The 57,671-nt window shown below is 41.8% G+C and carries 47 protein-coding genes and 1 tRNA gene (1 of these 48 only partly in view); 28 read left to right on the top strand and 20 right to left on the bottom strand.

Going from position 1 to position 57,671, the window contains the following annotated elements; all coding sequences use genetic code 11:
- Nucleotides 1-510 precede the first annotated feature (510 nt).
- Nucleotides 511-2,118, bottom strand: coding sequence for an ABC transporter substrate-binding protein (locus tag HKX40_RS06820; protein ID WP_171588816.1), 1,608 nt, complete (start codon nucleotides 2,116-2,118; stop codon nucleotides 511-513).
- 494 nt (nucleotides 2,119-2,612) lie between these two features.
- A complete protein-coding gene (locus HKX40_RS06815; RefSeq protein ID WP_171588815.1) occupies nucleotides 2,613-4,133 on the bottom strand; it encodes a fumarate hydratase in 1,521 nt (506 codons plus the stop codon).
- A gap of 335 nt (nucleotides 4,134-4,468) precedes the next feature.
- Here HKX40_RS06815 and HKX40_RS06810 point away from each other — a divergent pair, with 335 nt between their 5' ends.
- The 3 genes from HKX40_RS06810 (at nucleotide 4,469) to HKX40_RS06800 (ending at nucleotide 8,061) form a co-directional block, all read left to right on the top strand.
- Nucleotides 4,469-5,515, top strand: a complete 1,047-nt coding sequence (locus HKX40_RS06810) for an AbrB family transcriptional regulator (RefSeq protein ID WP_171588814.1) — start codon at nucleotides 4,469-4,471, stop codon at nucleotides 5,513-5,515.
- A 236-nt stretch (nucleotides 5,516-5,751) separates the two neighbouring features.
- On the top strand, nucleotides 5,752-6,645 hold the full coding sequence (locus HKX40_RS10800) for an EamA family transporter (protein WP_171588813.1): 894 nt from the start codon (nucleotides 5,752-5,754) through the stop codon (nucleotides 6,643-6,645).
- A gap of 192 nt (nucleotides 6,646-6,837) precedes the next feature.
- A complete protein-coding gene (locus tag HKX40_RS06800; RefSeq protein ID WP_171588812.1) occupies nucleotides 6,838-8,061 on the top strand; it encodes an ATP-grasp domain-containing protein in 1,224 nt (407 codons plus the stop codon).
- Nucleotides 8,062-8,192: 131 nt separating this feature from the next.
- Here the strand turns inward: HKX40_RS06800 and HKX40_RS06795 are convergent, their stop codons facing one another.
- Nucleotides 8,193-8,996, bottom strand: coding sequence for a crotonase/enoyl-CoA hydratase family protein (locus HKX40_RS06795; protein ID WP_171588811.1), 804 nt, complete (start codon nucleotides 8,994-8,996; stop codon nucleotides 8,193-8,195).
- A 150-nt stretch (nucleotides 8,997-9,146) separates the two neighbouring features.
- Here HKX40_RS06795 and fumC point away from each other — a divergent pair, with 150 nt between their 5' ends.
- The 8 genes from fumC (at nucleotide 9,147) to HKX40_RS06755 (ending at nucleotide 18,030) form a co-directional block, all read left to right on the top strand.
- Nucleotides 9,147-10,535, top strand: coding sequence for a class II fumarate hydratase (fumC, locus tag HKX40_RS06790; protein ID WP_171588810.1), 1,389 nt, complete (start codon nucleotides 9,147-9,149; stop codon nucleotides 10,533-10,535).
- Nucleotides 10,536-10,777: 242 nt separating this feature from the next.
- The gene (gene glyQ / locus HKX40_RS06785) at nucleotides 10,778-11,674 is read left to right on the top strand and encodes a glycine--tRNA ligase subunit alpha (protein WP_171588809.1); all 897 of its coding nucleotides are present in this window, start codon (nucleotides 10,778-10,780) and stop codon (nucleotides 11,672-11,674) included.
- The gene (gene glyS / locus HKX40_RS06780) at nucleotides 11,671-13,809 is read left to right on the top strand and encodes a glycine--tRNA ligase subunit beta (protein WP_171588868.1); all 2,139 of its coding nucleotides are present in this window, start codon (nucleotides 11,671-11,673) and stop codon (nucleotides 13,807-13,809) included. Before glyQ ends, glyS begins: the two co-directional genes overlap by 4 nt.
- A gap of 145 nt (nucleotides 13,810-13,954) precedes the next feature.
- Nucleotides 13,955-14,530, top strand: coding sequence for a D-glycero-beta-D-manno-heptose 1,7-bisphosphate 7-phosphatase (gene gmhB, locus HKX40_RS06775; RefSeq protein WP_171588808.1), 576 nt, complete (start codon nucleotides 13,955-13,957; stop codon nucleotides 14,528-14,530).
- Between the two features lie 62 nt (nucleotides 14,531-14,592).
- Entirely contained in the window at nucleotides 14,593-15,312 is a 720-nt protein-coding gene (locus HKX40_RS06770; RefSeq protein WP_171588807.1) for a lysophospholipid acyltransferase family protein, read from the top strand.
- A 78-nt stretch (nucleotides 15,313-15,390) separates the two neighbouring features.
- Nucleotides 15,391-16,155 carry a M48 family metallopeptidase gene (locus HKX40_RS06765; protein ID WP_171588806.1) on the top strand — a complete coding sequence of 255 codons (765 nt, stop codon included), beginning with the start codon at nucleotides 15,391-15,393 and terminating at the stop codon, nucleotides 16,153-16,155.
- Nucleotides 16,156-16,277: 122 nt separating this feature from the next.
- Complete coding sequence (gene gloA, locus HKX40_RS06760; protein WP_171588805.1) at nucleotides 16,278-16,697, top strand: lactoylglutathione lyase; 420 nt, start codon at nucleotides 16,278-16,280, stop codon at nucleotides 16,695-16,697.
- Between the two features lie 199 nt (nucleotides 16,698-16,896).
- Complete coding sequence (locus tag HKX40_RS06755; protein WP_171588804.1) at nucleotides 16,897-18,030, top strand: glycerate kinase family protein; 1,134 nt, start codon at nucleotides 16,897-16,899, stop codon at nucleotides 18,028-18,030.
- On the opposite strand, the gene rsmA is transcribed toward HKX40_RS06755, so the two are convergent.
- The 3 genes from rsmA to HKX40_RS06740 all read right to left on the bottom strand — a co-directional run bounded on the left by rsmA (nucleotide 18,027) and on the right by HKX40_RS06740 (nucleotide 22,812).
- A complete protein-coding gene (rsmA, locus tag HKX40_RS06750) occupies nucleotides 18,027-18,830 on the bottom strand; it encodes a 16S rRNA (adenine(1518)-N(6)/adenine(1519)-N(6))-dimethyltransferase RsmA (RefSeq protein WP_246233621.1) in 804 nt (267 codons plus the stop codon). The two genes, HKX40_RS06755 and rsmA, sit on opposite strands and share 4 nt — an antisense overlap.
- 83 nt (nucleotides 18,831-18,913) lie before the next feature.
- On the bottom strand, nucleotides 18,914-20,395 hold the full coding sequence (locus HKX40_RS06745; RefSeq protein ID WP_171588803.1) for a peptidylprolyl isomerase: 1,482 nt from the start codon (nucleotides 20,393-20,395) through the stop codon (nucleotides 18,914-18,916).
- Between the two features lie 2 nt (nucleotides 20,396-20,397).
- Nucleotides 20,398-22,812, bottom strand: a complete 2,415-nt coding sequence (locus HKX40_RS06740; RefSeq protein ID WP_171588802.1) for an LPS assembly protein LptD — start codon at nucleotides 22,810-22,812, stop codon at nucleotides 20,398-20,400.
- 133 nt (nucleotides 22,813-22,945) lie between these two features.
- Between HKX40_RS06740 and HKX40_RS06735 the strand changes: the two genes are divergently transcribed.
- The 13 genes from HKX40_RS06735 to HKX40_RS06675 all read left to right on the top strand — a co-directional run bounded on the left by HKX40_RS06735 (nucleotide 22,946) and on the right by HKX40_RS06675 (nucleotide 38,329).
- Complete coding sequence (locus tag HKX40_RS06735) at nucleotides 22,946-23,983, top strand: aminoglycoside phosphotransferase family protein (RefSeq protein ID WP_171588801.1); 1,038 nt, start codon at nucleotides 22,946-22,948, stop codon at nucleotides 23,981-23,983.
- The gene (gene murU, locus HKX40_RS06730; RefSeq protein WP_171588866.1) at nucleotides 23,983-24,711 is read left to right on the top strand and encodes an N-acetylmuramate alpha-1-phosphate uridylyltransferase MurU; all 729 of its coding nucleotides are present in this window, start codon (nucleotides 23,983-23,985) and stop codon (nucleotides 24,709-24,711) included. Before HKX40_RS06735 ends, murU begins: the two co-directional genes overlap by 1 nt.
- A gap of 99 nt (nucleotides 24,712-24,810) precedes the next feature.
- Nucleotides 24,811-25,596 (top strand): hypothetical protein, encoded by a 786-nt coding sequence (locus HKX40_RS06725; protein ID WP_171588800.1) that lies wholly within the window; start codon nucleotides 24,811-24,813, stop codon nucleotides 25,594-25,596.
- 58 nt (nucleotides 25,597-25,654) lie between these two features.
- Nucleotides 25,655-26,365, top strand: a complete 711-nt coding sequence (locus HKX40_RS06720; protein ID WP_171588799.1) for a response regulator — start codon at nucleotides 25,655-25,657, stop codon at nucleotides 26,363-26,365.
- A complete protein-coding gene (locus HKX40_RS06715; protein WP_246233619.1) occupies nucleotides 26,365-27,918 on the top strand; it encodes an ATP-binding protein in 1,554 nt (517 codons plus the stop codon). Before HKX40_RS06720 ends, HKX40_RS06715 begins: the two co-directional genes overlap by 1 nt.
- A gap of 103 nt (nucleotides 27,919-28,021) precedes the next feature.
- The gene (locus HKX40_RS06710) at nucleotides 28,022-29,785 is read left to right on the top strand and encodes a glutamine--tRNA ligase/YqeY domain fusion protein (RefSeq protein WP_171588798.1); all 1,764 of its coding nucleotides are present in this window, start codon (nucleotides 28,022-28,024) and stop codon (nucleotides 29,783-29,785) included.
- Nucleotides 29,785-30,576: a septum site-determining protein MinC gene (gene minC / locus HKX40_RS06705; protein WP_171588797.1), complete on the top strand. Its 792-nt coding sequence runs from the start codon at nucleotides 29,785-29,787 to the stop codon at nucleotides 30,574-30,576. The genes HKX40_RS06710 and minC overlap by 1 nt, the downstream gene beginning before the upstream one ends.
- Before the next feature lie 104 nt (nucleotides 30,577-30,680).
- On the top strand, nucleotides 30,681-31,493 hold the full coding sequence (minD, locus tag HKX40_RS06700) for a septum site-determining protein MinD (protein ID WP_171588796.1): 813 nt from the start codon (nucleotides 30,681-30,683) through the stop codon (nucleotides 31,491-31,493).
- Between the two features lie 3 nt (nucleotides 31,494-31,496).
- Nucleotides 31,497-31,790, top strand: coding sequence for a cell division topological specificity factor MinE (gene minE, locus HKX40_RS06695; RefSeq protein WP_171588795.1), 294 nt, complete (start codon nucleotides 31,497-31,499; stop codon nucleotides 31,788-31,790).
- A gap of 182 nt (nucleotides 31,791-31,972) precedes the next feature.
- On the top strand, nucleotides 31,973-32,944 hold the full coding sequence (locus HKX40_RS06690; RefSeq protein ID WP_171588794.1) for an HlyD family secretion protein: 972 nt from the start codon (nucleotides 31,973-31,975) through the stop codon (nucleotides 32,942-32,944).
- A 30-nt stretch (nucleotides 32,945-32,974) separates the two neighbouring features.
- Nucleotides 32,975-35,767 carry a ribosome-associated ATPase/putative transporter RbbA gene (rbbA, locus tag HKX40_RS06685; RefSeq protein WP_171588793.1) on the top strand — a complete coding sequence of 931 codons (2,793 nt, stop codon included), beginning with the start codon at nucleotides 32,975-32,977 and terminating at the stop codon, nucleotides 35,765-35,767.
- Nucleotide 35,768: 1 nt separating this feature from the next.
- Nucleotides 35,769-36,896, top strand: a complete 1,128-nt coding sequence (locus HKX40_RS06680; RefSeq protein WP_171588792.1) for an ABC transporter permease — start codon at nucleotides 35,769-35,771, stop codon at nucleotides 36,894-36,896.
- Between the two features lie 5 nt (nucleotides 36,897-36,901).
- Nucleotides 36,902-38,329: a TolC family protein gene (locus HKX40_RS06675; protein WP_171588791.1), complete on the top strand. Its 1,428-nt coding sequence runs from the start codon at nucleotides 36,902-36,904 to the stop codon at nucleotides 38,327-38,329.
- 120 nt (nucleotides 38,330-38,449) lie between these two features.
- Here the strand turns inward: HKX40_RS06675 and HKX40_RS06670 are convergent, their stop codons facing one another.
- From HKX40_RS06670 to HKX40_RS06655, 4 genes are all read right to left on the bottom strand, one after another.
- Entirely contained in the window at nucleotides 38,450-39,889 is a 1,440-nt protein-coding gene (locus tag HKX40_RS06670) for an aminoacyl-histidine dipeptidase (protein ID WP_171588790.1), read from the bottom strand.
- A gap of 248 nt (nucleotides 39,890-40,137) precedes the next feature.
- Nucleotides 40,138-40,818 (bottom strand): Bax inhibitor-1/YccA family protein, encoded by a 681-nt coding sequence (locus tag HKX40_RS06665; RefSeq protein ID WP_171588789.1) that lies wholly within the window; start codon nucleotides 40,816-40,818, stop codon nucleotides 40,138-40,140.
- Nucleotides 40,819-40,930: 112 nt separating this feature from the next.
- The gene (locus HKX40_RS06660; RefSeq protein WP_171588788.1) at nucleotides 40,931-41,410 is read right to left on the bottom strand and encodes a DNA polymerase III subunit chi; all 480 of its coding nucleotides are present in this window, start codon (nucleotides 41,408-41,410) and stop codon (nucleotides 40,931-40,933) included.
- Nucleotides 41,410-42,882: a leucyl aminopeptidase gene (locus tag HKX40_RS06655; protein WP_171588787.1), complete on the bottom strand. Its 1,473-nt coding sequence runs from the start codon at nucleotides 42,880-42,882 to the stop codon at nucleotides 41,410-41,412. The genes HKX40_RS06660 and HKX40_RS06655 overlap by 1 nt, the downstream gene beginning before the upstream one ends.
- 49 nt (nucleotides 42,883-42,931) lie before the next feature.
- Here HKX40_RS06655 and lptF point away from each other — a divergent pair, with 49 nt between their 5' ends.
- The gene (gene lptF / locus HKX40_RS06650; RefSeq protein WP_171588864.1) at nucleotides 42,932-44,038 is read left to right on the top strand and encodes an LPS export ABC transporter permease LptF; all 1,107 of its coding nucleotides are present in this window, start codon (nucleotides 42,932-42,934) and stop codon (nucleotides 44,036-44,038) included.
- A gap of 129 nt (nucleotides 44,039-44,167) precedes the next feature.
- On the opposite strand, the gene HKX40_RS06645 is transcribed toward lptF, so the two are convergent.
- The 9 genes from HKX40_RS06645 to HKX40_RS06605 all read right to left on the bottom strand — a co-directional run bounded on the left by HKX40_RS06645 (nucleotide 44,168) and on the right by HKX40_RS06605 (nucleotide 53,098).
- Nucleotides 44,168-45,103, bottom strand: a complete 936-nt coding sequence (locus HKX40_RS06645; protein ID WP_171588786.1) for an ATP-grasp domain-containing protein — start codon at nucleotides 45,101-45,103, stop codon at nucleotides 44,168-44,170.
- Between the two features lie 3 nt (nucleotides 45,104-45,106).
- Entirely contained in the window at nucleotides 45,107-45,544 is a 438-nt protein-coding gene (locus HKX40_RS06640; protein ID WP_216605190.1) for a pseudoazurin, read from the bottom strand.
- 23 nt (nucleotides 45,545-45,567) lie between these two features.
- Complete coding sequence (locus HKX40_RS06635) at nucleotides 45,568-46,332, bottom strand: ABC transporter ATP-binding protein (RefSeq protein WP_171588785.1); 765 nt, start codon at nucleotides 46,330-46,332, stop codon at nucleotides 45,568-45,570.
- A 10-nt stretch (nucleotides 46,333-46,342) separates the two neighbouring features.
- Nucleotides 46,343-47,383 (bottom strand): FecCD family ABC transporter permease, encoded by a 1,041-nt coding sequence (locus HKX40_RS06630; RefSeq protein ID WP_171588784.1) that lies wholly within the window; start codon nucleotides 47,381-47,383, stop codon nucleotides 46,343-46,345.
- Nucleotides 47,384-48,499 carry an ABC transporter substrate-binding protein gene (locus HKX40_RS06625; RefSeq protein WP_171588783.1) on the bottom strand — a complete coding sequence of 372 codons (1,116 nt, stop codon included), beginning with the start codon at nucleotides 48,497-48,499 and terminating at the stop codon, nucleotides 47,384-47,386.
- Nucleotides 48,500-48,799: 300 nt separating this feature from the next.
- Complete coding sequence (folE2, locus tag HKX40_RS06620; protein ID WP_171588782.1) at nucleotides 48,800-49,597, bottom strand: GTP cyclohydrolase FolE2; 798 nt, start codon at nucleotides 49,595-49,597, stop codon at nucleotides 48,800-48,802.
- Between the two features lie 208 nt (nucleotides 49,598-49,805).
- Nucleotides 49,806-51,737, bottom strand: coding sequence for a 1-deoxy-D-xylulose-5-phosphate synthase (gene dxs, locus HKX40_RS06615; protein WP_171588781.1), 1,932 nt, complete (start codon nucleotides 51,735-51,737; stop codon nucleotides 49,806-49,808).
- Between the two features lie 9 nt (nucleotides 51,738-51,746).
- The gene (locus HKX40_RS06610) at nucleotides 51,747-52,661 is read right to left on the bottom strand and encodes a polyprenyl synthetase family protein (protein ID WP_171588780.1); all 915 of its coding nucleotides are present in this window, start codon (nucleotides 52,659-52,661) and stop codon (nucleotides 51,747-51,749) included.
- Between the two features lie 362 nt (nucleotides 52,662-53,023).
- Nucleotides 53,024-53,098 (bottom strand) — tRNA-Asn (locus HKX40_RS06605).
- A 277-nt stretch (nucleotides 53,099-53,375) separates the two neighbouring features.
- Between HKX40_RS06605 and HKX40_RS06600 the strand changes: the two genes are divergently transcribed.
- From HKX40_RS06600 to HKX40_RS06590, 3 genes are all read left to right on the top strand, one after another.
- The gene (locus HKX40_RS06600) at nucleotides 53,376-53,645 is read left to right on the top strand and encodes a PepSY domain-containing protein (protein ID WP_171588779.1); all 270 of its coding nucleotides are present in this window, start codon (nucleotides 53,376-53,378) and stop codon (nucleotides 53,643-53,645) included.
- Between the two features lie 283 nt (nucleotides 53,646-53,928).
- Nucleotides 53,929-54,591, top strand: coding sequence for a response regulator (locus HKX40_RS06595; RefSeq protein ID WP_171588778.1), 663 nt, complete (start codon nucleotides 53,929-53,931; stop codon nucleotides 54,589-54,591).
- Nucleotides 54,592-54,617: 26 nt separating this feature from the next.
- On the top strand, nucleotides 54,618-55,964 hold the full coding sequence (locus HKX40_RS06590) for an ATP-binding protein (protein ID WP_171588777.1): 1,347 nt from the start codon (nucleotides 54,618-54,620) through the stop codon (nucleotides 55,962-55,964).
- A gap of 142 nt (nucleotides 55,965-56,106) precedes the next feature.
- Here HKX40_RS06590 and typA read toward each other — a convergent pair whose 3' ends face one another.
- Nucleotides 56,107-57,671 carry the 3' portion of a translational GTPase TypA gene (gene typA, locus HKX40_RS06585; protein ID WP_171588776.1) on the bottom strand. It continues 259 nt past the right edge of the window, so 1,565 of the gene's 1,824 nt are visible here — the last part of the coding sequence; its start codon lies off the right edge, out of view; the stop codon is at nucleotides 56,107-56,109.

The following is a 57,671-nucleotide window of genomic DNA, read 5'->3' as shown; positions in this document are numbered from 1 at the left end:
TAAAAATTTTTCTTTATTTGTTTTTTGATAAAAATTTTATTTATTTTTCAATGTATTAAAGGAAAATATAGCTATTCAATGACATGTCTTCAATTCTCATCAAAAAGTACCATTTGCATAGAAAAAGCACCATAAAGGTGCAACAAACTGACTCCCCCACAAAAACCATCCTAAAAATGTCATAACTGCTTTCTATTCAATACTAACCCGGGTGAGTTGCCTAGCATCAAATGGACTGATTCTCAAGTTATTGACATTTTTCTTTAGTGCAACATGCGAAATTGATTCAACTGTTGCCCCCCACCAAAGCAGGTAATCTCCACAATAACCGGCAAAATTACCCCTCCCAAAGCAGGCAATCTCCACAATAACCGGCAAAATTAACCACCTCCTACCAGAGCAGGTGATTTCCATAATAATCAGCAAAGCCAGCCTTCACTAAAAATAAATAAAAAGGGGAGGAACCCCTCCCCTTAACCAAAAGCAGAATGATTATCCATATTTCATGGATTATTTCACACTTACACCAGTGAACTGGAATGCACCAAGTGGACTAATTTTGAAGCCAGATACTTCTTTACGTACAGGTACATTAACCACAGAAGTACCTATAATAGAGGCCGGTGTTTGTTCAAAGAAAATCTCTTGAGCCTTCTCATAAAGTTTTGTGCGTTCACCCACATCTGTCAATTTTTTCGCTTGATCTAATAAATCTTGGAAAGGTTTATAGCAGAAACGGGAGTAATTACTACCACCAATGGCATTACAACCAAATAAATTACCTACCCAGTTGTCTGGGTCACCATTATCCCCTGTCCATCCTGACATGACGATTTGATGCTCACCAGTGCGGGCACGTTTGAGATACTCACCCCACTCAAAGGTTGTAATATTCACTTTTACACCAATTTTCGCCCAGTCTGACTGCAACATTTCAGCCATCAAACGCCCATTAGGATTATAAGGACGTTGTACGGGTAAAGACCATAAAGTTGCACTAAACCCATCAGGGTATCCTGCTTTTGCGAGCAATGATTTTGCCTTTTCAAGATCTTGTGTGCGAGATTGAATATTCTTGTTATAAGACCATTGGGTAACAGGCATTGGGTTTACTGCTAACTGCCCTTGCCCTCCATACACTGCACTGATAATTGCTGGTTTATTAATCGCAAAATCTAGGGCTTGACGCACTTCTACCTTATCCAATGGAGACTTTTCTGTGTTATAGGCAATAAAACCAATATTAAACCCAGGGTTGCTCAATACTTGGATAGCCTTATCTTGTTTCATGCCCTCTATATCGGCAGGTAATGGATAAGACATAATATCGCACTCCCCTGCTTTTAGTTTTTGGTAACGTACTGCTGCATCTTTTGTGATGGCAAATACAAGATTGTTTACCAAAGGCATATCTTCTTTATTCCAATATTGTTTGTTGGCTTTATAGCGAATAGAAGCATCTTTCTGGTAACGTTCAAAAATAAAAGGACCTGTCCCAATAGGTTGTTGATTGATTAAATCTGCTTTACCCTCTGCCAATAGCTTATCAGCATACTCCTTAGAGTTAATGGTGGTAATCGGCATAGCCATTGTTTGGATAAAAGCAGCATCGACATTATTGAGTACAAATTTAACAGTGTAATCGTCAACCTTTTCCACTGACTTAATGGTTGTGTCTAAACTCATATCAGAGTAATAAGGAAACTCAACTGGGTAAGCCTTGTTAAAGGGATTGTTCTTATTTGCTAAACGGTCAAAGGTAAATACCACATCATCGGCATTGAAATCTCGTGTTGGTTTAAAGTATTTTGTGGTATGCCATTTCACCCCTTTACGCAAGTGAAAAGTATAGGTTAATCCATCATCCGACACCTCATAGCTTTCAGCTAAAGCTGGTACCGCCTTTGTTTCACCTCTTGGAAATCTCATTAGACCATCAAAAACATTATTAGCCGCTACATCAAAGTCTGTACCAGCAGAATACTGAGCTGAATCAAACCCAGCCGGACTCCCCTCCGAACAATATACCAAGGTATTCTTTGCTTGAGCTAGTGTTGTTGCTGTTGATAAAGCAACAGCAATAGTACCCCATAAAATTTTTTTTGAAACCACGACCATAACATATTCTCCAAATGAGTGAGTACAAAGTGATGTTGTAATGCTTGTTCGCATTCAAATCTATTGGTAATTATCACTAGATAGGGTGAGATACTCATTCTCTTCTTAGTGTTTCTACTTCCCAATTCATTGACACGAAGCCTTTGTTCATAACAATCAACATTTGAAAAAATCATATCAAAAAAAAAGGATAGGACAATACATTGATTTTTTTGAAGAAAAATACCAACATTTTTAGAAAAAAAACTCCTCTTTTTGGTGCATCTTCTTATTGCTATGGGTCAAGACAGTGCATCAACCCATTATTTCTAGAGAGTAAAAAACGCCCTCCCTGTTAAAAACTACTCCTGTTAACTAACCGCCTCTCCTACAAAAAAGCATCTATAAAATAATAACTCGCACTACACTACTGATAGCACGAGTTATTAATGATAGAGAAGTCTACTTTAAGTTATCTAGCTTCTCAGATAGCTCTAGTCAGCATAACAAGAGGATTATAAAGATTTCTGCATATTCTCAATCTTCACTTTCCATTCTGCAGGACCTGTTGTATGCACAGATGTACCATTAGCGTCTACCGCTACTGTCACTGGCATATCTTTGACTTCAAACTCATAAATTGCTTCCATGCCTAGGTCTTCAAAAGCGAGGACTTTTGCACTACGGATGGCTTTAGAAACAAGATAAGCCGAGCCACCCACTGCCATTAAGTATGCTGATTTATGTTTTTGAATCGCTTCGATGGCAGCTGGACCTCGCTCAGCTTTACCAATCATTGCAATAAGACCGGTATTCGCTAACATCATCTCGGTAAATTTATCCATACGAGTTGAGGTTGTAGGGCCAGCAGGACCCACCACTTCATCACGCACTGGATCAACAGGGCCTACGTAATAAATCACACGATTCGTAAAGTCTACAGGTAATTTTTCACCTTTTGCCAACATATCTTGAATACGTTTATGTGCCGCATCACGACCGGTGAGCATTTTACCGTTGAGTAATAAGGTCTGACCTGGTTTCCAGCTAGCCACTTCTTCTTTAGTCAAGGTATCTAGGTTAACTTGTTTAGACTTGTTGTAATCTGGAGCCCAGTGAACATTAGGCCAAGAATCCAATGATGGTACAGGCATTTCTGCCACACCACTACCATCTAGGACAAAATGCACGTGACGAGTTGCCGCACAGTTAGGAATCATGGCGATAGGTTTAGAGGCTGCATGGGTTGGGTAAGTATTGATTTTGACATCTAACACAGTGGTTAAACCACCCAAACCTTGTGCTCCGATACCGAGTGCATTGACTTTTTCGTATAGTTCAATACGTAATTCCTCAAGTTTATTTTGAGGGCCACGAGCCAATAACTCGTACATATCAATGTCTTCCATCAAGGCTTGTTTTGCCATGAGCATGGCTTTCTCAGCCGTACCGCCAATACCAATACCTAGCATACCGGGAGGACACCAACCTGCCCCCATTTGAGGAACGGTTTTCAATACCCAATCCACAATGCTATCGCTTGGGTTTAACATAGCAAATTTCGTTTTGTTTTCAGAGCCACCACCTTTAGCCGCTACTTGCACATCAATCGTGTTGCCAGGAACCAATTCCACAGATAGTACACAGGGCGTATTGTCACGCGTATTTTTGCGTTCAAACACAGGGTCAGCTAATACAGAAGCACGAAGTTTGTTGTCGGGATTTAAGTAACCACGACGAACACCCTCATCACAGGCTTCTTGCAAAGTTTTGCTCAGCTCTAGCTTCACATCCATACCGATTTTTAGGAAGACATTCACAATCCCTGTATCTTGACAGATAGGACGATGACCCTCCGCACACATACGTGAATTCGTCAAAATTTGTGCAATCGCATCTTTCGCCGCAGGACTCTGCTCACGCTCATAAGCACGCGCTAAGTGTTGAATATAATCTTGTGGGTGATAGTAACTGATAAACTGAACGGCATCGGCAATTGACTGTACCAAATCCGCTTCTTTGATAATTGTTGTCATAAAAACTCCCAGTAAATCTAACGTCTGTGATGATAACATCATACTCGAATTTACTGGGATAACCGCCTGTGTTCAGAGAAATAAATTTGCCTCATAAATGAGAATTATTATTGGTTTAACAATTTATGCTGACCTCTACTCATAGTAATTCTTCCTATTACCGTCTCTAACAAAAAACAAGAATGCTAATCCTCTTAGCGTTACTCATCAATGAGTATGACAAATCAAGAAATATTTTGGGCATTAGTTAGTGGTGAGATAGAATTAGAGGTTACAGAGAGGATGGTTTATTTAAATAGATGGGTTGAGGAAAATTTCATTTGGAGACATGAATCATGATACCTTGGTCATGCATTATAGTAACAGCTATTCTAGGCTATGTGCTGTCTATACTTAATGTGCCGTATGCCTTCTTGCTAACTGGGATTATTGTTGCATTTTGGGTCAGTAAATGTACAAAAAGTAAGGTTAGTAACTCATTTTTCCTGCCTTTTGTCCAAATTGTCTTAGGTATGTCAACAGGGGTATCGTTTCGGGTGGAGTCATGGGATGTTGAGTTACTTACCAGTATCGTGTGTATGGTTATTTGCTTGTTACTAGGCTATAGCTTTTCCTATCTATGGTTGGTTAGAAAATCGAAGTGGGAAAAATTGGATGCGGCTCTAGCGATTTATCCTGGTGCTTTAGCGGTAGTTCTGGATGTGTTGCAGATGAAGTCCGTTCGTCCACGGGTGATGCTAATCCAATTAACAAGGCTGTTGTTTTTAACGTTATTGTTAAGTGTTACCCCTTTTATGGAAGCGTCAGTTAATGGAAATGAGGAAGGGGATAGTGTTCATTATTTAGGTAATAGTAGTCATGTATTATGGAATTGGGATGATGCATACTACTTGTTAGTGTTTATCGTTGTTGCTCTTTTGTCATGGGGTATAGGTAGGTTTCTGCTAAAGCGAGTGCCAGCATCTTATTTGCTGAGTGCGACTATTGTGAGTGCCTTCGTATCTCAACAAGTTGTTGTGCATGGCATTCACGTTCCTGAGGGAATAGTGACATTTTCCACAATTCTTCTTGGATTGTTAATAGGTGAATTGTTTAAGAATATAGCTTGGCAAGACTTTGTTGTGGGTATTAAAGACAGTTTGTGGGTATTTGGAATGAGTTTATTGACGACTATCTTGATGAGCCAACTGACGAGTATCTTATTGGGTATTCCGTTTATGGCAATCTTTCTTGCCTATGTTCCCGGTGCCGTAGAGACAGTTTCTGTGGTTGCATTGCTGTCTGGGCTAGATATGGTGTTTATCCTAACGCATCACCTCATTAGAATGATCATTCTGCAAATATTACCGCTGTTTTTTCTCAAGTTTTATAAATCCAGTTGATAATTCTCCCTAAATTACCAGCCACCAGCAGAATTTGTTAGACTGGCGGCTTAACCATCTCATCGAAATTGTGGTACTCTTTCGGGAGGAAGGTCACACCCTTTAGGGAGCATGTAACGCCTGACGGCGTAAGCGGTCAGACAAGGGATTGTGGGGGCTTGCAGACGCTAATTATTTGTAAAAACTCTACTTTTAAGCCTTCCGAAAAATGGGGGTATTACATATGGTGAAAGAAAGTGAATAAGAATATTTTACTATTATTTTTATCTACTGTTACAATTTGGGGCACAGTATGGTATGCAATAAAATTCCAACTTGGAACTAATCCTGTCTCTGTATCAGTATTTTATAGAATCGCTCTGGCTGCATTCATTCTATGGATGTATCATAGACTTTTCCTAGGGAAATTTCCTACCTTATCACTAAAAACGCATGGGAAAATTGCATTGTTAGGAGCATTTTCATTTTCTCTTAACTATTTCTTTTTTTATTTTGCCACAAAGTATATTAGTAGTGGACTAGTTTCTATCATATTTTCATCTTTAATTTTTTTTAACGCCCTCAATAATCGTCTATTTTTTGCAAAACCTCTTCAATCAAGAGTTTTTTTGGGAAGTACCATTGCCATTATAGGAACAGGGTTATTATTCTACCGACCAGACACTATTTCACAAGACGAATCTCAACTACTCATTGGTGCTGGATGGGCTTTATTAGCCACATATATTGTCTCTTTGGGAAACATTACATCAGCTCATCTCAGTAACAACGGTGTAAATGTCGTCACATCAACAACATTAGGATTGATGTACGGGGCTGTCGTATCATTGCTTGCACTACTTTTGCAAGGACATAGCCTATCTATCTCTCTAAACGTAGAATATGTGTTATCGTTGATTTATCTATCGATATTTTGTACCGCACTCGCTTTTATCCTATACTTTAATCTCATTAAGTCTTCAGGCGTCACTCAAGCAGCCGTTGCCTCGTTACTTTTTCCTCTCATTGCTATTTTTATTTCATGGGTAACTGGGGAGTATCAATTTACACTTTACTCATTCATCGGTGTTGCTTGTGTTTTCTGTGGCTCTCTTATTAATCTATCTATAGGACACCATTATGAAAGATAATTCCAATGAGAATACCTTGATAAATTTTAATATTGATAGTTTCGGCGCATGCAGATGTATGCCGAGCTCAGTCTTAAATCCATGATGCACTAAAAGGTTTAACACCCTTAATGTACGAACAAATGCATTCCGTTTCTACTTTTTAGTTGTACTAAAAATGGGATGGGTACACAACAGCAAAGGAGATGAGACATGAAAGGAATTATTGTAGACGGCTACAGCACTGGCTATCACTTGGCAAAATATTTGCTCAAAAACGGTTGTGAGCTAATGCATATCCAGTCCACCAAGGACGTTCCTGCGCTATGGAAAGCAAAGTTTGACCCATCCCTTTATTCAAAAAATATTATTTATTCAGAGCAAGCCCATGCTGATATTAAAGCGTACCATCCTGACTTTATCGTGGCAGGAAGTGAATTAGGTGTCGCACTCAGTGAAAAGTTATCCTTTGCCTTTGGGTTAAAAGGTAATCACCCCCACTCAACTGGCTTAAGACGCAATAAACATCAAATGATGAATGCCGTCAAAGAAGCGGGGTTAGCTTCTATTGCGGAATTTGCCGTGTCTCCTCACCAAACACTCCCTGCTATCCCACAAGATTGGTATCCTGTCGTCGTCAAACCCACTGAAAGCGCTGGAGGTGATGGGGTGGTGATTTGTCATTCATTGCAAGAAGTCGAAAAAGCCATTCAGCACAATTTCTCTTCCACCAATGTATTTGGTCTGGATAATCAACAAATACTTATTCAACGCAAAATCTCTGGACAACAGCTGATGGTAAACACCATCTCGGTAGAAGGTCAACACATCATCTTAGAGGTTTGGCAGGAAACACGAAAAATCATTGATGATAAATACACCGTCTATGACTTTGAAGTTTTAGTAAATGATTACGAAACTGCTTTTAGTGGTTTAAGTGCCTATATCCAAGGCTTACTCTCTGCTCTACAAGTGCAATATGGTCCTTGTCATATTGAATTATTTTGGACCGATAGTGGTCCAGTGCTCATTGAAATGGCAGCAAGATTACAAGGAGGCATTGATGGTAAAGTGAGTGAGTCTGCTCTCGGATACAGTCATATTTCTGCTTTTGCTCATTTAATCATAAACAACGATATTCCCCCTGCATTATCCAATACTCATCAGAAGCAAAAGAGCATTTTGCTGATAAACCTCATCTTTAATAACGCAGGAACTATCGTATCTTCTCACTTTGATCAACTTGTTGGAGGATTGACTTCATTTCATTCGTCTATTGGTATCCCCAAAGTGGGTGATAAAGTACCACGTACGACGAACTTAGCTACCAAAGTAGGGCATTTTTACTTGGTAGGTGACGACATAGAACAACTCATGTCCGATTACTACCAAGTAAGGCAATGGGAAGCTGAAAGTCAATTATTTGAATTAGCATAACTATTACATAAATTGAGCTTATCACTATTGTTAAAACTAACCACCATCAGATTAGTCTGCATGCACTAGACTACTCACTAAGCATCAGGGCTTAGGCTGAATACTCAACCATAGCCCTCCTCTATATCTGACTACTCTCCCTTCCACACAGGAGTACGTTTTTCCGCAAAGGCAGTTGCCCCCTCTTTAGCATCATGAGAGGTAAAAATATGAGCCATACGAGGTTGCTGGAGTGCAAACATATCCTCTGGACGCCAGCCCTGAGAAGCGTTCACCACTTCTTTAATCACTTTCAATGATAACGGCCCATTCGCAGCAATACGTTGCGCCAATGCCAAAGCAGCTTCTAACGACTTACCCGGTTCGACAACCTCATTTACCAAACCAAGTTGCTGAGCACGAGAGGCATCAATCATATCACCAGTCAATAACAACTCCATCGCAATATGATAGGGTAAGCGTTTAGGTAAACGTAGCATACCGCCAGAACCCGGAACTAGACCACGTTTCGCCTCAGGCAAACCAAACTTAGCCGCACTAGACGCAACGATAAGATCACAAGCCAATACTAGCTCAAAGCCACCTGCTAAGGCATAGCCTTCAACCGCTGCAATTAAAGGCTTCTTGGGCAGAGCCTCACATAAGCCCCCTAAACCACGCCCCGGTACCACTGCCCTACGCTGCGTACGAGCAAACTCTTTTAAATCCATACCCGCACAAAAATGCTCTCCCTGTCCGCGCAAAATCGCCAAGGACAAATCAGGATTACGATCCAGCTCATCAATGGCTTCAGCCAAAGCAAACGAAGTATCATAGGTTAAAGCATTACGTGCCTGTGGGCGATTAATCGTAATGACAAGTACTCGCCCAATTTTTTCTGATGTCACCAATGGTTCAGCTTCAGATATCGTCTCCATTTTTGTCTTTTCTTCCATATTTGTCTCCTTTTATAACTTGTTTTATTTTAGCAAGAAATACGTCTGTTATCCTTACTCCGCATTCCTTATAGTAGTGTAGCCCCCCTTAGCAAAATAATCTATGCTATTATTAATAATAATTCTCATTATCATTTTAAGGAATGTACTATGACAACCAGAACTGAACACGATACGATGGGCAATATTGAAGTTCCTGCTGAGGCTTATTGGGGGGCTCAAACTCAACGCAGTACAATGAATTTTAAAATTGGAGGAGAACGTCTTCCTCTGCCTATGATTCATGCCATGGCTCTAGTCAAAAAAGCTGCTGCGATGACCAATGCCTCTTTAGGACGCATCCAACCAGAACAAGCAAAGCTCATCATTCAGGCTGCTGATGACGTACTCAGCGGCAAACTTGACCACCAATTTCCTCTTGTTGTGTGGCAAACTGGATCAGGTACTCAATCCAATATGAATATGAATGAGGTTCTCGCTAATCGTGCTAATGAAATTGCAGGGACCGGATTAGCTGCCTATCATCCTATCCATCCCAATGATCATGTCAATCATGCACAGTCGACTAATGACTCATTTCCCACTGCTATTCATGTGGCAGCAGCAACAGAAATCAATCATCACCTTATTCCCGCCGTCACAGCTCTGCGCAACACTTTACACCAAAAGTCAGAGGACTTTAAAGACATTGTTAAAATTGGCCGTACTCATCTGCAAGATGCTACGCCGCTCACATTAGGACAAGAGTTCTCTGGATATGTCAGCCAACTAGATCATGGGCTTGACCGCTTACAAGCAGCACTCAAGGGTCTTTATGAACTTCCCTTAGGAGGTACTGCGGTGGGGACGGGTTTAAATAGTCATCCCGATTATGCTGTGAAAGTTGCCCATCAATTAGCAGAATTATCTAACCTGCCTTTTGTAACCGCTCCTAATAAATTTGAAGCCCTAGCTGGCCGTGATGCTTGCGTATATGCATCTGGAGCCTTACGCACCCTGGCTGTTAGCTTAAATAAAATAGCCAATGATATTCGCTGGTTAGCGAGTGGTCCTCGTTGTGGTCTAGGAGAAATTACTATCCCTGAAAATGAACCTGGCTCGTCTATCATGCCAGGTAAAGTCAATCCTACCCAGTGTGAAGCCATGACTATGGTTTATTGCCAAGTTATGGGCAATGATACAACCATCAGTATTGCTGGGGCATCAGGCAACTTTGAGCTGAATGTCTATATGCCTGTAATTGCTTATAATCTTTTGCAATCTATTCGTCTCTTAGGCGATGCTTGCAACAGTTTGAATACCCACTGCGCGGTGGGCATTGAACCTGTTCCCGAGAAGATCGACTATTTCTTGCATCATTCATTGATGCTGGTTACCGCCCTTAACCGTCATGTAGGTTATGAAAATGCCGCAAAAATTGCTAAACAAGCCTATCGACATAATCAATCTCTACGAGAAACTGCTATTGCACTAGGGCTACTGACTGGTGAGGAGTTTGATCAATTCGTTAAACCTGAAGCGATGATTTCCCCTCGATAAGATAATTTTAACTTCAATTTAAAACAACCCTTATTGCCCTCCTCGGTCTTGCTCCATATCTGAGGGGGGCTTTTGTTATAGTCAGATAGCCAAGATAGAAAAGATAAATGCTACTAATGCTTCCTGTAACCCCCTCCATTACATGCTCCTCGCTTTTCACCTACAGCTTAAACAACCAATGAAATCCCATTACTGCTATGCTAGAATGAGGGTTGTTTTATTTTTTAGCTTAAGTCATATCCATGCTTACATTTCAGCAAATTATTCTCACCCTACAAAATTATTGGGACAAACAAGGCTGCGCTTTATTACAACCTTATGATATGGAAGTCGGTGCAGGCACTTCTCATACAGCGACATTTTTACGTGCCATTGGCCCAGAGCCTTGGTTTGCCGCCTATGTGCAGCCCTCTCGTCGCCCCAAAGATGGACGTTATGGCGAGAACCCTAACCGTCTTCAACATTATTATCAATACCAAGTTGTCCTCAAACCTGCACCACCAAACATTCTTGATTTGTACATTGGTTCACTCGAAGCGTTAGGTATTAATCCTCAAGAGCATGACATTCGTTTTGTTGAAGATGACTGGGAAAATCCCACTTTAGGTGCTTGGGGGCTTGGTTGGGAGGTATGGCTTAACGGCATGGAAGTTACCCAGTTTACTTATTTCCAACAAGTAGGCGGACTAGATTGCTCTGCTACAACAGGTGAAATCACCTACGGTTTAGAGCGTATCGCCATGTACCTCCAAAATGTAGAAAGTGTTTATGACTTGGTCTGGACCATTCGACCCAATGGCGACAAAATTTATTACCGTGATGTATTCCATCAAAACGAAGTGGAACAATCCACCTATAACTTTGAATATGCTGACACCAATGTCTTATTTGCTCACTTCAACGACTACGAGGCACAAGCCAAAAAGCTGATGGAGCTTGAGAATCCTTTGGCTTTACCAGCTTATGAACAAGTACTCAAAGCTGCTCATACCTTTAACCTATTGGACGCCCGTGGAGCCATTAGCGTGACCGAACGAGCCACTTATATTGGCCGTATCCGCAACCTTTCACGCGCCGTTGCACAGTGTTACTATGACTCTCGAGAAAGACTTGGCTTCCCTATGTTGGAGGTGAAATAACCATGACAAGCAAACCTTTACTTATTGAATTATTTACCGAAGAATTACCTCCAAAAGCATTACGTCGCTTAGGTGATGCTTTTGCACAAAGTATTGTTAACGATTTAACTAAAGCCAATTTAACGCCTGCTGGGGTTGCGTTTCAAAGCTATGCAACACCACGCCGTTTGGCGGTATGTGTGGAAAATGTCCTTACACAAGCTCCTGAACAAGCCTTTGCTGAGAAGCTCATGCCGGTTAAAGTAGGCCTAGATGCCGAAGGCAAAGCCACTCCTGCTTTACTTAAAAAACTTGCCAGCAAGGGATTAGACAATATCGATGTGGCAAGTCTAAAAAAAATCTCCGATGGCAAACAAGACTATCTTGTCGCTGAGGGTATGGCACCAGGAGCCCAACTCACACAATCTATCCAAAGTATCATTGACCATGCCCTTGAAAGTTTACCCATTCCCAAAGTCATGCGTTATCAATTAGCCGATGGCAAGACGACGGTTAAGTTTGTACGCCCTGCTCATGGTCTTGTGGTTTTATATGGTGCGGACATTATTCCTGCAGAGGTGCTTGGTCTTCAATCAGGTCGTACGACACATGGCCATCGCTTTATGGGTAAGGCTTCTTTTGATCTTAAAGATGCCTCTAGCTATGCACAACAACTTGCTGATGAAGGCAAAGTTATCGCCTCATATGAAGAGCGTCTCAACAATATTCGTCAAGCATTAACCCAAAAGGCAGATGAGCTTAACCTCACGATTGGTCAAGATAGTGCCGTAGACGATTTACTTGAAGAAGTCACTTCTCTGGTTGAGCATCCTACTATCTATGTTGGTCAGTTTGAAGAAAAGTTTCTTGCTGTTCCCCAAGAATGCTTGATTTTGACCATGCGTCTAAATCAAAAGTACTTCCCTCTTTTCGATAAAAATACCGGCAAGCTCAGTCATCGTTTTCTAATTGTCAGCAATATGGAGGTAAAAGACCCTCATCATATTATTGAAGGAAATGAGCGTGTAGTTCGTCCTCGCTTGGCAGATGCAGAGTTCTTCTTTAATACTGATCGCAAACAAACACTAGCCAGTCGTGTTCCCCTACTCGGCACGATTGTCTATCATAATAAACTCGGTACCCAACTCGCTCGTGTTGAGCGTGTCCGTGCTATTGCTCGCTTTATCGCAGAGAAACTGGGTGCCAATACTGAATATGCAGATCGTGCAGCTTTCCTTGCCAAGGCAGACCTAACCTCTAATATGGTTGGTGAGTTTCCTGAGTTACAAGGCATTATTGGTGCCTATTATGCAAAAGGAGATGGAGAGTTACCTGAAGTGGCACAAGCCATTGCTGATCAGTATTTGGTTCGTTTTGACGCTCCTGTTTCTACCCATAACCTTATCAGTGTTGTACTCTTTATTGCAGAACGTATAGAAACTCTTGTAGGCATCTGGGGTATTGGATTATTGCCTACTGGTGAACGCGACCCTTATGCCTTACGTCGTGCCGCTCTTGGCATTATTAGTGCCTTTGATGCACTCAATAATGCAGAATACTTCAATGGTTTAAACAAACTAACACTCATAGATGTATTGCAGTTTGCACAACAGCTTTTTGAGCAAGCAGGTATTGCAGTCAGTGCCAATACTGCCGAAGAGGTTCAAGAATTTATTTTTGAACGTTTACGCAATCAGCTACAAACCCATAATGACCGTTTTGTCGTAGAGGCGGTGTTAGCCCTTAAACCTCACCTTGATGAAGTAGCAGACCGTGTTAATGCAGTGAGTTACTTTAATACATTACCTGAAGCAAGCAGTCTTGCTGCCGCCAATAAGCGTATTGGTAATCTCTTGAAGAAGGTAGAGGGAGATATTCCTGCAGTGGATAACTCAAAACTGACAGATGCTGCAGAGATTGCTCTTGCTAAGGTAATTGATGAGGTAACTCCTATTGCAAAAGCCCACTTTGAGAAATCAGAGTTTACACAAGCACTACAATGTGTCGCCCAAACACGTGATGCTGTAGACGCTTTCTTCAATGATGTTATGGTGATGGCAGAAGACCCTGCCATTCGTCAAAACCGCTTGGCCTTGTTAAATAAACTCCACGGGGTGATGAATCTTGTGGCTGATTTATCCAAACTAGCCCAATAAGCTGTACTCTCACATCCAAGTTAGCGTCTCTTATGCTGACATTGGATGTGGGAAAGTTTTTTATCATTGACTGAAATTGTCCATTATAAAAGCATACCAATATACTGTTATTTTTTAATCTCTCTGCTGTTTTTTTCATTCAACTATGAAACTTATTATTCTTGATCGTGATGGTGTGATTAACCATGAAAGCACTGAGTTTGTCAAAAGTGCAGAAGAGTGGGTTGCATTACCCGGCAGTATAGAGGCTATCGCCAAACTGTTTCATGCTGGCTATAAGGTCGTTGTGGCAACAAACCAATCTGGATTAGGGCGTGGTTTATTTGATATTCATGCCCTACATGCAATGCATAAAAAACTGCAACTAGAGCTCCAACCATTAGGTGCCAATATTGATGCTTTCTTTATCTGTCCTCACCACCCAGACGAGGATTGTGATTGCCGTAAACCCAAACCTGGATTATTCAATGAAATCAAACGTCGTTATGGTATAGAACCTCACGGTATCTATGCTGTAGGCGATTCTTTGCGTGATTTGCAGGCTTCTTCCGCTGCAGGATTTACACCTTGGCTTGTACTGACAGGCAATGGGGAAAAAACACTGACCAAAGGTGGATTACCTCCTCACACTCGGGTCAGTCATTCTCTTATGGATGTGGCTGAAATTCTCACTAAAGAATTATCTTCCAACAAGGAGACTGGCACATCAATCAATGATTAGCCATATTTTTATTGATAAGAAAAATAGCTCTCCTATTTTCTTATCCTCATAGAGGAACTTTCATGCTTATTATCCGCTCTACGCTTTTTGCTATTTACCTCTCGATTCTCACTGTTTTCTTTGGTATTTTGTCAGGCTTTCTTGTTTTGCTCCCCTTTAAACTACGCTGGGCACTTATTACCCTCTGGAATCGGCTTATCATAGAGGGTGCCAGACTTATCTGTGGTATTCGCTATCAAGTAAAAGGCATGGAGAATATTCCTGATAAAGCAGCTATTTTCCTTGCCAAGCACCAATCCGCATGGGAAACCATTTTTTTCCCCTTAATTTTTAAACGCAGTCTCACTTATGTGCATAAAAAAGAACTGAATTACATCCCATTTTTCGGTTGGGGGCTAGCTAGTGTGCAACAGATTGCCATTGACCGTAATGCCAAGCGTGATGCCATGCGTCAAGTGATGGAAAAAGGTGCTCAACGTCTTGCTGAAGATAGAAATGTCGTGTTATTTCCAGAAGGTACTCGTATGCCTGTAGGCCAGAAAGGACACTACAAGATGGGAGGAGCTCGTCTTGCTCTTCTTACCCATAATCCCGTTATCCCTATTGCCTTAAATACTGGTAAATGTTGGGCTCGCAACTCGTTTTTACGAAGACCAGGACTGATTACTATTTCTATTGGTCCTGCTATTGACTCTGAGGGACTGACACCAGAGGAATTAAACAAAAAAGTGGAAGATTGGATTGAAACTGAAATGCGTGTCATCAGCCCTGAAGATTATTGATAGGTTTCAAACCGTTATTCTGTCTACCATCCCTCAGTTAAACAAATCGTTGCAACTTTGTCCTTTTGGCAGCGTATAATGAATCTCTTTTCATTTGAGATGTCGTCGGGCATGCCTACTCACTATTACTATATTGATACATCAGATGGTCGTTTTGAATTTAAACTTCAACGTGCAAAACGTCGACGCCTAAAGCTCAGTATCAGTGCAGAGGGAATCTCCGTTTCAGCCTCACTCACAGAGCCAATGGCTAACATCATTCAATTAATACAGCAAAATAGTGCTTGGCTTAAAGAAAAACAAGCCTATTACGCACAACACCAACCACCCAAAAGCAACCATTGGGCGATTAATGATACGATTTTATACTTGGGAAAACATATTCTTATCAAACCCCATTTTGCCTCTATGCCTCCTTTATTTACTGGTGATATAGACGCCCCCCAACATGGTGACTTATTACTTATCAACAATACCACTTACACTGATCCAGAGGCTGTTGAATATCAATGCAAGCAATGGCTTCAAGAACAAGCATTACGTTGGTTCAAACAACGATTATGGTGGTTTCAACAACACACTGGGCGAGCCTGTAAAGCAGTACGATTAAGTAAAGCCATGCGCAGCTGGGGGCAATGCAATAGTCGAGGTATTATTGGACTTAATTGGCGGTTGATTCACCTGCCACCTGAACAAATTGACTATGTCATTGCACATGAACTAGCCCATTTAAAACACATGAACCATAGCAAGGCCTTTTGGCAAGAGGTTGCTGAAATCATGCCTAATTATGAACCACATAAAGCTGCTATTAAACAACAATCTTTGTTGTCCTTAAAATGATTTCCCCATGCATTTATTTGTATGCCATACTGAGAGGATATTTTTGAATAAATCCCCATAGTCCGTTATGATAATTATACTTTAAGATTTTTATTCACTATTTTTTATCAGAGGATAATATCATGCAATTTCTACACACTATGCTACGTGTTGGCAATCTAGAACGCTCTATTGATTTTTATACTCGTGTACTTGGTATGAAAGTGCTTCGTACTTCTTCTAACCCAGAATATAAATATGACCTTGCCTTCCTAGGCTATGCGGCTAATCCTGAACAAGCTGAGCTAGAATTAACTTATAACTACGGTGTTGATAGTTATGACTTAGGCAATGCTTATGGTCATATTGCTATCGGCGTACCCGATGCTTATGCTGCCTGTGAAGCCGTCAAACAAGCAGGAGGTAAAGTTACCCGCGAAGCAGGTCCTGTTAAAGGTGGAACAACTGTGATTGCTTTTGTTGAAGACCCTGATGGCTATAAAATTGAATTTATTGAACGTAAAGATATGAATGCCCCAGGCAAGGGTCTGCGTGAAGAATAATCCTCATCAGACTTAGATGAATGCGTGCTTCATTCATTTCATCACACTTTAAAATCACAGGAGGGTTAGGAATCCCTCCTTTGATTTATTGCTTTCTGTCTTTTACACCAATGTGGTAACATCCCCTAGATTAACAACTCATCCTTTGAAGTACTTTTTCTGATACGATGTCTCTGTCATAACATAATGTGGATAGTTTATGATTATTGTGGTTGCCCCTGATTCTTTTAAAGAAAGTTTATCAGCTTCTGAAGTGGCTCTTGCCATTCGACAAGGCATTCTTGATGCAGCACCAACCGCCACTGTATTTTGTATCCCTATGGCAGATGGTGGTGAGGGTACTGTAAATGCGATTGCCCAAAGCACCAACAGTCAGCTTATCACAAGCCCTACAGTCAATGCCCTAGGCAGTCCTATCACGGCACAATGGGCACTTGTCAATAAAGATACTGCCGTGATTGAAATGGCCTCTGCAGCTGGCTTAGAGCAAATTCCTGTGCAGCAACGCGATATTCTTGCCTCCTCTACTCATGGGGTTGGTCTTCTTATCAAAGAAGCCCTGAATTATCCTATTAAACGTCTCATTATCGGACTAGGAGGCTCAGCAACCAATGATGCAGGCATTGGTATGGTATCAGCCTTAGGGGTACGTTTTTACGATGCTCAGCAGCAACTTATCACAGAATATACCCCAAATATCATTCCACACATTCAACAAATTGATATAACTGGCTTGGATCCTCGTCTTCAGCACATTGAGATTATCCTTGCTTCCGATGTCAACAATCCCCTCTGTGGTCCTCGGGGGGCCTCTTTTGTTTTTGGTCCACAAAAAGGGGCATCACCAGCACAGGTAGAGCAACTCGATTCATGGCTACAAAGCTATGCCCAACACTGTGCTGATACCTTGCACCGAGATTGTCGAGATATGCCAGGAGCTGGGGCTGCCGGGGGTTTAGGATTCGCTGCTCTGGCCTATCTAAACGCTTCTTTTAAACCAGGCATTGATGTCATTGCTGAATATTCTCAACTTGAGCAACATATCCGAGAAGCAGACCTTATTATCACTGGTGAGGGCTGTATTGATGAGCAAACCTTACATGGAAAAACCATTGCTGGCATTGCGACCTTAAGCCAAAAATATCACAAGCCCCTCATAGCACTAGGCGGAGCTGTGCGAGCCAACTACCAAAACCTTTACCAACAAGGTCTCACCGCTGCCTTTAGCATTAGTAGTGGCCCTTTGTCTCTACAAGAGTCCATGTCCCAATGTGCTGCTTTATTGCGGCAAAAAAGCCATGACTTAATTCGCTTATGGTTAGCAAGGGTTTAGATTTTTGTTGTACTGCTCGCTGACTTCTCAGCACAATAATCAGCTATCTTAATAAAGTCTGCAACGCCTAATTCCTCTGCACGTGCGGTTTCTGGAATGGCTAGCCCCTCCCAATCAATTCCCCATTCTTTGAGAGAGCCTCGCAGCATCTTACGACGTTGGCTAAATGCCTGAGTTACCAAACGTTCAAACATAGCAGTATCTTTTGCCTGAGGTCTATCTGCCCCCAGTGGCACCATACGCACCACAGCCGACATCACTCTGGGGGGAGGATCAAAACACTCTGGGGGTACATCAAAGAGCGACTCCATCTTATAGCGTGTCTGTAGCATCACTGACAAACGACCATAATCAGACTCTCCTGGTTTGGCCACCATACGGTCAATGACTTCTTTTTGGAGCATAAAATGCTGGTCTCGCACATAATCTGCTGCCTGCATTAAATGAAACAGTAGAGGACTTGAGATATTGTAAGGTAGATTTCCCACTATACGCACACTACTCCCAAACTGGGTAAAGTCCACGGTTAATGCATCAGCCTCTATCACCGTTAATTGTTTGGGACTATAGTGATTTCGTAAACGATGCGCCAAATCACGGTCAATTTCTACCACTGTTAAATGCTGTAAATGCGTTAATAATGGAGCAGTCAAGGCAGATAAACCCGGACCAATTTCGATGACCATATCATCCTTTTCTGGGTTAATTGCTCGTACAATTGCATCAGGAATACTTTGATCTGTCAAAAAATGCTGACCAAAACGTTTACGTGCTTTATGTGCCATTAATGATTTATCCATATAAATAGGGTAGCACACTATCGCACTACCCTGTTTTATTGCCTCTTCTTGCTAAAGAGGAACTTACGCCTGATAACAGCTTATTATTTACGATTGGTCTGACCAGTTAAGCGATTATCAATATAGGCTTGGCTACGCAACTGACTTAACCAATCTTGCAACACATGTTGTGCTTGTTCTTGATAAAGCGTTTCATATGCCAAATCGTGGCGAATGCTAGCCTGTTTATCCTCTGTGCGACGGTCTAATACTTCAAGAATATGCCAACCGAACTTACTACGTACGGGTGCACTTACTTGCCCTGGTTGCAAACTTGCCATTGCTTGTTCAAAAGCAGGGTCAGACTGTCCTGGTGTTACCCAACCAATATCCCCACCTAGAGGAGCAGAAGAATCTTGTGAATACTTCTCTGCCAAATCTGCAAACTGCTGACCTGATTGCAGTTTTTGATAGATGTCATCAATTTTAGCTTTAGCTTGAGCATCAGAAAATACTGGTGTCACACGAATGAGAATATGACGTACATGCGTATCAGTCACTTCTACAGGACCATCATGACGTGCGGCTTGCTCACGCGGAGTTAACTGTGCTTGCGGTGGGTCTGGCAAACGCACATTAACCACTTTACGTTGTTCATTCACAATACCACGACGTTCGACAACTCTCAAAATATGGAAACCATTGGAAGCTTTAAATACACCCGTAGTGCCTCCATCACGGACTTTCTTAGTGACAGCCATGAAAAGCTCTGGCCAATCCTCATTCATGCGGATACCCAAGTCACCACCATTTTTCGCTTCAGCACCATCTGAATATTGACGTGCGACACTAGCAAAGCTGGCACCACGGCGAATCTTAGCCAATGCCTCATCGGCCTTTTTCTTGGCTGCTGCAACTTCTTCATCGCTTGCCCCTTCTGGTACTCGGATATAGATATGTTGAAACGCCACCGCTTTAGGGTCAAATGAACGTTCAATCACCTCACGTTTTTCATAACGAGGTTGGCTTACTACATTTTTCTTGTACTCAGGATACATACCTGTCGGATGTTGTGCTAGAAAAGCCTTTACATCGAACTCACTCACATGGACTCTAGACTGCACAACTTGAGAACGAAGGTCTTCCATGCGTACTTGTTCTGCCATGTTAGCAACATAGTCATCCCAATTAATACCATGTTGCTTTGCTGCTTGTTGTAATTGCTCAAGAGTCATGCCATTTTCCTGTGCGATGCCATTGAGCACATCTCTTAATCTCTCTTGTGTAACACGAATTCCCAGTTGTTCAGCTTGAGAATTCATCAAATGCTCATCAATTAATAGGGATAAAGCCTCCTCCTTAGATACGGGATTACCAGACACCTCCATCGCTCTCATGCGGCTATCTAATTGCTTCATGGTGATAATGTCTGTATTTACAACAGCGGCAATACCATCAGCAAAAGTACCTTGGCGCTGTTTTGTTACCTTATGTGTTGCTTTTGCAGCCAACGCCTCTGGTGCAGTAAGAACAAGCCCAGGCAAAGCTATTAAAGCGATTTTTAACCATGTTTTTGAGTATTGCATCGTTATTCGTACCTTTCAAAAGGAGATTGAACAGGAGCAGGATCTTTAACCGACTGATAGCCAGGGATACTATCCCTTAACACACTCATCGGATTGGAACCCACTGCACCTAAACCAGTTAATTCTAACTGAAAAAATAAAGAAGTATTGGTTTTTTGCTTAGAAACTGCATAACGTTGGAAAACAACACGCCCTGTCCAACAACAATCCCCTTTATATTCCAGCCCCAAAATAGACTGAGTGGAGCGTCGTTCTTTGATTGAATAGTCGTATCGTCCCACAGCGTATAGATTCTTAGTAATTGGCCATTGTCCAGCTAGACTAAAGGTATTTTTCCCAGCTAACTGATAAGGATAAAAGATTTGTGAGCCACTAGCATTTGTATAGTAGAATGGATCTTGCTGATAACGGTGTGTCAATGAGATGGAGGCTAGCCGCTTGGGAAACCAACGAATTGTCTCATAGGTTTGTGCCACTTTGCGTGAATAAGTGTTTAACTGAGTCCCTACTTCTATATTCAGTTTATCTGTCACAGCCACAGAGAGGTTAGCCAAGAATTCAGAGCGACTCTCTTCACGACGGCGCTCACTTTGACTCAAATAAACTCGCTGCCGCTTGAAATAAAACTTCTGTGCGAGTTGAACAACCATACGTTCCTTGCCAGAGTCCATATCAAGCCATCGTGAGGTCAAACCTAATGTCACCTGATTTGCATCATTAATGCGATCCCAACCGCCCGAATACACATTTTCAGAAAAAGCGGTACCAAAGTTAAACTGACTAGGTGCCGTATCGTAAATTGGGAGATCATCTTGGTTTGTGTAAGGAATATAGAGGTAATAAATACGAGGCTCCAAGGTCTGGATCCGCGGTTTACCAAATAAGGTAGTGGTACGCTCAAACGTCATACCTGCATCTAACGATGCGATAGGTAAGACTCGAGATAACGATCGATATTGAGTCCCTGCCACACTGGTAAAGGTATTACCATATTGCTTGTACCAATTAGTGGTATAGTGTGAAGCATGCAACCCTAACTTAGGTGTGACATACCATCCAGCACGAATAATAGGATAGCTGACCTGTGTATAAGACACATAGCGGGTGCCATCTACATGAGTAATCCCATTAGTGTTGGTATATCCAACACTATTTGCATAGGTCCTATCTTTGGGATAAGTAAACCGTGTAATCGTATTCTGCATACTAACGTCAAAGCCATTCCAATCAAAGATAGCCCCTCTTACCATAAGCTCTGGTTCACGTTCATACTGGTAGTAATAGCTGGGACTGCTACCAGATAAGTCGTGTAGGCCTTGATATTTTTGCCATAACAAATAGCCTGACCAGTATTTATATCCACTAAAAGTAAGGTATGCACTCTTTGAGAGATAAGACCTATCAGCACGATTTGCAACAGCAACCGAGTCAAAATCACGGTAATAATCAGGATCAGATACCCCGTGAACATCAATGTTTAAATCTAATTTAAGCCCAGCTACAGTACCCAAACTTTGACGATGTGTCCAATTAACAGACCAGCGTTTTTCATCAAGTTTACGGTCTTTGGTCATATACGTACCACTCAATTGCCCACTATAACTTGGCATCAAATAGCGGAACTCACCTCCCATCATCCAGCCACGTTTACTGTAAACTTGAGGGGTTAATGTAAGGTCGTAATTAGGGGCCAAATTGATAAAATAAGGTAGTGATAAACCTAGGCCACTATTAGAGGTTGAGGTAAAGGATGGAGCCAACCAACCTGTTTTCTTTTCACGCTTAACAGGAAACGTCAAATAGGGCGACCAAAGGACAGGAATGCCCTTAATATAAAGGGTACCATTTCGAGCTATACCCTCGTTTTCATCATCGTAAATATCAACTTTTTCCGACTTAATATACCAAAACTTATTATCACACTGACAACCAGAGTAGATAGCATCACCAAGTCGCAGGTGGTTATCATCAATGGCCTCTGCATAACCAGCATTGCCTGCCCCACCACTTTGCAAACGATAGACTGGCGACTCCATACGCCCTGTTTTGGTGTTGACATTAAACTTTAGTCCTGGGGAGGTGACCAGTGTACCTTCACGTAACATGCGTGCATGACCCTGTGCCTGTACCTCACCTGTTTCACGATTGTAAATAATGTTGTCCCCCTTAAGGATAGCGTCAGGCCGTCGTACTTGAGCATCCCCTGATAGCTGCACTTGATTAGTATTATCAAGAATGTCCAGCTTTGCACTGTCAGTAAAGGTAGTCACCTCATCTTCGTTATAGTTGCCCAGTGTAAGTAATGGGCTTTCTTGCAAGCGTACAGTCCCAGCATGGCCAATACCATGCACATCAATTGACTGTGCATGAGCCACAGCAGTTACCAGTAGGAAAGATAAACCTAATTTTTTACTCACAACTACAATCCATAAAGCAAAGTATCCAAAAGGATTTTGTATTCAACAATAGCAAAATCTCTTTTCAGGGTTAGTTTTCAGGTCTAAAATAATAATTTTATTCAAACTCAACCTATCATTATAAAATAGTTTTATGTCTATCCATACTGACGTTCGCCTTGATGCATTAAAAACTTGGTTAAACTCCTTTTCTGATAAATATCAGATTGATTCTAATACCCTACGCCCAGCCTCTAGCGATGCGAGTTTTCGCCGCTATTTCCGCGTAGATACGGGGGCGCAAAGTCTTATCATCATGGATGCCCCTCCCGCACATGAGGATTGTCTCCCATTTATACAAATCGCAAATAAGTTACGTGCGGTAGGATTAAATACCCCTGCTATTTTAGAAAAAAACCTAGAAGATGGCTTTTTGCTCTTAAGCGATCTTGGAAATCAGACCTACTATCAACGCCTCCAACAACCTATTGAAGATGCACAACTACAGCATATCTATCGTGAAGCTTTGGCGGCCTTAGTCGATATGCAAAAAGCAGATGCTAGTGATTTACCGATTTACGACAAGGCGCGTCTACTAGCTGAGTTAGCCTTGTTCGATGAATGGTACATCCAACAATACCACCACACTACCTTAACTGAGCAAGAGAAACAACAGTTGACTCAAGTCTTTGAGTTTCTAACCAATCACAATGACAAGGAAGCCAAGGTTTTTGTTCACCGGGATTACCACTCTCCTAACCTAATGTTATGTGATGAGGCTCATGGCAAGAACCCAGGGATTATTGATTTTCAAGATGCCCTTCTTGGACCTATTTCCTATGATTTAGTTTCATTGGTCATGGATGCTCGCACCACATGGGAAGAACCACAACAATTGGATTGGGCAATTCGTTATTGGCAGATGGCTAAAGCCGCACAACTCCCTGTTCCTGAAGATTTCGCTGATTTTCATGTTAATTATGAGTTTATGGGATTACAACGAAATCTACGCATTTTAGGGGTATTTGCCCGTTTAGCAATTCGTGATAATAAAAAGCACTATCTTGATCATATGCCAAGAGTCAATACTTATGTTCGTCAAGTAGCTACTCGTTATATCGCCTTTAAACCTCTCCTACGCATTCTAGACCGTCTAGATAATATCGAACAAAAAGTGGGGTATACATTTTGATAACTGCAATGATTCTCGCTGCTGGGCGTGGCGAGCGCATGCGCCCACTCACCGATACGCTTCCCAAGCCTCTACTAGCAGTAGGTAATAAACCCTTGATTGTATGGCATATTGAAAGGCTTGCCCAAGCTGGGATTCGTCGCATTGTCATCAATCATGCCTGGTTGGGCCATAAATTCCCAGAAATACTGGGAGATGGTTCTCAATTTGGCGTAGAGATTCACTATTCTCCAGAGGGACCAGGAGGATTAGAAACCGCTGGGGGTATTGCTAATGCACTCCCCTTACTAGGTAATAAACCTTTTTTGGTTATCAACGGTGACATCTGGTGCGATTGGAACCCGATAGAAACACAGGCACATATAAATCAGCTTGAACAGCACCAAAAATCAGCATGGCTACTCCTCGTCAATAATCCCGACCACCATATTGAGGGAGATTTTTATCTAGATACAGCAGGAATCGTATCATCTGACCTAGAAAAAACAGGAAAATCCAATGCAAACATGCCTGTTAAGCTCACCTTTGCTGGTATTGGAATTTACCAACCACAGCTATTTGCAGACATTGGCAAGCAAACTTTTGCTAAACTAGCTCCATTACTACGCCGTGAAATGCAAGCACAGCAAGTGCTAGGAGCACATTACACGGGTCAATGGACAGATGTGGGCACACCAGAACGCCTTGCTTTGTTGGATCAGCAATTACGTCACCATCCACAAAATTAAAGGCAAATTCTTCGCCTCACAAGTTGTCCTTAACCCAACGATAGCCTATCTTGTTGTTGTGCTATCTTGATGTTAATTTTGTATTTAAAAAGGTTTTTCATGTTTGGATCATCAAAAAAACAAGTTATTTTTAGTCCATCCGTTTATGGTTCTAGCTATCGTCGCGGTCGCAGAATGCCGCGTTGGTTAATCACTTTTCTTGCTGGTGTGATTATTGGCGGAGGTGGTTTTTGGTTTCTACAAACAAACTATGGCCCTCAACACCTTAGTCTAGAAGAAGGCAATCGTTTACAGACAACTATTAACAACCTCACTCAAGAGAAAAATGCTTTGCAACAACAACTTGACGAGGCCAAATTAGCCATTAATCAAGCCAAAGAGACTATTAAACAATTACAGCCTGTTGTTGCAGGAGATTCTGCTGCAGGAACTTCATCTTCAGGTGGTATCGCTACCCAAGACAGTGGGGCCTCTGCAAGTAATAACGCACATATTCAAGAAGTCATCAAAAACCTTCCTCCTGACCCTAATAACACGCCAGTAGGCATCCGTCTTGGCAATTTCCAAGGCAGCATCGGCAAGTTAAACTATGAGTTAATCATGACTAAAAGCGATGCAACTGCTGCTGACATCCCTGCTAGGGTTGAAATCACAACAACAGGGGTATATCGCAATGGTAATCGCGGTTTTGAACAACTAGCACCCCTTGCTATTACCGCCAACGAATATGTGCGTTTACAAGGACAAGCCTCGCTTACAAAATCAACACTAACCCCTCAAAAAGTAGAGGTAAAAGTTGTTGATACACAAACACGTAAAGTCATTGGTTTTCGTTCTTTTGATGTAACTCCAGTGGATCCTTCAGCGGGTACCTCTGCAAACTAATTTCAACCTATTTCTTGGCATTTTTTCCTTGTAAATAGTTTGTTATGATAAGCTCACTATGAATACAAAACCACTTACCAAGATTATGGTCGTCGATGACGACCCAGATTTACGCCTCTTATTGGCACAGTATCTTAACCGTCATGGTTACGATACTCTGCTAGTTGAGGATTGTAATGATTTATTCCAACGCATCACCAAGTTCAGCCCCGATCTCATTGTACTGGATCGCATGCTCCCTAGTGGTGATGGTGTCGAGATGTGCAAGGATCTTCGCAAACAAAACGAGGACATCCCCATCATCATGCTCACTGGACGCGATGAGACCATTGATCGCATTACCGGTTTAGATGGTGGTGTAGATGATTATATCGGCAAGCCTTTTGATCCACGCGAACTGTTAGCTCGTATTGAAGCGGTGCTACGTCGCAAGAAAGGGCCATCCAGCCTTATCAAAGAAGTACCTATTCATTTCGGACCTTTCACTTTTGACCCTGCTAAGCGTCAACTCTTCAAAGGTGATGAGGTCGTAAAACTCACTGGTGGCGAGATTAACCTGCTCGAGGCTTTTGTCAAGAATCCTAGCAAACCTCTTTCTCGCGAAAAATTGTTAGCACTCGCTCGTGACGATGACGAGGGCGAACGCAACGATCGTGCGATTGATATTGCTATATTGCGTCTACGTCGTGCACTAGAAGATGATCCTAAAGATCCTCGCTGGATTCAAACCGTTTGGGGTATTGGTTATCGATTCTCTCCTAATGCGTGATGATGAAAAAATTTAGGATTTTTCCTCTTAATATCCGTACCCAGATTCTATTGATGATGTTTGGTACTATCATCTTGGTTCAGGGTACGGGGTTATACACTGGTAATTTTCTTAAGGAAAAATTCCTCGAAGATGTGGTGGCCGGGCATATCACGACCACTATCAAGATTATTCGTTCTGCTGTGACACTGCTTCCTCCAGAGCAACGCTCTGAATTTATCAAAATAGCCTCCCGAGGCAAGTGGAATTTGTGGACGCGTCAACAATTACTCCAAGGTAATCTATCCCCTCGCTTCTTTTTTGAGGACCATCTGCAAAGTCGTCCTCTTGCTGATATACCTGAGTTTCCTTCACGTCGCCCTCCCCCGCCACCGGCAATCCATCATATTTTCCCTCATCTTAAAGAACGGGTTACTCCTGAGCTTTCTAGTACGGAAAAATTCTCCAGAACTCTTAATGAAAGTTTTGATCTTTCCGAAGCTCCTATGATTCGTAAAGATTTGCACAATCTTATTGCTCGGGTTAATCAATTATTGGATGATGGTACCAGAGTAGGTATTTCTCAACGCAACAATGTCCCTTTGATGTATTTATCTTTGTTGCCAGAGTACAACCCTTATAACAACACTTTAATTAAAGAATGGTTAATCATTCCTCTAGATGATATTGAGCCTGTGGATGCCAGCATTTTCTTGTTTGCATGGATTGCCATGACCTCCTTGTTATTGCTTATTGCAGGGTATTTTGGATGGCAAATTACTACTCCTTTGATGCGATTAAGTCAATCTGCGGACAAACTTGCCCAAGGCGTTCATGCTAAAGTAGTACCTGCTGGCCCTTATGAAACTCGGGTACTAGGTGAGCGTTTCAATGCTATGCTCAATTCCCTTGAGCAAGCCAAGACAGTACAACAAACCTTACTTGCAGGTCTACCACATGATCTCAAGGGACCTCTTGCTCGTATGCGACTACGTCTTGAAATGACGGATGATGAACACCTCAAACAAGGTATGAGCAACGACGTTCAGGAAATGCAAAATATTATTGAGCAGTTCATTTCCTATGTCAGAGGCTCTGATCCTACTCGCTACAATTTTCAACCGCTTAACCTTAACAAATGGATTGATGAGCGTGTCAATGCCTGGGGGGAAGCAAGCAAGGACATTGTTCTCAAGGAACTCACCCAGCATCCTCTTTGGATTTCTGCTGATACGCTAGCGCTAGGACGTCTACTAGATAATCTCATCGGTAATGCTCTTAAACATGGAGAACCTCCTGTAGAAATTTCTCTAACCAAGCACAAGGATATGGCGTATATCAGTGTTGCTGACCATGGCAAAGGAATCCCTCCAGAGCGTCGTGAGGAAGCTCTACGTGCATTCTCTCGTCTTGACTCTGCACGAACCAAAACAGGTAGTGTAGGACTAGGACTGGCACTTGTGGATACCATCGTGCATGCTCATCAAGGTAACTTGGCTCTTAACCAGACAGCATCAGGTGGACTCCAGGTAGACATTTATCTGCCTCTGATTACTACACCAAAAGTGAAATAGTCTCTTGTCTTAAATTTCCCCGATTATCAAAAGATAAGCGAGCAATATACTATAATGTTGCTTTTACAGTTTAATGCATTAACTTTCTTAATTTTTCAATAGCATGACAACGCATTCTACAGAAACACCAGTTTCTAATTTTCTACGTACTATTATCGAAAATGACTTAAGTGCAGAGCGATTTCGTGGCAAACGTTGGGCAGGTGTACCTGGTCCTGCTTCTGTCCAAGAAACAGGCACCAAGGATCCAGCTCGTATTCGTACTCGTTTCCCACCCGAACCCAACGGTTATCTCCATATTGGACATGCCAAAAGTATCATTATCAACTTTGGATTAGCCCGTGACTATGGGGGTGTTTGCCATTTGCGCTTTGACGATACCAATCCTGAAAAAGAAGATCAAGAATATGTGGACACTATCCAAGATAGTGTCAGATGGTTAGGTTTTGACTGGGAAAACAAAGAGAAAGGCTATTGTAACCTCTACTTTGCTAGTGATTATTTTGAATACATGTATGAGTTTGCGATTGCCTTGATTAAAAATGGCGATGCCTATGTGGACGAACAGTCTCCTGAAGAAATCGCTAAAATGCGTGGCAATTTTACCGAACCAGGAGTTGATTCTCCTTGGCGAGATCGTCCCATTGCAGAGTCTCTTACTCGTTTTCAAGAAATGCGTGAGGGTAAGCATCCCAATGGTAGCATGGCATTACGTGCCAAGATTAATATGCAGTCGCCCAACATTAATATGCGCGACCCAGTGATTTATCGTATCCGTCATGCCGAACATCATCGCACAGGCAATACATGGCCAATCTACCCTATGTACACTTATGCCCACCCCATCGAGGATGCACTTGAGGGGATTACTCATAGCATTTGCACATTGGAATTTGAAGATCAACGACCTTTCTACGATTGGTTGCTAGAGAAATTGCTCTCTTTTGGTCTATTAAAAGAACCTCTTCCTAAACAATACGAATTTGCTCGCCTTAAGATGAAGTATATCGTCACCAGCAAACGTAAATTACTTCGCTTAGTAGAAGAAGGTTATGTCAATGGTTGGGATGACCCTCGCATGCCAACACTTGTAGGGTTACGCCGCCGCGGTTACACTCCTGCTGCTCTACGCCTATTTGTTGAGCGCCTTGGTGTATCTAAAGCAGACTCCAACATTGATTACAGTGTCTTAGAACAGGCTTTACGTGATGACTTGGATCCTATTGCTCCTCGTGCTGTTGCGGTGCTAGATCCGATTAAGTTAGTCATTACTAACCTACCTGAAGACCATGAAGAGGCTTGCTTTGCACCAATCAATCCACATAATCCAGAAGCAGGGAAACGGGAATTCCCCTTAACTCGTGAGCTATGGATTGAGCGTGATGATTTCCGTGAAGAGCCACCTAAAAAGTACTTCCGACTATTCCCTGGTAACACCGTACGTCTCAAATATGCCTATGTTGTACGTTGTACTGGTTTTGTAAAAAATGAACAAGGGGAAATCACCGAGGTACATGTAGAATACCTACCTGATACTAAGAGTGGTACTCCTGGTTCTGACAGCGTTAAGGTCAAAGGCAACATCACTTGGGTAAGTACGAAGTATGCAATTCCTGCGACAGTGAATTTATATGATCGCTTATTTACTGACCCTGCACCAGACTACGGCGACAAGAATTATCTCGACTTTTTAAATCCTAATTCTTTGCAAACCGTACAAGCATGGCTTGAGCCTGGTCTAGACACTAGTGCAGGCAATCAATGGCAATTTGAGCGTCTAGGCTATTTCATTGCTGACCAAGACTCGACTGCCGATAAACCTATCATTAATCGTAGCGTAACCTTACGCGACTCATGGGGTTCATAATGAGTACTAACACACATCTTTTTGATATTAAAAGAATTAATAACCACCTTCGTTTAGTACTTAAAAGCACTGATTTTAGTGGCATTGTCAAAGCCTTACGTCTGCATTTCAGTGATGCTGGTGATTTTTTCCATGGAGAATCTATCATTATTGATGCTTATGGCATTGTGCAACCACTGCCTTGGAAGAAACTCGCAACTGTTCTAGAGGAAAATAAGCTATCTGTACTTGGTATCTATACCAATGCTCGCTTATTACCCACAGTACTTGATGAGGGATTTGAGCATATTGATTTAAGCAAAAAAACCACTTCTACAACAGAAGAGGTTTCCTCTCAGCCCCCAAAAACCATGCAGGATAAATCATCTACTGCTCCAGTTGCCCCTAAACGTGAAGTACCTGCCACTAGTGCTACTAATAAAGATAATGCCAGTACATCCCCCGCTGCTTCCGGAGCTGCTACTTTGCTAGTGGACCGTCAGTTACGTTCAGGCGAACGAGTCTATGCCGCAGGAGGTGATTTAATCATCGTAGGAAATGTGGGTCATGGTGCCGAGGTCATTGCAGATGGCAATATCCATGTTTATGGTCATTTATTAGGTCGTGCAATCGCTGGAGCCAAAGGCAATGGCGACGCGCGTATTTTTACGACACATCTAGACCCACAACTAGTCGCTATTGCTGGTATTTACCGTCTATTTGATGGTGATGGAGCACCAGATACACTAAAAAAACCTACGATGGTAAGTCTTAAAAACGAAACGTTATCATTTGATTTAATCAAGTCTTAATAATTTGCTTATTTTCTTCATTGTCAAACCGCAAATTGAGTGATATTTAAGTGCATTTTGCGGTAAGATTAGGGAATAGTTTTTATCTCAGAGGGAATTCATTCATGTCTCGTGTTATTGTTGTTACTTCAGGTAAAGGTGGTGTCGGTAAAACCACGACTAGCGCTAGCTTTGCATCAGGCTTAGCGATGAAAGGTCATAAAACAGCTGTTATTGACTTTGATGTTGGCTTGCGTAATCTTGACCTTATCATGGGTTGTGAGCGTCGTGTTGTTTACGATTTTATCAATGTTATTCAGCAAGAAGCTACTCTTAACCAAGCTCTCATCAAGGACAAAAACCTTGAAAACCTTTACATTCTTCCTGCTTCACAAACACGAGACAAAGATGCTCTCACCCTAGAGGGTGTTGAACGCGTCATGAAAGAACTCAAAGACATGGGCTTTGAGTATATCGTATGCGACTCTCCTGCAGGTATCGAGACCGGTGCCTTGATGGCACTACACTTTGCCGATGATGCTCTTGTTGTAACCAACCCTGAAGTTTCTTCAGTACGCGACTCTGACCGTATTTTGGGTATTCTTCAAGCCAAAACCAAACGTGCCCTTGAAGGAGGCGAGCCTGTTAAAACACACCTTATCATCACTCGCTACAATCCCAAACGTGTAGCTGATGGTGAGATGCTCTCTATCGAAGATATTAACGATATTCTTCATATTAATCTTATCGGTGTTGTACCAGAATCCCAAGACATCCTACAAGCCTCTAATATGGGTGTTCCTGCTATTCACAATACCGAGACAGAAGTAGCACAAGCCTATATGGACATTGTTGAACGCTACCTAGGTAAAGAGGTCCCTCTTCGCTTCACTGAATATGTGAAGCCTGGTTTTTTCAAAAAACTATTCGGAGGCTAACTTATGTCATTTCTTAAATTCTTATTAGGTGAGAAAAAGAAAAGCAATGAGGTAGCCAAGGATCGTCTTAAACTTATTCTGATTCGTGACCGCGAGACTACTGATGGTGCCACACCTGATTTTTTGCCGCAGTTACAACGTGAACTTATTGAGGTGATTTCTAAGTACATCAAAATTAATCCTGATGACATTAAAGTCAACCTCGATAAACAAGACTCACTTGAGGTATTAGAAGTTAAGATTGAGATGTCTCCAGAAGAGATGGCCGCAGCACGTGTCAAATCTCAACAAGCATAACTATTTCCTAATACTTTTAACACGCCTGTCTTATAGGACTAGCGAAAAGGGCTAGTAACCATATTTGACAGGCGTTTGTCTATTGATAATATACAATGAGTTGCTAGGAAGTAATTGTCAGCCAAGGTTTGTTGTCCTACAATAAAGTATTGCAAGTAATTAATAAAATCAAGGACAAAACTATGAAAAAAATTCTACTCGCTGTAGCGGTGTTAGGATTAGTTGCCGTGGGAATATGGCAAAATTTCACTCTCCAAAAAGCAGATTACAAAGGGATTGCCCAGGTTAATGGTCGCCTTAACCTGACTCGATTGGATATTGCTACCCTCTATGCAGGACGAGTACAAGAGATTCTTGTGGGTGAAGGAGATGAAGTACAAGCGGGGCAGGTTTTAGTACGTCTAGACGATGCACAAGTCAAGGCTCAAATGGCTCAAATCCAAGCAAAACAACGCCAAACCCAAGAAGCCGTCCAACGAGCCAAATCAGAATTAGATGCTGTAGATAAACAACTTAAGCTAGCTAAATTAGAGTTGGATAATGCACAACAACTGTATAAAAGTAAATTAATTTCTAGTACAGAGTTGGCTCGTCATCAAACCCAATATTCAGCCTTGTTAGCAAAGTTTAATGCAACACAGGCAGCCAAATCTGAGGCAGAGAGCGGAATCCAGCAGGCTCAAGCTCAACAAACCCAAGTTCAAGATATGTTGGATGATTACGCCATCAAATCCCCTATTCATGGTCGTATCGAATACAAAATAGCTGAGTTAGGCACGGTAATTCCTGCTGGCGGTAAGGTTATGAGCCTATTAGATACCGAAGATGCTTATCTCAATATTTATTTGCCTCCACAGCAAACCAATCCACTTCGCATTGGGGATGAAGCCCGTATCCAAATTGAGGGTATTGATGCAATTTTTCCAGCTAAAGTGCAATTTATCGCTGCTGATGCACAATTTACGCCAAAATCTGTAGAAACCCAAGAAGAGCGTACCAAATTAATGTTTAAAGTCAAACTCTCTATTGACCATACCATCGCCACCCAATACCCTGGATTATTCAAAGGGGGTATGACAGCTTTAGGCTATGTAAAGTACGACCCTCAAGCGGCATGGCCGGATGATCTCGCTGTAAAACTACCCAAAAAATAAACTAGTTACAGATATTCGAGAATAACATTTATGGATGCCGTTTCTGTCTCTCAACTTAGTCATCGCTATGGTGATACCTTGGCACTTGATGCTGTAAGCCTACAAATCCCTTACGGCCACACAGTGGCACTGATAGGGCCCGACGGGGTCGGTAAGTCTACATTGTTATCCTTGATTGCTGGGGTAAAGATTTTACAAACAGGGCAAGTACAAGTTTTAGACAAAGATGTCACAGACAAAAAACAACGCAAAGAACTTGCTCACCTTATCGCCTTTATGCCTCAAGGCCTAGGCAAAAACCTCTATCCCACCCTTTCCATCTACGAAAATGTCGATTTCCATGCTCGCCTTTATGGACTGGAAAAGGCTTACCGTGAACAACGCATAGATCGTCTATTGACTGCTACAGGGCTGTTACCTTTTAAAGAGCGTCCTGCAGGCAAGCTATCAGGAGGAATGAAACAAAAACTCAGCTTATGTTGTGCTCTCATCCATTCTCCTGAGCTACTGATTCTTGATGAACCTACTACAGGCGTAGACCCTTTATCTCGTCGCCAGTTCTGGCGTCTTGTCGATGACTTACGCCAAGAAAGTCCCGGTATGACCGTGATTGTGTCGACAGCATATATTGATGAGGCAGAGCATTTTGAATATCTTATTGCCATGGATGATGGGCATATTATTGCCAACGATCTCACACGCAATATCATTGAGCAGAGTGGTTGCAAGACACTCGAAGAAGCCTATATTCGCCTCCTACCCAAGGACAAACAAGGTGCTGTAGATGGACTGCAGATTCCTCCTTTTGTTCCCATTCCCAACGCACCTTCTGCCATTAGTGCTGAGGGATTAAGCAAGAAATTCGGTGATTTTGTTGCCGTAGACCATGTCAGCTTTGATATTCCCAAAGGAGAGATTTTCGGTTTCCTTGGATCCAACGGTTGCGGTAAATCTACCACCATGAAGATGCTAACAGGATTACTAGACTCATCAGAGGGTAGTGCTACTTTATTGGGAAGTCCTATTAATGCCAGTGATATTTCCACCCGCAAACGCGTGGGATATATGTCACAAGCCTTTTCCCTATATGAAGAATTAACAGTCTACCAAAACCTAGAGTTACACGCCAAACTCTATCAAATAACTGATAAAAAACAGCGTATTGAAGCAATCATGCAGCAGTTTGAATTAAGCAATCTTGCACACCAGACTCCTGCCTCTTTGCCTCTAGGGATACGTCAGCGCTTACAATTAGCTGCCGCTTGCTTGCATAAACCCGAGGTGCTTATTCTTGATGAACCCACTTCTGGAGTAGACCCTGCTGCACGTGATACATTTTGGCAGTATCTTATTCGTCTATCGCGTGAAGACCATATCACCATTTTTGTGTCAACACACTTTATGAATGAAGCACAACGTTGTGATCGTATTTCATTTATGCATGCTGGACGAGTACTCGCCATAGGGACACCAGAAGAACTACGCATTGCACAGCAAACCTCTACTTTAGAAGACGCTTTTATTCGCTATCTAGAGCAAGCCGGTGATATGCAGCCAGAAACATCAGATAATGTTTCTACCCATACAAAAGCAGTTGTAAACAATATGAAAGCACCTGTGCAACCCAGCACAGAAACCAACAACACCAACAACAATACAAAAACACTGTCCAGACACCAACAATCTCGGTCCACATCCTTTAGTGCCTGGTTTGCTCTGATGTGGGCATTTGCTGTCCGTGAGGCTAAAGAACTCTGGCGGGATCGTATTCGTTTATTCTTTGCTGTAGGCGGTCCGTTATTAATGTTATTAACAATGGCGTCCAGTATTTCTTTTGATGTGAAACCAACACGTTTTGTGGTGCTAGATAGAGATAACTCCTCTGAGAGCCGTGCTTTAATTGAACATTTTCATGGCTCTCACTACTTTATTGATCAAGGTAACATTTACTCTTCCCTTGAAGCCACAGACTTGTTGCAAGAGGGAGAAATTAAGCTAGTCATCGAAATTCCAGAGCATTATGGGGCAAAGTTACTACGTCAAGAAAAACCTGAAGTAGCTTTCTTGATAGATGGCTCTTATCCCTCTCTAGCAGAGAATCTTGGGGCCTCGGTACAAGGTATTATTCTCGAATATATGCAAGATATTCTTAAGCGTTACAACATTAGCATTTCTTCTGAATCCCCTATAGAAACTCGTTTTGTGTATAACCAAGATTTCCGTAGCGTTTATGCTATTACTCCCGGTATCATTATGCTGGCTATGATGCTAGTTCCTGCCATGATGACAGCACTAGGAGTTGTTCGAGAGAAAGAACTGGGGTCTATTATGAATCTTTATGGGGCACCTGCTAGTACTCTTCAATTCTTACTGGGAAAACAGCTCCCTTATATCATGCTATCCTTTGTCAGTTACTTAATCCTAGTATGGTTTGCTATTGTACTGTTTGGTGTACCTCTTAAAGGTTCCTTTCTTGCTCTTAGCATTGGGGCTTTACTCGTTATTTGTGCCTCGACAGGCTTTGGTTTACTTATGTCTAGCTTTGTACAATCACAAATCGCCGCTATTTTTGCCACAGCCATTTTGTCCATGTTGCCGACCATTAATTTTGCAGGTTTAATTTACCCCACCTCGGCATTGGATAGTTATCTTTACTATATCGGTCACGGTTTTCCAGGTACATGGTTCCAACTTATCAGTTTGGGGGCGTTCACCAAAGGATTAGGAGTCAAAGATTTCTTTCTTAACTATGCCATGCTAGCCATGTTCTACGGTGTTTTCCTAGGCTTTGCTACGATATTATTGAAAAAACAGGAGAAATAATATGTGGCGTTGGTTAAAGAATATTATGTATCTTACCGGTAAAGAGTTTAAGAGCCTGTTTAGCGATTCGGTATTACTTATTCTTATTATCTATATTTTCACCTTTGGGATTTGGACATCGGTATCTGCTACCTCAACAGAGCTGAAAAATGCCGCAGTGGCAGTGGTAGACAACGATCGCTCTGCCCTCTCCAAACAGTTGATAGATAGTTTGCTTGCCCCTCAATTTAAACCTCCTGTCGAAATTACTGCTGTAGAAGTCGATCGTAGTATGGATATGGGTAAATACTCTTTTGTGTTGGATATTCCGCCTAATTATCAAGCGGATTTATTAGCTGGATATAATCCCAAGATTCAACTCCTTGTCGATGCAACCGCTATGACACAGGCGGCTATCGGCTCAGGTTATATCCAACGTATTTTTGCTACGGAAATACAGAAATTTTTTCGACAAGACACTCAAACTTCAGGAATTATCACTCCGACTCTAGAAGTGCTTTATAACCCCAATCACACCAGTCGCTGGTTTATGAGTGTTATGCAGGTTGTTGGTAATATCTCCCTTATCACCCTACTCCTTTCAGGGGCTGCTGTTATTCGTGAACGAGAACGCGGCACTATCGAACACTTGCTTGTAATGCCTGTTAGCTCTAGCGAAATCGCTTTATCTAAAATTATAGCCAATGGAGCTATTATTCTTACTGCTGCCATTTTGTCTTTGTATTTTGTAGTACATATTGGACTAGACGTACCAATCCCACTACGCGTGTTTCCTCTATTCTCTCTAGGGGTAGTAGTATTTCTATTTTCTATGGCATCCCTGGGCATTTTGCTAGCCACTATTGCTCCAACCATGCCGCAGTTTGGGTTATTATGCATCCCTGTTTATGTGGTCATGCATATGCTTTCAGGTATTACCTCCCCTGTAGAAAACATGCCTGTACTCATTCAGAATATCACCCTATTTTCTCCACAAACTATTCTTAGTACTTTTGCACAACAGGTATTATTTAAACAGGCTCCTTTATCTATGGTGCATATACATCTTATCAAGATGCTTGGTATGGGAACCCTGTTCTTAATTATTGCTCTCGTTCAGTTTAAAACTATGCTTTCTCGACAAGGATAAGCATCATGAAACATCGTTATTTTACTTTATCGCTTTTATGGGTAACTATGTTGGTAGCCTGCAGCCCGATTGAAGTACCTATGCAATCTTCAGTACAAATTCCGACTCAGTTTGATAAGTTGCCATCAACCTCACCCACTATGAGTCCTCTTGCTAATAAGTCCAACACTATGACTGACTTGCGTCAATGGTGGAAGCTATGGCAGGATACACAACTTGACCAGTTAATAGACATGGCACTCCAAAACAATACGGATATTGCCTTGGCCCAAGCACGTCTTGAAGAAGCTAGGGCTATGAGTGGTTTAGCACAAGCAGACAAGGGGCCCCAAGTGGGGGCATCAGGTTCATTGGGACGGGCAGATACTCGCCTGGAGGATTTACCACTCATGAATAACCATAATGATCGCATTCAAGGAGGTGGGGTTAATCTAGTAGCTTCATGGGAGCCTGACTTCTTTGGTAAAAAACGTAGTGATGCACAAGCTGCTCTCTATGCTGCCTTGAGCAAGGAAGAGCAATGGCGTGCCACTCAATTAGCCGTTGTCAGTGCCGTTGCACAAAATTATTTCCAATTTAATGGCACACAACAGCAGTACGCCTTACTACAAAAAAATATCGCTGTATTACAACAACTGCAACGTTATGTACAAGGACGCTTCAATGCTGGCTATGTCACCCAATATGAAGTGGATGAAGTAAGTAATAAAATACTCACTCTACAATCTCATCAAGCAGCCTTACAAGCCAAGGCCGATTCCATACAGCGTCAAATTGCTGTATTGGTTGGGGCAACACCACAATCTTTTAAGCTAAATACCAACACTGCTATACTTAAACATTCTCCTACTGCACCTACAGGAAAACTCCCTGGAGAGGTATTAAATCGTCGTCCCGATATACAAGCCTATTCTTTAGCCGTCAATGCCCGAGCAGCCCAAGTTGCTAGCGCCAAGGCGGATTTATACCCTCGTTTTGATATACAGTTTTTAGGACATGGTGGCAGAATCTCACTCAGCCAAGATCTATCCAGTTTTTCAGAGTTTGCAAGTATTATAAGTTTAGGAGTGCAGCTTCCTATATTCACCAATGGACGTATCCAAGCCAATATTAATGCTGCGGATGCACGACTAAAAGCTAGTCTTATTGAATACGACAAAGCCTTATTAAAAGCACTAGCAGAAGTCGATAGTTACTATCAGCTTACCAATGCTTTTACTCAAAAAGTTTCTTTATTAGAAAACCGTGTACTGCAACAGCAGAAGCAGGCTAATCAGGCAAATATCTTATTCCAGCATGGCAATAAAACCTTGGACAATGTACTCACAGCACGACTAGATATGCTAGCAGCAGAACAAGACCTACTTGATGCACGTCTACAACACCATGAAAATATGGTATTGCTCTATAAAGCCTTGGGAGGAGATTGGTAAAAGCGGCAGTAGCTAAATAACCCGATAATTCTAGCAATACTGCCTCAGTGATAATAGTAAAGGGTTGGCTAAATAACCAACCCTTCTTACTCTATAGCAAACTATATAATTGTCGTAGTGTTATGCATTAAAACTAGCCAATAATGCGCAGAACACATGCCAACATTTTTCCACAGAAGCGATTTCTACACATTCTTTGGGAGAATGTGCCGCACGAATATTAGGACCAAAAGAAATCATTTCCATAGCAGGAGCCTGACCTTTGAGAATACCGCACTCCAAACCTGCATGCATCACTTCAATGGTAGGTTCTTTGCCATAAAACTGTGTAAACAACGTACGACATTTATTTAATAGTACTGAATTAGGCTCAGGCTTCCAACCTGGATAGTCAGCATCAAAACTTACCTCCACCTGTGACAAACGTGCCAATGACTGCATACGTGAAAGCACATCATCTTTTGGGGTTTCTAGCAATGAGCGCATTAAACAACGGATATGCAACTTACCGTCTTTAACCAACAGCACCCCCATACTGCTTGAAGTCTCTACTACACCAGCAAAATCATCACTCATACGTAGCACCCCATTAGGCACCGCACGGATAAAATCAATAATTTTACGCGTATTTTCAACAGAACAAGCCTGAGCTAAAGTCTCATGTGGACTAATCTTAATTACAAGATTATGCTCTACAGATTTAAGCTCTTCTGCAATGACTGTGGTAATTTGAGCTAATACATTCGCGTCTAACCCCTGTGGACTAACAATCACTGCATGCGCCTCACGGGTAATCACATTGCGTAAATTACCCCCTTTAATATCGGCTAAATGAAAAACATGGCGGGTAAAGAGATTATCGAGTACTCTTGCTAACACAAGGTTTGCATTGGCACGACCCGAGTTAATATCAATACCAGAGTGACCACCTTTCAGGCCAGAAACTTCAATTTCATACGTATACCCAGTCACTGCTGTTGTACTGAAATCCAGGAAGAAATTTATGTCACGACCACCAGCACAACCAGCAAATAAAATCCCTTCGTCCTCTGAATCCAGATTGATAAGATAAGGGGCATCCAACCACTCTGCTGGGACAGACCTAGCACCACCCATACCGATTTCTTCTTCGACAGTAAGTATCAGGTCTAGTGCTGGATGAGGAATATCATCTGAAAAGATTACTGCCAGCCCCATTGCAGCACCAATACCGTTATCCGCTCCTAAAGTAGTGTCGTCTGCAAAAATCCATCCATCTTTGATATGAGGTTTAATCGGATCTGTCTCAAAATTATGCGTACTGCTTACCCCTTTTTGAGCCACCATATCAATATGTGCTTGAATGGCTACTCTTGGAGCTTGCTCTAACCCTACTGTTGCTGGTTTTTTGATTAAGATATTACCAAAATCATCACGCTTAACAAAAAGCCCTCTCTCTTGAGCTTTTTGCATAATAAAGTTGCGCAGAGCCGCTTCATGATAAGTGGGATGTGGAATGGCACAAATTGCGTCAAACCATTGCCAAACCGCTTGCGGTGCTAATGATGATATTTCACTCATGATGATTCCTAGTTACTTGACTTTATCCCCTATACTTGCGCAAGGGGATTCCTACTATGTCCAACGCTACAGTTATTAGCTCAATGCTGTGGGTTCATGCTACTAACTGCCCTAAGCATATAGCTCACTTTACACATACTACAGGCAGGTTCTACCCTAAACAATGTACCGTCGGAAACACCTAAGTGTACATCTGTTGATAAACCTGCCCATCCTAACATAACAATTTCTTAAGAGAGACGAGATAATTAATCGTCGCCACCCACAATACCTAAAATCTGCAACAAACTCGTAAAGAGGTTGTAAATATCAAGATAAAGTGCCAAAGTCGCAGAGATATAGTTAGTCTCGCCACCATTAACAATACGTTGAACATCAAAAAGAATAAATAACGAAAAAATTACTGCTGCAGCGACAGAAATAGCCAATGTCAATGCAGGCATTGCAAAAAAGATATTAGCTAAAGAAGCCAAAATCACCACGATAAGTCCCATAAAAAGAGTCTTACCAAGGAAAGAGAAATCGCGTTTGGTCGAACTAGCTAGAGCTGCCATTGCACCAAAAATAATTGCTGTACCGCCAAAAGCCATGGAGATAATATCCGCACCATTACTCATGTGAAGCACAACTGCCAAAATACGTGACAACATCATGCCCATAAAGAAAGTAAACAGCAATAGAAAACCTACGCCAGCAGCACTATTGCGATTTTTCTCAACCATAAACATGAGTCCAAAAGCACCTACAAGAAACACAATCGTACTTACCATAGGACTCATAGTAGCAAACAAATTAAGTTGTAATGCCAACCATGCCCCTAATACAGTAGGTACCATGGAAATAGCTAACAATAAGTAGGTATTACGTAGCACACGTGGGCGATTCTCAAGAACAACACCATCAGCGCTTACTCTTACATATTTATCCATAAATGCTCCTCTAACAAATAATTTATATCCATTGATTTTAACGTAGATAATTGAGATTGCAAGTGATGTAGCTATTATTCCCACATCAAACGCCAGAAAAATCTGTTTCAATTTATCGTTGTTTTAGCGGTTTACTTAAATCATAATAAACCAGTTGGTGCCCTGCGTTTTTATAGGTTAGCATACGCTCACGTGCTAAATCTCTGTCTGTAGGATGGTTTGACACAATTTCCAATACACGCTCAAAACGTTCATAGGCAGGAGGACACTGAACATCTAAATTCAACAACCATGGCAAGGTCTTATCACTCCATGCGGTTAGGATATTCTCATCAAGTTGTGTACATAAAAATATATGCACCAAAGGTAAGCGACCAGACTGAATCAACTGAACCATACTAGCATCCCACCTAGGATGCGGCACAAAGGCGGTCTTATCGACCGCCCACAAGGCTTTGCTAAAGGCGGTCAATCTTGCTTCATCACTACAGTACACCAGCATCTGACCACCTTTCAGGAAGCGTCGATACGCTGCCTGACTTGCTTGTCGAATGCGATGCTCTGCACCAAAAGCCACATCAATACGTACCATTAGTATTTACCCAATAGGTAATCCACTAATAGTGATACTGGGCGGCCTGTTGCACCTTTTGATGCCCCGCTATCCCATGCGGTACCCGCAATATCTAAGTGAGCCCAACGATAAGCTTTTGCAAAACGAGAAAGGAAGCATGCTGCTGTGATGGAGCCTCCTGGAGAACCGCCAATATTTGCCATATCGGCAAAATTGCTCTTGAGCCGCTCTTGGTACACTTCATCAAGAGGCATCTGCCAAGCTGTATCATAAGCACGCTTACCTGCAGCCACTAATTCTTGAGCTAACTCATCATCATTAGCAAAAACTCCAGTGTGAATATGTCCTAGTGAAATGATAATGGCACCGGTTAATGTGGCTACATCAATGACTGCTTCAGGATTAAAACGCTCTGCATAGGTCAATGCATCACATAAAATTAGGCGTCCCTCTGCATCAGTATTTAAAACCTCAATCGTTTGACCTGACATACTAGTCACAACATCTCCTGGTTTTGTCGCATGACCACTAGGCATATTTTCTGTAGCTGGTACAAGAACGACTAAGTTACATTTCAAGTCAAGCTCTGCAACGGTACGCATCACACCAAAAACGGTAGCAGCCCCACACATATCATATTTCATTTCATCCATATTGAGGCCAGGTTTTAGCGAGATACCTCCAGTATCAAAAGTCACCCCTTTACCCACTAGCACTACAGGTTTTTGTTTTTTGCTCGCTCCTTGGTATTGCATCACAATAAAACGAGGTGGTTGATCTGAGCCTGCAGCTACAGAAAGGAAAGACCCCATTTTCAGTGCTTCAATCTGCTTCTTGTCTAACACTTGTGTTTTAATACGGGCAAATTCTTTTGCTAATGATTTAGCTTGCTCTCCTAAATAAGTAGGGGTACAAATATTTGCAGGTAGATTACCCAACTGACGAGTGAAGTTCATACCATTTGCAATCGCTTGACCTTCACTAATACCCTGTTTTACCTCTTTCTCAATATCTTTAGATACAGTAAAGGCAAATTTCTTGACTGCAAAAGTAGGAGTAGGCTTACTTAAGGTAGTAGTATACTGATAATCTGCTACGCCCATTGCACGAACTGCCAGACGAGCAGCCTCTGTAGCACCCAATATGATTTCCTCTTCTAATAGGGTACTGACCCCTTCTGTAAGGCTACTTTGTTTTAAGTAGTCTAATATACTGGTATGTGCTTTCATAAGGGCTTTTGGATTATAATTATCTTTTTTACCTAGACCTACTAATACGAGACGTTCGGCTTGGATACCCTTAACTTGGCGTAATACTAATGTACGCCCAAGTTCTGCCTTAAACTCTTTTTTGAGAATTTTTTTAAGGTCACCTGTGGTGTCTATAGCGGTAGCAACTTGACCAAGTTGACCTTCTTCAAATACGCCTACAAATAAGGCTGCTGTTTTGAGTTGATGAAAAGAACGATTAGTTTGTGTGGTAAATTGCATATTAATCACCTTGTTAACTACATAGCATTATTATTACTCAACTTTTATGATGTCGCTATTCAAACGCTCGGTTATCGCAGAAATTCTTAGTCATGCAGGGGTTGTTTTTTCGACTCTGATTGTCGTCTGGTTAAGTGTTTTGCTCGTGCGTTTATTGGGGCAGGCGGCTGCAGGGTCTATTGGTGCCGATGTAGTACTTGCTATTTCTGCCTTCTCTAGTATCACCGCATTACCCATTATTCTGATTGTTTCACTCTTTATTGCCATTCTAACAACGATTTCTCGCAATTACCGTGAACAAGAGATGTTCGTATGGTTTTCCAGTGGTGTATCATTAGTTGATTGGGTTCGCCCTGTTCTTGTAGTTGCTTTACCTGTTTCGATTATTATTGCCATCCTAACAGTGGTGAGTTCCCCCTGGGCCTACCGGCAAGCCGAAGAATATCGTCAACGCTACGCTCAACGTGCTGACTACTCCAAAGTTGTTCAAGGGCAATTTATCGAAACGGCAAGTGGTAGTCGTGTCTTTTTTATTGAACCATCCGCTAATTCTCAATACGAGATGGGGAGTTTATTTGCTCGCGAACTAGGGAAAAATGGTGTTCTAACCTTTATCAGTGCTAACCATGCGGATTTCAGAGTTGACACCAATAGTGGTGAACGTTTTATTGATTTAGGTCCTGGCAGTCGCTATGATTTACTTCCCAACTCCCCAGAGATGCGTTTATCAACCTTTGACCATGCGACCTTAAGATTAGAAAATAATAATGCCGTCTCAGATGATGAAATTCGCTATCGTTCCCAACAAGAAATTAAGGCACGTCCACTCAGTGCCTTACTAGCAGACAACACACCCAATAGCGACTCTCAAATTATGTGGCGTTTTTCTTTACCATTGGCTGCTCTTAACCTTGCCCTTTTAGCTATTCCTCTGGGCTCTGTCAATCCTCGTATGGGTAAGTCAGGCAATGTAATCATTGCTGCCCTAGTAGGCCTGCTTTATATGAACCTTCTCAATATTATGCGAGGATGGATTAGTGCTGGTAAGGTTGACTTCTGGAGTGGATTATTTATTATTAATGGATCCGTATTTGCATTTGTATTACTGATGTTCTGGCTCAAGATGCGAGTGAAAGCACCAAAGCAACAAAACTAACATCAGTAGGGCTTTTTAGGTAAGCCTTGTAGTTTCCTAATGTCTGGGGTTTTCAGTAATTGGACTGTACAACTGATATGCATTAGTTTTGTTTCACATAATATGGATTATTGCAGGATTAACAATCCATTATTGTTTTAGTAGCTCACTTAAAATAATTGCAAACCGTTCTGTGGCTGTTCCTGTAGTATGCCAGTATAAGGCAGGCTCAATTAACTCACACTCATTGAGAATGAATTTATCGTCATCTATTGCATCAATACCATCAATACGTGCATATACAGGTGGTTTTTGTGATGGAACCATAGTCTGCAAATAGTCCACTACTTTTTGGGCTGATTGTAAAGCCTTTTGACTAGGTCTTATCGCAAATACCTGAACTCCGTAAGCAGAATTAGCTCGCCATTCACCCTGAGGAGGTTGGCGCTTCACAGCATGACTAAACTGACCATTAAAGAAAATCATACTAGTCTCACCATACTGCTCTATAGCAGGTATATAAGGTTGTACGATAAGTCCTTGCTGGTACACGGTTAAATCAGGCATAGGCTCGTCTACAGACCATTTAATCACTGCTTTACCGCTTTGCCCTACAGCAGGTTTTAGTACAAAACAACTACCAGCCACTTCATTGAACGAAGATGGCTTTATCTCCTCGGTGTTTTTTTCTAATCTACTGATAGTTAAATCATAATTATCTTGTCTTGTCCAAGCACGTAACTGACTCTCGTCTGGCTGAACAAAAAATTGCGTTGAAATAACAGATACACCACTCTGTGACAAATCCTGTAAGTAGGTTTTATGCATATTCCAACGCATTAGTGCGATAGGATTTACAGTAGATATGCCCTCTTTTTCGAGTTGATTTAACCACTGTGTAAACCGCTCTTTATGGGAGGCATAGTCCCAAGCACAAATAGGCCATACCAAGTCAGCATTCAAAGCTGACTGCCAGGGAGCGATTTTCACCACAATCCCCAGCTGCTCTAGACGATTTACCAAAGGTTTTAAATTCTCTGGCAATGCCGGCCAATCTTCACAAGTAGCTAAAAATAAAGAGGGCATAATTTATTTGATTTGTTCAATATATTTCTTAAGACGACCTTTATTATCCATCGCGCGTTTATCAATATCTAAAGCCACTTTTTCCGCTTTTTCTTTGTTAGTTGCTGTACCTACTTGGATAATACCACTCATATTCATCATACGATGTGGTGGGCATACATAAACATAAACACCCTCATGGGTAAGTTTCAATTCGAACTGCTCATCTTCTTTGGATAAGAACTTCTCTGCCCCTTCAGGGACTACTTTACTTTGCACCCAATGACCTTTATTAGTTGGCACAAATGTCACTGTATCACCTACATTGGCTTTAATAAATGCAGGCTCAAACACCATACCGCCATCTGCACCATGATTAAGCATTTTCACCTCATAGTTTGCTGCAAAAGCGGTACTAGACAACATTACAGCTAATCCTGTTAACATCATTTTTTTCATCATTTCATCACCTCTAAAAAAATACATCAGAAATGTCGTACGGGTCGAATCACCGGTAGTTTTCTACTATCGTATAAAATCTCAATATCTACCTTATACAAGTCACTAATCACATCAGCTGTCAAAACCTCAGTAGGATTTCCTTGTGCCTGAATTTTGCCATGCCCTAACAGAATAATCTCATCGGAGAATTGTGCAGCTAGACTTAAATCATGTAACACCATTACTGTGATTAACTGGTGTTGTTTTGTATAATCACAGACTCGTCCAAGCAGATTAAGCTGGTGGTGCATATCAAGGGCACTCACAGGCTCATCCAGCATTAACACTTCTGGACGACGTAGCAGCACCTGTGCAAACATCACTAGTTGACGCTGCCCCCCACTTAATCGCATCACATCTCGGTGAGCAAGGTGAGCAATGTTCAGTAAGTCTAAAATCTGCGCTGTTTCTTCCAACAACTCATCACTCACATGCATATTAAGTGCATCAATCCGCCCTAATAACACCACCTCCATTACTGTCAAAGAGGCTTCTACCGCTGAGTCCTGCGGCATATACCCTATAGGTTTACGCCAACGCAAAAGATGTTTATGAGAAAAGACGCGATCTTTATAACGCATTTGTCCAGTGAAAGGCACTTCACCAAAAATGGTTTTTAGCAATGTGGACTTCCCTGCTCCGTTGGGTCCTAGAATGGTATACGTTTTGCCAGGCACTAAGGAAATGTTGGCATTATCCGCAATCATCAAAGAGCCTCGTTTCACCATGACATTTTGTAGCTCTAACATTCTTCTTCCCCTAGCGTTTCGTCAAAATAATCCAAAACAAGAAAGGCACCCCAACAAACGAGGTCACAATCCCAACAGGAAAGAGGGCTCCGGGAATAATCACCTTTGATAGTACTGAAGCGATAGACAGAAAAGCAGCTCCCACCAACATAGAACCAGGTAGGAAAAAGCGTTGGTCTTCTCCTAACAACATACGTGATACATGGGGAGCAACCAAACCGATAAATCCAATAATGCCAACAAAACTAATTGCAGTTGCCGTCATCATAGCTACAATAACAAGAGTTTTAAAACGCAATCGCTGTAAATTAATGCCTAGGCTAGTGGCCCTATCCTCACCTAATCTTAAGGCGGTTAATTTCCATACATCACGTGATAGCAAATAAATACATACCGCAGTGACTACTGTCGTAAGAAATAAACTCTTCCATGTGGCTTTGGTTAGACTACCAAACAACCAGAATAAAATTTGTTGGGAAATTTCTGGTGCTGCGATATATTGGATAAGCGAAAGAATAGATTGGAACAAAAATAATAAAGCAATACCAACTAACACGAGCATAGCCGAGGTAAAGCGACGCATAGATGCAAAAGTAAACAGCACAGCAGACGCCAACATTGTCATGACAAAAGCCCCTACTGGCACAGCAAACTCCTGTGGTACACCTGGGCCACCAAAAGCAATCACCAAAGAGGCCCCCAACCCCGCTGCTGCAGCCAAACCCAAGGTATAGGGGCTTGCCATGGGATTATTTAATAGGGTTTGGATTTCTGCTCCACCAACACCTAATGCAGCCCCCACAACCAAAGCCATCAGAGCCATAGGTAAACGCAAATCATGCACAATAACCCGACTGATAGCATCACTGGTTTCATGGCCTATTAAAGCATAAATCACTTCTTTAACAGGTAACATAGAGGGACCTGTCACAATATCAAAAACCAGTCCAACAATACTGATAATAATAAATGCCAATAATACAAACCAGCGTTTGCGCTCAAGCCTACGCTGGTTCTTTACAATATCGGCAACAACCGATGGGTTATTCAATTACTTACCCTCTTCTAGGTAAAAAGTACCTTCTGGCTCTACAGGAAGATATTTCTTGTAGAAATCAAGATAAGTTTGGGTAGGATTTAAATCCTTAAATAACTCAGGGTAAGCTGCTTTAGCTACAAATTGAATAGAGGCAATATCAGACAATGTGCGAGAGTTCGCATGGTAAGCACCATATAAACGGTGGTTCTTAATTGCTGGAAGACTAGACCAACCTGAGCGTTTTGCAAAGCCTGCTAAACGTTTCTCAGCCTCTGCTTTAGGGATATTAAAGCCCATTACCAAAGCCTCTGGGTTTTTCTTAAGCTCTGTCTCACGACCTGTGATGATAATAGCATCTGGTTTGGCTGCAAGTACCAACTCAGGATTTACAGGACCGTAATATTCCACAGCATTCTTAGAAATATTGTCTGCTCCTACTAAAGTAATCATCGAGCCCCACATACTCTTACCAAAACTAACACTATACTCTGAAGGACCTTTGTTACCAAACTCAGCATAGACCTTTGGTTGTGGAAGATTTGCTTTTTTCACACGATCCTGAATTTCTTTAACAGTATTAGCATAGTAATTGGCCAATTCATCTGCACGCTCTTCATTGCCTGTGAGTACACCAATCAATTTTGTGGTTTTAACATGAGCATCAACGGTTTGTGCGTTGTAATCTAATACAACGACAGGAATCTTAGCTTCTTCTAATGCATCTAGGTCTGAACCCAATGCATCATATTGCCACTTTGCCAGTATTAATACATCAGGACGTAGAGAAAGTACTTTCTCAACAGAGAATGTCCCTACCTCTACTTCACCTACATCTTCCAACTTCTCCAATTTAGGTAGCGCCTTGCTGAAAGCCGCCCAGCTAGGAGGTGCCCAATCTGTCCAAACAGCTTTAGAAAAGCCCACAACATTATCAAGAACTTTAGTCCCAGCAATAGCAAGATAATCTTGATAATAAAAGCCCACCACAGCTTTTTTAGCAGGTACATCCACCGTTACTTTGCGATCCGCTAAATCGGTAATTTCTACTGGTTTAGCATAGACATGAGATAAACCAGTCATCAATAAACCTGCGACTAATGCAGAAGAAAGGCGTAATTTTTGTAACATAATTTCCCTTTTATTATTAATAAAAATATGAATAATAATTAATATCATTAATCAGTAAGTATACATTTCCAAGGCTTTTTTGGCAACCGTATCATTATTACTTATTTACTTTTAAAGTATGGCTACTACTAACCTTAAAAATGCTTGCTCTAATATTTTTTGTCCATAAAAAAACCCGCTATTTCTTATTCATAGCAGGCTCTTTATCAAAGGCTAGTATTTAGGAGAATTATGTCACTTTCTTTATCACCTAGAAGCTATATCACATGCTATCAAAGGCAAAGAAAACACACTTATCAGTTACACTTCTCCCTCTATCACAGCATAAGCTGAATGATTATGGATAGATTCAAAATTTTCCGCCTCAATTTTGTAACGTAATAACCCTGGCAAGCCCTTTATCTCAGCAGCCACATCACGAATCAAATCCTCTACAAACTTGGGGTTGTCATAGGAATGTTCAGTGACAAACTTCTCATCAGGACGTTTTAATAATGTCCATAATTCACTTGCCCCCTGATGCTCTATCTTGCGAATAATTTCATCCATATTAAAGGCTTCGCGACTAACCAATTCCACGGTGATATGTGAGCGTTGATTATGGGCTCCATATTCTGAAATAGCTTTGGAACAAGGGCATAAACTCATTACCGGTACTTGGATAGTCAATGTAAATTCTGTACTATCACGCCATGCTTTTGCCATCCAAGTAATCTGATAATCCATCAAACTAGGCACCTCGGAGACAGGGGCTTTTTTGGTCATAAAATAAGGGAAAGTCACGGTAATATCGCCCTGCTCTGCATGCAATAATGGCAACATATCCACAGCTAGCTGCTGAAAGCGCTGTATCGTCATTGGGGTCTGACGATGTTCAAATAATAAGGCAGCAAAACGTGACATATGAGTCCCCTTTTCCGTCTCGGGTAAAAATACGGTCAAGGTCCACTCACCGACAGTTGACTGCAATGAGCCATCAGGCTGTTGCAACACAAGTGGAGACTTAATACGACGAATACCAACACGCTGAATAGCGATATGACGGGGATCAAAACTACTTTGTACATCTGGCATCACAGTGCCAAGTGGTTCACTCATTATTCTTTACCTGTTTAAAATACGAATGCAGATGGCAGTTCAACTACACACCTGCATTTTCTTCCAGAGGCGATATCCATCTACAATACTGCAAGATATGGATTCAACATTATCCCTCACGGACAAAATCTTAAATTTTTAGTAAGTATGGGGGCATTTTAAATTTAAACAAGAACTATTTCGTAAATGCCCCTACTAATAGGAGGACTTATTTTTGCCACTCACGGATACTTTTCTCTATTCCTGTGGCATCTAAACCCAAACTCGCCAAAATAGACTGTTGTTCACCGTGGTCAATGAAATTATCAGGCAAACCCAGTTGTAGCACAGGTAAAGACATACCCGACTGATTTAAAAACTCGCTCACTGCACTACCCGCACCACCCATGATACAACCTTCTTCAATCGTCACAAACGCTTGATGGGTATGAGCCAATTCAAGAATTAACTCTTCATCAAGAGGTTTAACAAAACGCATATCCACTACCGTAGCATCAAGTTTCTCTGCCGCTGCCAATGCTGGATATAACAAAGTACCAAAAGCTAATATAGCTACGGGTTGTGTTAGACGCTCAGCATTTGTATCTGCTGCAAGGTGTGGATTTTCAACACTTGAGGTAGCTCGAGTTGAAAGAGGTACAGCAGATGATGAATACCGTCTGACGACAGCTTTACCAAGCGGCACCGTATCTAATGTCTTGACGACCTCTGCTCCTACTCCAGAACCACGAGGATAACGTACACTCGCAGGCCCCTTGAATTGGTAACAGGTGTTGAGCAATAAGCGGCACTCATTCTCATCTGAGGGGGTGCTCACCACCATATTGGGGATACAACGCAAATAAGCAATATCGTAATTACCAGCATGTGTTGCTCCATCCGCACCCACAATACCAGCCCTATCCAGAGCAAAAGTTACGTCTAAATTCTGCAATGCCACATCATGAATTAACTGATCATAACCACGTTGCAAGAAAGTTGAATAAATTGCCACTACTGGCTTAAACCCCTCACAAGCAATCCCAGCACCAAATGTCACCGCATGTTGCTCAGCAATACCCACATCAAAATAACGTGTAGGAAACCGTTGCTCAAACTCAACTAAACCACTACCCTCTCGCATAGCAGGCGTGATACCCATTAAATGCTCATCAGCTGCTGCTTGGTCGCAAATCCACTCACCAAATACCTGCGTGAACGTTGGTTTGCCTGGTTTTTTAGTTTGAATACCCACCATAGGATCAAACTTGCCAGGACCATGATATAAAACAGGATCAGCTTCAGCTAACTTGTACCCTTGCCCTTTCTTTGTAATGACGTGCAAGAATTGTAACCCACCAAGTTTCTTCAGATTTTCTAAAGTAGGAATTAATGCACTCAAATCATGCCCATCAATTGGCCCGGAGTAATTAAACCCTAATTCCTCAAATAAGGTTGCTGGCCCCAACATACCCTTGGCATGACCTTTTACCTTGCGGGCAATCTCCATCACAGGGCTAGGTAGTTGTTCTAAAACAGCTTTGCCAAAGTCATGGGCATCCTTGGCAAGACTACCCGACATCAAGCGTGTCAGGTACTTATTAAGAGCCCCTACTGGTGGAGATATTGACATATCGTTATCATTAAGAATGACAAGCAAATTAATGCCAGGAGTCACCCCTGCATTATTTAATGCCTCAAATGACATGCCTGCTGTCATTGCCCCATCACCGATGACGGCAATATGTTGACGATTGATTTTCTTATTACGAGAAACAACAGCCATCCCCAACGCAGCAGATATAGAAGTGGATGAGTGTGCTGTGCCAAAAGCATCGTATTCGGACTCGCTACGCTTGGGAAATCCTGAAATCCCACCTGCTTGTCGCAATGACTTCATTTGATCTCGTCGTCCAGTCAAAATCTTATGTGCATATGACTGATGCCCAACATCCCAAATAATACGGTCATGAGGAGTGTCAAATACCTTATGCAAAGCCACAGTCAGCTCTACTGTCCCTAAATTAGACGATAGATGCCCACCTGTTTGCGCCACAGAATGAATAATATATTGGCGCAACTCATCCGCTAAAGCACGAAGCTGAGTGCAACTCAAATGCTTTATATCGGCAGGGTTTTGAATAGTTGATAGTAATGTCATAACTTTGTATTAATAGTGACGGCAAATAATAAAATCAGCCAATTCTTTTAAACGTTGAGCCTGCCCACCGATAGGTAGTAATGCCTTGAGTGCGGCCCGATGTAATTCTTCAGCAAATTGTTGCGATTGTTCTAGTCCCATCAACGACACATAAGTCGGCTTATGAGCTTGAGCATCCTTGCCGGCTGTCTTGCCCAATGCTTGACTATCCGCTGTGACATCTAAAATATCGTCAACAACCTGGAATGCCAAACCAATGGCAGCAGCATAATCCTCTAACGACTGGCGTATTGCAGAAGCAGCTCCCAATGCAATCGCTCCCAACCTTACACTCGCCTCAATCATAGCTCCCGTCTTCATGCGGTGCATCTGCTGTAGCTGGGATAACTCTAGCAAATTGCCCACATTAGCCACATCAATCACCTGCCCCCCTACCATACCATGACTGCCAGCAGCCTGTGCCAGTACATCAACTGCCTGTGTCACTAAAGCAGAAGAAATGGGCATTTGTGCTAACTGCTGAAATGCTAGTGGTTGCAACGCATCAGCTGCTAATAACGCCATTGCCTCACCATATTGGATATGACAAGTAGGTCTACCTCGACGCATATCATCGTCATCCATACAAGGCAAATCATCATGCACTAAAGAGTAAGCATGAATCATTTCAACAGCAGCAGCTGCCAGCGACAACGCTCTAAGCTGCTGAGGTTCTAGTTGATTATCGTGCGAACAAGCCAAGCCTGTAGCATAAACAAGGGCAGCACGCACTCGCTTGCCAGGACCCAAAACTGCATAACGCATTGCCTCATGCAATACCTGAGGCAACTCCTTTTGTGCTGGCAACTGCTCGTGCAAACATTGTTCGACTTGTGCAACAGCCAATGATAGCCATTCAGAAAAAGAAAGGGATGCGTCATTCATAGCTTACTTGTTAGATGGAATATTTCTTCACGCCAGTAAAACTGTATTGTACACTGAATCTCCCATGACAGCGGAAATTTTGATACAAGAAAATATGCTTTTAACTAAAGGTCAAAAACGTGTTCAACACTAACATCAAAAATAAGAAAACACGTTACTCTCTCTTCTCTTATCCTTTGATAAAAAACATTTTTTACTTTTGAGATACGGGTTTTGTTGATGCCAAACCCATGCATCTGCTATGTTTCTCATCCTTTACTTTGTCTACAAACTATTATTGTTAAGATAGCCCAATGACTTGATAAGTCACAAAGTAAAAACACAAAAGCCTCTTGCGAAAAATCACAAGAGGCTTAAAATTCTGGCTGCCCAGACTGGGATCGAACCAGTGACCAACGGATTAACAGTCCGCTGCTCTACCGCTGAGCTACTAGGCAAGCATCAAGATTTAGAATTATGCCAATCTTTCTTCTTATATGCAAGCATTTATGTAGTTCTAACAATTTTTTGTTGTTTTTTTAAAACAGCCGCATCCCTTCTTATCCATTCCTTATCTATAACCTTGTCTTCTCTTATCTACTTCTTATCTGCATCAATATTCACGCTCCTTTGCATCTCTTAAGATTCACTTAAGTTTATCTTGGTTTAATACGCATATGGCAAGCCAGCTTTCTCTGGTGCCATATATTCCATATAATTTTTTAAGGAAACATTATGTTCAAACAAATCTTATTTGCTAGTGTTATTGCTTCTTTCTCTTCTGTTGCCTTGGCAAGTACTCAGTGTACTCACTACCCAGAAAACGAGCGTATTCCTAGTATTCAGTTCCAGCAAAAATTACAACAAGAAGGCTATCACATTAAAAAATTTGAAATAGATGATAATTGTTATGAAATTGAAGGAACCAATGCAAAAGGAGAACGTGTTGAGATTAATTTTGATATGAAAACAGGCCAGGCAGTTAAATCGAAGATTAAGCACTAATCTATTTCTGGGGGGACACATGCCTCTGAACATCTTTCCATCTCTGGTTGATAACCCCTCCAGACTCATTCAGAGTAAAAACTACTTAAAGAATATTAATACCCAGTCTCTGTGAGTAGCAATGGCATAAACGATATTAATACCCAGTCTCTGTGAGTAATGGTGGCATAAAGAATATTAAAATTAACCGTTAAATTCTTTTCGTTGTTTTTACATTGTGGTTGCACCAACTTCACTATGAACTGCTATGATTGGTTAGGTAAGCAATAGCACATGGATTATTATGCGTATTTTACTTCTAGAAGATGACCAACAAATTGGAGATGGTCTGTTGCATGGTCTGCAAAAACATGGATTTACCGTGGACTGGTTTACAGATGGAAAACTAGGTCAAGAGGTTCTACATAGTGCCCCGTATGATGCAGTAGTATTAGATTTGGGGCTGCCTCATATTGATGGCATGGATGTTCTTGCCTCTTGGCGACGTCAACAGTTAGATACGCCTGTGTTGATACTCACCGCCCGTGATGCCCTGCCTGACCGTCTCGCAGGATTAAATGCTGGTGCTGATGACTACCTATGTAAACCATTCGCTCTAGATGAAGTCGTGGCACGTCTACTCGCTCTTATTCGTCGTAGCAAGGGCAAAGCAAGTCCTCTAGTGCATTATGGTGAGTTGACACTAGACACCAACCAGAAAACTGCCTGTTTGCATGGTCAACCGTTGTCACTAACCCAGCGAGAATATATTTTGCTTGAGTTATTTTTACTGCAACCCCGGCAAGTTTTTAGTCGTGCTCAGTTAGAAGATAAACTTTACAGTTGGGATCAGGAAGTAGAAAGTAATGCGGTTGAAGTGCATATTCATAATTTACGCAAGAAAATCAGCAAAGATTTTATTGTGACGCGCAGAGGTCTTGGATACCAGCTCGGCAGCAAAGTATAAATCTATAGTCAGGTGTTAATGTCCTTATGAAAGCCACTACCAGCATCCAACGACGATTATTAACCTACCTTAGTAGTGCGTTAGTCACACTATGGATAGTGATTACCATTGGTAGCAGTATCGCCTCTATCAAAGAAATTAATGAGATGGCAGACTCGCAGATGCTACAACTCGCTTCTACTATTAAGCATGTTGCTCCTCAGGTACAAAACTATACAACTTTTAAATCTATCGAAGAGATTTTGCCACATAATGAAGGCTATGCGGAAACAGGCAATCAAGGGTTTGCCGTTTGGAACCAGCAAGGAAAGCTACTATTTGCCGATAGAAAAGGGCAAAAATTTCCTTTTAGTCAACAAATAGGCTTTCATAATGATGATCATTTCTGGGATTTGAGCGGTTGGCGATATGTATATCTAGTAGACTCAGAACGGGTTGTTGCTGTGGGTCAAAAACTGGACGAACGTTTTGATATGTTGTTTGATGCACTTTGGGTGCAGTTGGTACTCCTACTCTGCTCTATTCCTGTGTTATTACTACTCATCATTTATGGTATACGCCGTGGCCTATCACCACTTAAACAAGTTACTCAAGAAATTCAAGCTCGTGATGTGCGTAGTCTAAAAACTGTATCTGAAAATGTTCCTGCAGAAATTGTTCCTCTAGTCAGTGCGATTAACCATCTGCTCAATCGCCTTGATCAGGCTATTCAAAAAGAACGACGTTTTACTTCTGATGCTGCCCATGAATTGCGTAGCCCTTTAGCTGCCTTAAAAGTACAGGCTGAAGTACTTGCCATGACAGAAGACAAGGAAGAACAACTACAACGATTGAGAAATATTCATATGAGTATAGATAGAGCCAGCCACTTGGTAGATCAACTACTCACGCTTTCTCGTCTGGATCCATTACAGGCACTTCCTGATAACCAACCCATTGATTGGAACACTCTTATTCCACAGACACTACAAAGCGTTAACCTTGCAGCACGACAAAAACATATTAAATTGAAATTAGTTACTCAATGTACACTAGAAGATGTACTGCCACTTTACGGTACCCCTCTACTCATCCAAACCATGCTACGTAATGTCTTGGATAATGCCATTCGCTATAGTCCTGAGCAGTCAGTCGTCACCTTAACACTTAGTCACAATAGCATCACCGTACAAGACCAAGGTCCTGGTATCGCCCCTGAAGACATGAAGCGTATTCGTGAACGTTTCTACCGTCCTGCAGGACAAACTCAGCAAGGCAGCGGTTTAGGATTTTCAATTATTGAGACTATTGCAGAATTACATGGCTTACAGTTGTGCTTGAGTAATGCCCAACCCACTGGATTAATAGTTGTTTTGCGGCGTACAACACCTTAGTATGCACACTTTATTCATAATCTGCTAATACGCTGCACACTAGACTTACCACAAAAAAAGGAGAGTTAAAAACTCTCCTTTTAAGTTTCTCAATCCATCCACTATCAAAAATGGATAACTGTGCATGTTTACCACTATACGACTAAACTGCTGCCTCACGTGCAGCACGTTTGCGATCGTTTTCAGAAAGATGGCGCTTACGTAGACGGATACTCTTAGGTGTTACTTCTACGAGCTCATCATCGTCAATAAACTCAACCGCATACTCTAGTGTCAATTTAATAGGAGGTACAAGACGCACTGCTTCATCAGTACCAGAGGCACGAATATTAGTTAGCTGTTTACCTTTAATAGGGTTAACAACTAAATCGTTATCGCGACTATGAATACCGATAATCATACCTTCATAAAGTGGCTCGCCAGGTGACACAAACATACGACCACGGTCTTGAAGTTTCCATAATGCATATGCTACTGCATTACCATCGTCTTGACTAATTAGCACACCATTACGACGCTCACCAATACTTCCTTCACGTACTGGAGCGTAGTCATCAAAAATATGACTCATCAACCCTGTACCACGTGTCATAGAAAGAAAATCACCCGAGAAACCAATCAAACCACGTGCAGGGATACGATACTCAAGACGAGTGCGACCCTTGCCATCTGATTCCATATTGAGCAACTCACCCTTACGACGACCGAGTTCTTCCATGACAGCCCCTTGGTGGTCATCCTCAACATCCACAGTTAATAATTCCATCGGCTCACAACGTACGCCATCGATTTCTTTATATACAACTCGTGGACGAGAAACAGCTAACTCATAACCTTCACGACGCATATTTTCAAGCAGGATAGTTAGGTGTAATTCCCCACGCCCGTTGACTTCAAATACCGTATCATCATCAGTATCGTTAACACGTAACGCTACATTAGATTTCAACTCAAGGTTAAGACGGTCACGTAACTGACGACTTGTCACAAACTTACCTTCACGACCAGCAAGAGGTGAAGTATTCACCATAAAGTTCATTGTCAATGTAGGTTCGTCAATCTTCAACATAGGCAAAGCTTCTGGTGTATTGGGGTCGCAAAGTGTACAACCGATACCAATTTCATCTATACCGTTGATTAATACAATATCACCTGCTTCTGCTGAGTCCACCAACTCACGATCAAGACCTTTAAACTTTAACACTTGGTTAATACGTCCATTGATAGGCTCACCCTCAGGACCGAATTTCACCACAACATTTTGTCCAGGACGTACACGACCACGGTTAATACGACCCACACCGATTTTACCAACATAGCTGTTGTAGTCTAATGAGATAATCTGTAATTGCAATGGACCGTCGGCATTATCATTACGCACAGGTACATGCTTAAGTACTGTATCAAACAAAGGACGCATATCGCCACTACGAACATCCTCTGTCAACCCAGCATAACCATTAAGACCAGAAGCATAAACGATAGGAAAATCCAGTTGTTCCTCGGTAGCACCTAATTTATCAAATAAATCAAAGGTTGTATTGATTACATAGTCAGGACGTGCCCCAGGACGATCGATTTTATTAATCACCACAATAGGTTTAAGGCCAAGAGCTAATGCTTTCTTGGTCACAAAGCGTGTTTGAGGCATTGGACCTTCTACTGAATCCACTAACAATAGCACTCCATCTACCATCGATAATACAC

The organism is Pelistega europaea (genome assembly GCF_013133775.1).
GTDB lineage: Bacteria > Pseudomonadota > Gammaproteobacteria > Burkholderiales > Burkholderiaceae_B > Taylorella > Taylorella europaea.
This window is presented reverse-complemented; position numbering and strand designations above follow the sequence as displayed.

Bases quoted from the DNA above. Each gene is read 5' to 3' on its own strand.
- HKX40_RS06735 (WP_171588801.1), top strand. From the start codon at position 22,946: ATGTCTATCCATACTGACGTTCGCCTTGATGCATTAAAAACTTGGTTA.
- minE (WP_171588795.1), top strand. From the start codon at position 31,497: ATGTCATTTCTTAAATTCTTATTAGGTGAGAAAAAGAAAAGCAATGAG.
- HKX40_RS06815 (WP_171588815.1), bottom strand. From the start codon at position 4,133: ATGACAACAATTATCAAAGAAGCGGATTTGGTACAGTCAATTGCCGAT.
- HKX40_RS06800 (WP_171588812.1), top strand. From the start codon at position 6,838: ATGAAAGGAATTATTGTAGACGGCTACAGCACTGGCTATCACTTGGCA.
- HKX40_RS06640 (WP_216605190.1), bottom strand. From the start codon at position 45,544: ATGATGAAAAAAATGATGTTAACAGGATTAGCTGTAATGTTGTCTAGT.
- HKX40_RS06590 (WP_171588777.1), top strand. From the start codon at position 54,618: ATGAAAGCCACTACCAGCATCCAACGACGATTATTAACCTACCTTAGT.
- HKX40_RS06745 (WP_171588803.1), bottom strand. From the start codon at position 20,395: ATGCAATACTCAAAAACATGGTTAAAAATCGCTTTAATAGCTTTGCCT.
- HKX40_RS06765 (WP_171588806.1), top strand. From the start codon at position 15,391: ATGAATCTCTTTTCATTTGAGATGTCGTCGGGCATGCCTACTCACTAT.
- gmhB (WP_171588808.1), top strand. From the start codon at position 13,955: ATGAAACTTATTATTCTTGATCGTGATGGTGTGATTAACCATGAAAGC.
- HKX40_RS06645 (WP_171588786.1), bottom strand. From the start codon at position 45,103: ATGCCCTCTTTATTTTTAGCTACTTGTGAAGATTGGCCGGCATTGCCA.
- folE2 (WP_171588782.1), bottom strand. From the start codon at position 49,597: ATGAGTGAACCACTTGGCACTGTGATGCCAGATGTACAAAGTAGTTTT.
- dxs (WP_171588781.1), bottom strand. From the start codon at position 51,737: ATGACATTACTATCAACTATTCAAAACCCTGCCGATATAAAGCATTTG.
- HKX40_RS06820 (WP_171588816.1), bottom strand. From the start codon at position 2,118: ATGGTCGTGGTTTCAAAAAAAATTTTATGGGGTACTATTGCTGTTGCT.
- HKX40_RS06655 (WP_171588787.1), bottom strand. From the start codon at position 42,882: ATGCAATTTACCACACAAACTAATCGTTCTTTTCATCAACTCAAAACA.
- minC (WP_171588797.1), top strand. From the start codon at position 29,785: ATGAGTACTAACACACATCTTTTTGATATTAAAAGAATTAATAACCAC.
- lptF (WP_171588864.1), top strand. From the start codon at position 42,932: ATGTCGCTATTCAAACGCTCGGTTATCGCAGAAATTCTTAGTCATGCA.
- HKX40_RS06680 (WP_171588792.1), top strand. From the start codon at position 35,769: ATGTGGCGTTGGTTAAAGAATATTATGTATCTTACCGGTAAAGAGTTT.
- HKX40_RS06610 (WP_171588780.1), bottom strand. From the start codon at position 52,661: ATGAATGACGCATCCCTTTCTTTTTCTGAATGGCTATCATTGGCTGTT.
- HKX40_RS06595 (WP_171588778.1), top strand. From the start codon at position 53,929: ATGCGTATTTTACTTCTAGAAGATGACCAACAAATTGGAGATGGTCTG.
- HKX40_RS06720 (WP_171588799.1), top strand. From the start codon at position 25,655: ATGAATACAAAACCACTTACCAAGATTATGGTCGTCGATGACGACCCA.
- HKX40_RS06600 (WP_171588779.1), top strand. From the start codon at position 53,376: ATGTTCAAACAAATCTTATTTGCTAGTGTTATTGCTTCTTTCTCTTCT.
- HKX40_RS06625 (WP_171588783.1), bottom strand. From the start codon at position 48,499: ATGTTACAAAAATTACGCCTTTCTTCTGCATTAGTCGCAGGTTTATTG.
- HKX40_RS06710 (WP_171588798.1), top strand. From the start codon at position 28,022: ATGACAACGCATTCTACAGAAACACCAGTTTCTAATTTTCTACGTACT.
- rbbA (WP_171588793.1), top strand. From the start codon at position 32,975: ATGGATGCCGTTTCTGTCTCTCAACTTAGTCATCGCTATGGTGATACC.
- HKX40_RS06675 (WP_171588791.1), top strand. From the start codon at position 36,902: ATGAAACATCGTTATTTTACTTTATCGCTTTTATGGGTAACTATGTTG.
- minD (WP_171588796.1), top strand. From the start codon at position 30,681: ATGTCTCGTGTTATTGTTGTTACTTCAGGTAAAGGTGGTGTCGGTAAA.
- HKX40_RS06670 (WP_171588790.1), bottom strand. From the start codon at position 39,889: ATGAGTGAAATATCATCATTAGCACCGCAAGCGGTTTGGCAATGGTTT.
- gloA (WP_171588805.1), top strand. From the start codon at position 16,278: ATGCAATTTCTACACACTATGCTACGTGTTGGCAATCTAGAACGCTCT.
- fumC (WP_171588810.1), top strand. From the start codon at position 9,147: ATGACAACCAGAACTGAACACGATACGATGGGCAATATTGAAGTTCCT.
- HKX40_RS06725 (WP_171588800.1), top strand. From the start codon at position 24,811: ATGTTTGGATCATCAAAAAAACAAGTTATTTTTAGTCCATCCGTTTAT.
- HKX40_RS06690 (WP_171588794.1), top strand. From the start codon at position 31,973: ATGAAAAAAATTCTACTCGCTGTAGCGGTGTTAGGATTAGTTGCCGTG.
- glyQ (WP_171588809.1), top strand. From the start codon at position 10,778: ATGCTTACATTTCAGCAAATTATTCTCACCCTACAAAATTATTGGGAC.
- HKX40_RS06635 (WP_171588785.1), bottom strand. From the start codon at position 46,332: ATGTTAGAGCTACAAAATGTCATGGTGAAACGAGGCTCTTTGATGATT.
- HKX40_RS06665 (WP_171588789.1), bottom strand. From the start codon at position 40,818: ATGGATAAATATGTAAGAGTAAGCGCTGATGGTGTTGTTCTTGAGAAT.
- HKX40_RS06770 (WP_171588807.1), top strand. From the start codon at position 14,593: ATGCTTATTATCCGCTCTACGCTTTTTGCTATTTACCTCTCGATTCTC.
- HKX40_RS06715 (WP_246233619.1), top strand. From the start codon at position 26,365: ATGATGAAAAAATTTAGGATTTTTCCTCTTAATATCCGTACCCAGATT.
- HKX40_RS06795 (WP_171588811.1), bottom strand. From the start codon at position 8,996: ATGGAAGAAAAGACAAAAATGGAGACGATATCTGAAGCTGAACCATTG.
- HKX40_RS06660 (WP_171588788.1), bottom strand. From the start codon at position 41,410: ATGGTACGTATTGATGTGGCTTTTGGTGCAGAGCATCGCATTCGACAA.
- HKX40_RS06755 (WP_171588804.1), top strand. From the start codon at position 16,897: ATGATTATTGTGGTTGCCCCTGATTCTTTTAAAGAAAGTTTATCAGCT.
- HKX40_RS06810 (WP_171588814.1), top strand. From the start codon at position 4,469: ATGATACCTTGGTCATGCATTATAGTAACAGCTATTCTAGGCTATGTG.
- rsmA (WP_246233621.1), bottom strand. From the start codon at position 18,830: ATGGATAAATCATTAATGGCACATAAAGCACGTAAACGTTTTGGTCAG.